Here is a 56026-nt window from a genome sequence, read left to right as displayed (position 1 = left end):
ATTTGGCCGAAATCATCTCGTCGATGGCGTAGGGTAGCATGAAACTCTCCGCAATAGGGGGAACCCGATGTTGTATGCGCCGCTTGTTTACGGCAAACAGATCACGCCTGAAAGAGCCGTGAGGGGGCAAAGATGACGACCCATACCGATGAGAGGGTGATGCCCTACACCGCGCAGCAGATGTACGATCTGGTCGCGGACGTGAAATCCTATCCGCAGTTCCTGCCCTGGGTCGTGGCCTGCCGCGTGCGTGAAGAACGCGAGATACCCGAGGGGACTCAGGTGGATGCCGACCTTATCGTCAGTTTCAAGGTGTTCCGCGAAAGCTTCCTGAGCCGCGTGACCATGAAACCTGTGCCGATGACGATCGACGTGGAATACCTTGAGGGACCGTTCAAATACCTCGTCAACAACTGGCGGTTCGAACCGTGCGCGGATGGCGGCTGCACTGTGCATTTCTTCGTTGATTTCGAGTTCAAGTCGCGCATCCTGCAAGCGGCCATCGGCGTTGTCTTCAACGAGGCGATGCGCCGGATCGTTGGCGCGTTCGAGGCGCGGGCGGGGGAGCTGTACGGCAAGGGTTAACGGCGAAACCGCCACGCTGAGATCCGGCTGGTATCGGTATGGCACGCGGCTGGCAGGTCTAGCCACAGGGGTGAAAGGTTAATGCGCCGCATTTTACTCGCGTTGTGCGGTCATGGTGCTAACTTCGGCCCGAACGCGCATTCCGATGGGACCGAACAGCATGACACCGGATGAGCTTGAAGACTGGTTGCACGACAAGCCGCGTGAGGTGGCCGTGGCAATGGCTTTTCGCAGTGCTGCACGCGTTCTTCCGCTGGCTGTCGGCGGTAAAGAAGTTCATCAGACTTTGACATTTACGACATTCAGGTGCCTGCTGATATCGTCGGTCGCGGCTCTTGTGCCAACCGACGACATCAAGGCCTCCGCCGCCTCCGCCGCCGCCTTCTTCGCCGCCCGCTCCGCCGCCTCCGCCGCTGCCTCCGCCTCCGCCGCCGCCTCCGCCTCCGCCGCCTTATCCGCCGCCGCCGCCGCCGCCTTATCCGTCGCCGCCGCCTCCGCCGCCCGCTCCTCCGTCGCCGCCGCCTCCGCCGACTTATCCGCCGCCGCCGCCGCCGACTCCGTTGTTCTGGCGAATGCTCAAGAAGGGGAGGATGTGCCCCGCGATGTGTTGGCAAACCCGCTTTGGCCGCAGGGTTACAATCCTCTGCAAGCGGAATGGGCGGCATTCCGCGCGCAGCTTGAACAACGGCCCGGCTATACCTTCTGGATCGATTGGTATGACGGCCTGTTGCAGGGCCGCGCACAGAATTGGGACATGCTGCGGGATATTGCGTTGATCGCGCCTGATGTCTGGGACGAAGGGGCCGAGGCAGTCGCGGTTGAGATTGCGAAGATTGAGGCGCGCTATGTCGAGCAGGCAACGCCGCTTGCCGAAGATATCGTTTGGAACCCAGAACGCAGACGTTTGCACGTTGTTCCCCGGCCCATCACTGAAGTATCGCTGTTCAACACAATCCTAAATACTTTGCGCAATGCTGTCGCAGATATGCGCGCGGCCCTTGCCGCTTCGAATAGCCTTTACGAAATGGCAAACGTGCTGCCGCAATTGGACCGTTTGCTGGCGCAATATGCCGATGATCCGCAGCAGGTTCATGATGATATGCTCCGCGCGATCCTCGATATTGATATGCTGATTGTTGAAAACCCGCTGCTTGATAGCCGCGCGGTGCGTAAGCTTCGCAATACGCTCGAATCCAATGCGACCAATGTGCGTGCATGGGTGCCGGATGTTGAAAAGGCCGTGCTGGCCCGGACTGCGCTGCAATTGCGCGAGATGTCAGATTTGCAACAGCAACAGTTGCGCACGATTACGGCAGAAATCGTGGCGATCAGTGACGGCGAATTGGCCACGATGTTGCCTGCCGATCTTGAGCTGGTCCTCGATAATACCGTTCCCAGCGATGACCCCAAACGGGTCATGGCAGCACATCGTTATGCAAGCCGCGCCTCGCGTTCGATAGCCGAGGCGCGGCGCAATGGTGTGGTTTTTGTGAAAAGTGGCTCCGAAATGTTCGGGATCTACACTTTTGCAGAAAAGGCGGGCGAATTGCTTGCCCGTCTGATCGGCCTCTAACCCCCACTTTGCTCCCGAAAATATCCCCGCCGGAGGCTCTTGTTTGAGCCACCGGCGAAAACGGTATCACACCCGGCGCAGGTCGAGTGTCTTGGGGAAGTCCGGGTGCACACCGAGGTATTTCGGGTGCTCCAAGTGCTGCGAGTGCCCGCCCTTCTCGAATCGCGAAATCCGACGGCCCTCGGCCTCCAACGCGTTGATCGGACGCACCTCATGCGCGCGACCGCCGGGGTGGTGGACGTGGTAGGTGCATCCGCCGACGGAGCGGCCCGAAAGGTTGTCCCACAGATCGAACACCAGCGGGCCGTTGGCCGGGATGGTGGGATGGAGTGCGCTCCACGGTTGCCATGAGCGGAAGCGGATGCCCGCGACCTGTTTGCCGCGCACCTCATGCAGGGGCAGGGCGTAGCCGTTGCAGGTCAATTGGAAGCGCGGATCGGCGTTTTCCATGCTGATCTGCAAGCGTTCGACGGAACTGTCCACGAAGCGAGCGGTGCCGCCGGCGGTGCTTTCCTCACCCAGAACCAGCCACGGCTCGATCGCGGCGCGCAGTTCCAACCCGACGCCCTCGACCTGATGCGTGCCGAGGATCGGGAAGCGGAAATCGCGTTGTGCGACAAACCAGGCTTCGTCGAACGGGGTGCCGTGGGCACCGCTGAGATCAGTGAGCACGTCCTGGAAATCGGCCCAGCAATGGGCAGGCAGCAGGTATGTGTCGTGCAGATGGGTGCCGCGCGGTTTCAACTCACCCTTGTAGGGCTCGTTCCAGAACCATGCGATCAGGCCACGGATGATCAGCGCCTGCGCCATTCCCATGCGCGGATGCGGTGGCATCTCGAAGCCGCGAAACTCCACCAGTCCCAGACGCCCGGTGGGACCGTCGGGGGAGAACAGTTTGTCGATGCAAATCTCCGCCCGGTGGGTGTTGCCGGTCAGATCGGTCAGCAGGTGGCGGAAGATGCGGTCCACCAGCCACAGTGGGGGTTCGCCGCCCAGACGCTCGACCTCCTTCAACGCGATCTGCATCTCATACAGGCTGTCGTGGCGGGCCTCATCCAGGCGTGGGGCCTGGCTGGTCGGGCCGATAAACATGCCCGAGAACAGATAGCTGAGCGACGGGTGGTTCTGCCAGTAGCGGATGATCGAGCCGAGCAAATCGGGCCGGCGCAGGAACGGGCTGTCGGACGGTGTTTCGCCGCCGACGACGATGTGATTGCCGCCACCGGAGCCGGTGGGCCGGCCGTCCACCTGGAACGTAAAGCTGTCCAGACCGATCTCACGCGCTTCGTCGTAGAGGACTTCGGTCACTTGCGCGAGCTGGCCCCAGTTCTTGGCCGGGTGGATGTTCACCTCGATCACGCCGGGGTCGGGGGTGACGCCGATCATGTTCATGCGCGGATCGCGGGGCGGCTCATAGCCCTCGACATGCACGGGCTGGTCCAGTGCCTCGGCTGTTTCCTCCACCGCGCTGATCAGGTCGATATATTCCTCGACGGTGCCGGTGGGTGGCAGGAAGACGCAGACACGCCCGTCGCGCGGTTCCACGGTCAGCGCGGTGCGGACCGGCTCCTCGCTTTCGAGGAAGACAGTATGCGCGGCCATCCAGTCATCGGACGGGGTTTGTGAGGGTTCGGACACGACGCGTCCGCCCTCGACCTGCGGCAGGGGACCGGGTTTGACCATCGGATCGCGCTGGAACTGGTGGATGCGCCGGGCCTCTGGCACATGCTCCAGCGAACCGAGGGGCAGGCGGAAGCCTGCGGGGCTGTCGCCGGGCATCAGGAACAGCTTGCCGCGCCGGGTCTTCCACTTCTCGGACCGCCATTTGAAACGTCGCCGGTCGCCGGACTGCGCCAGTTGCAGTGGCAGGACGAAGGCGGTGGCGTTGCCCAATCCGCGTTCGAACACGCGGGCGAGGCGGGCGCGTTCCTGCGGATCGTCCAGCTTGGAATCCTCCGGGTCCACATTCGCGGGCAGTTCCTGTTCGCGCAGCGAGAAGGCGGCGGGATCCTCGAAGGTCGGGGCAGCCAGATCGCGTTCGACCTCCAGCGCATCGCACAGATGCTCCATGAAGGTTTCGGCCTCCTCGATACCGGCGCCCTGCGCGCCCTCCTTGGCGACCAGATCGGGGTTTTTCCACAGCGGCAGACCGTCGCCGCGCCAGTAGAGCGAGAACGCCCAGCGGGGAAGCTGTTCGCCCGGATACCACTTGCCCTGACCGTAATGCAGCATTCCGCCGGGAGCGAAGCGCGTGCGGAGGCGACGGATCAGCTCGTCGGCCTTCTCCCGCTTGGTCGGCCCTACGGCATCGACGGTCCATTCCTTACCATCCCGGTCATAGGCGGAGACGAATGTCGGCTCGCCGCCCATGGTGAGGCGCACGTCGCCTTCCTCAAGCTTGCGGTCGATCATCCGGCCGGTGCGGTCCAGTGCTGCCCAGTTGGCATCCGAGATGGGGGCGGTGACGCGCGGCGGCTCCTCGATCCGGTCCACGCGCATCTCGAAGTCAAATTCCACCTCCGCCTGTTCCAGCGAACCGGAGATCGGCGCGGCGGAGGAGGGCAGCGGCGTGCAGGCCAGCGGAATGTGCCCCTCACCCGCGAAGAGGCCCGATGTCGGGTCGAGGCCGACCCATCCCGCACCGGGCAGGTAGACCTCGCACCAGGCGTGCAGATCGGTGAAGTCTTCCTCGGGCCCGTCGGCACCATTGGTCGAGCGCAGGTCCGCCTTGAGCTGCACCAGATAGCCGGACACGAACCGCGCCGCGTAGCCGAATTCGCGCAGCATGTTCACCAGCAGCCATGCCGAATCGCGACATGAACCCAATGCCTTGACGATGGTCTCCTTGGGCGTCTGCACCCCCGGTTCCATCCGCACGGTGTAGTTGATGGTGTTCTGGACGTATTGATTGATCGCGACCAGCCAGTCGTTGGTGGAGCCGTTGGTCTGCGGGGCGGCGGCCATGTAGCGGTGGAACGTCTTGGTCTGGCGCGGCTGACGGCGGAAGATCGACAGCTCCTTGCGCAGGGTGCCCGAATATTGGAACGGCACCTCGGCGGCACCATCCTCGACGAAGAAATCGAACGGGTTGATCGCGATCATGTCCGCGATCAACTGCACCTCGACGCTGAATTCAGTGGTTTTTTCCGGAAAGACCAGACGCGCCTGCCAGTTGGAAAATGCGTCCTGCTGCCAGTTCAGGAAATGATCCTCGGGCGTGATCTTGAGAGAATAGGACAGCACCGGCGTACGGGCATGGGGCGCAGGTCTGAGGCGCACAACATGCGGGTTGAGCTGGATCGGCCGGTCATAGCTGTAGCTGGTCCGGTGGGTCAGTGCGATCTTGATGCTCATAATGTCTCCATGTCGGGCGCGAGTGCCGAAAAATGTGTCAGCGACCCTTGGCAAGTGTAGAAAAAAGGTCAGACTGTATGGGAGAAGCTGACATAACGGACGGAAATTTCCACCGGAAAGGCGAAATGTTCAACGAAATGTATCGCGGGGACGATATTCGTCCCGAGTACCGACTGATCCAGGACTGGCTGAATGCCAACGGTCCTGACGCTCTCAACGAAAAAAGAGCGGAGGCCGAAGCCCTGTTTCGCAGGGTGGGGATCACCTTCGCGGTGTATGGGGAGGGGGGCGACCCGGAACGTCTGATCCCGTTCGACATGGTGCCGCGCATTTTCAGCGCCACCGAATGGGACCGGATCGAGGCCGGATCCATCCAGCGGGCCAAGGCGCTGAACGCCTTTCTGACCGACATCTACACCGAACGCGCCATCGTGAAGGCAGGCATCGTTCCTGCCGATCTGATCGACGGCAACGATGCGTATGAGCCGGTGATGGAGGGGTTCGCCCCCCCCGGCGGCATCTTTTCCCACATCTGCGGTGTCGATCTGGTGCAGGTCGGTGAGGGTGAAAGCTACGTGCTGGAGGACAATTGCCGCACGCCCTCCGGCATTTCCTACGTTCTGGAAAACCGCGAAGTGATGTCACGCATGTTTCCCGAGCTGTTCCGGTCAGGCATCGTGCGGCCTGTGGATCATTACGGCGACATGCTGGCTGAGGCGATGGCCTCCGTCGCGCCACCGATGTGCGAGGGGGAACCGACCCTGGCCCTGCTGACGCCGGGCCATTTCAACTCCGCCTATTACGAGCATACATTTCTGGCCGATCTGATGGGCGTGGAACTGGTCGAGGGGCCGGATCTGTTCGTTGAGGACAACCGCGTCTTCATGCGGACCACGCAGGGCGCGCAACGGATCGACGTGCTGTATCGCCGGCTGGATGATGCCTTCCTCGACCCCAGATGCTTCCGCCCGGATTCGATGCTGGGCGTTCCGGGTATCATGGAGGCGTACAAGAACGGCGGCGTCACCATCGTCAACGCGCCGGGCGCGGGCGTGGCGGACGACAAGGCGATCTATATCTACGTTCCCGAAATGGTGAAGTTCTATCTGGGTGAGGAACCGATCCTGCCCAACGTGCCGACCTGGCGCTGCGGAAAGCCCGACGAATACAAATATGTCATGGAAAACCTCGCGGATCTGGTGGTGAAGGAAGTTCACGGCTCCGGCGGCTATGGCATGTTGATCGGACCCAAGGCCACGAAAGCCGAGATCGAGGAGTACGCCAAGCGGATCGAGGCTGATCCCGCAGGCTTCATCGCGCAACCCACATTGGCGCTGAGCACCGCGCCGACACTGGGCGCTGACGGTCTGGTCGCGCGTCACGTCGATTTGCGCCCCTTCGTGATTTCCGGTCGTGAGACGAAGCTGATCCCCGGCGGTTTGACCCGTGTCGCACTAAAAGAGGGTTCGCTGGTCGTGAACTCATCGCAGGGTGGCGGCGTCAAGGATACGTGGGTTCTGAACAAATGATGGGGGCCACACGATGCTGAGCCGGACCGCAAACGGACTTTTCTGGATGTCGCGCTATGTCGAGCGTGCGTCGAACATCGCACGCCTGCTGGATGCGGGCCGCCGCATGGACAACATCCCCAATTCGGATGAGGGGCGGGCCTCGGAATGGGAATCGATCCTGATCGCCAGCGGCAGCCATGAGATCTATGACGGTGATATCAAGAACGCCGACATGGAAAGCGTGGCGCGGCATCTGATCTTCAACGAGGACAACCCGTCCTCGATCCTGTGCTGCATGAAATCCGCACGCGAAAACGCACGTGCCATGCGCATTGCCGTCACGCGCGAAGTTTGGGATGTGCTCAATTCCAACTGGGCGGAGATGCGCGGCAAGTCGGGCCGTGACATCACCGGCGGTCGGCTAGCCGAGTTTCTGGATTGGGTCAAGAATTGCGGATTCCTGTTCCAGGGCGCGGTCGAGGCCTCGATGCTGCGTGACGAGGGCCGCGATTTCATTACGCTGGGCATGGCGGTGGAACGCTCGGACGCAACCGCCCGTCTGATCGACGTGAAATATCACGTGCTGCTGCCCGACGCGCAGGATGTCGGCGGCGGGTTGGATCACATGCAATGGGTGCAGTTGCTGCGGGCGACGAATTCGCTGCGCGCGTTTCGCTGGATATATCGTGAGACGGTGACACCTCAGTCCGTCGTGCACTTCCTGATTCTCAACAAGAAAAGCCCGCGCAGCATCATCGCCGCGATGTGCGACATCGTGGAACATCTGGAATCCATCGGTGGCGGCACCCCGGACCAGCGTGCCGTTTGTGCACAGGCCCGCGAGATGCTGACCACGCTCGACGCCTTGTCGGTGGAGCAGATCATCGGCAACGGATTGCACGAATGGCTGACACGTCAGATCGCGGATACCAACGTTCTGGCCGGTGCGATCGCGCACGCATATGGCTTTAATGGACCGGAATTGATAGAAACGCAGTCGCAGTCACAATAATGCTTGATTTCGTGTGGGCGGCGCACAGTTGTTGCCGCTCACAACTCCTCCGAGGAAATCCCAATGACCTATTGCGTCGCAATCAAACTGAACGAAGGTATCGTCTGTCTTTCCGACACGCGCACGAATGCCGGGATCGACACGATCTCGAAGTACAAGAAGATGTTCACCTGGACCGTCCCGGGTGATCGGGTCATGACAATGATGACAGCGGGCAATCTGGCCATTACGCAGGCTGTCATCTCGCTGCTGAATGAAAATATCGAACATACCGAGGACGGTATCGAGACGCTGTACACTGCGCCAACCATGTTTCGCGTCGCGGAGATCGTCGGCGATGCAATGCGGATCGTGATGAACCGCTATGGCCCGGGCCTGCAGCAGGCGGGTGAGAGCGCGCTCAGTTCCATCGTTCTGGCCGGGCAGCGTACCGGTGGTGAGATGCGCCTGTTCAATATCTACTCTGCCGGTAACTTCATCGAAGCGACCGAGGATACACCTTATTTCCAGATTGGTGAGCATAAATACGGCAAGCCCATTCTGGACCGAATCATCACGCCCGAGACTCCGCTGAATGTGGGGATCACCGCGGCTTTCCTCTCGATGGATTCGACGTTGCGTTCGAATCTCAGCGTCGGGATGCCGCTGGATCTGGCGGTCATCAAGAAGGATGATATCGGTTTCGACCAGTTGCGCCGCATCGAGGAAGGTGATGAGAACTGGGCGCTGATGTCCGAGGCATGGTCCGCAGCCCTGCGTGGTGCCTTCGACGAGATGACACAGATCGACGTCTGATCGACCTGCTGATCGCAAATTGTACCGGCCCCGTCACATGACGGGGGCGGCATTTTCATATCTCGATCCCGTAGGGGACCCTGTGCCGCGGCAATCCGCGTCGTCCCCGGCTCTTGTGAGCGGGCAGGCGGCGCGGTAAGTCCGAAGGCGAAATTGCGACAGGACGGATCATGGCCAATTCCCGCTCGATTTTTGAGGATGTGACGACCACCACGCCGGCAAACCCCGCTCCACCGCCGCGCCGTCTGGACGAGATGCCGGCCCGACGTGCCATCGCCCGTTGGTTGAGCGTGTTATTCCTGCTGGTTCTGGCGATGATCGTGGTCGGCGGGCTGACCCGACTGACTGATAGCGGGCTGTCGATTACCGAATGGAGACCCCTGACCGGCGCGATCCCGCCCTTGTCCGCGGAAATGTGGGCCATCGAGTTCGACAAGTACCGCACGATCCCGGAATATCAGCTTCAAAACCGGGGCATGACGCTGGGCGAATTTCAAACGATCTACTGGTGGGAATGGGGTCACAGGCAACTTGGCCGGGTGATCGGGCTGGTTTGGGCGGTCGGCTTCGTCTGGTTTCTGGCACGACGCAAGATTCCGCGCGGATGGACGCCGCGTCTGCTGGGGATCGGTGCATTGGGCGGGCTGCAAGGGGCCATCGGCTGGTGGATGGTGTCGAGCGGTCTGGACGGCACGATGCTGGATGTGGCGAGCTATCGCCTCGCCACACATCTAGGGCTGGCCTTCGTTATTCTGGGACTGATCGCCTGGTACATCTTTCGCCTGAATCGCCGCGAAGCGGAGCTATTGCAGGCCCGGCGCCAACGTGTCGTGCCGCTTGTGCGTCTGTCGGGCATTCTGGCGGCCTTGGTGTTCGTGCAAATCCTGTTGGGGGCGCTGGTCGCGGGCATTGATGCGGGACGCAGCTATACCGATTGGCCGCTGATGGCGGGGCAGGTGTTTCCGCCGGATGCCTTCGTGCTGGAGCCTGCCTGGACGAATTTTCTGCAAAATCCCGGTCTGGTTCAGTTCAATCACCGTATTCTGGCCTATATCGTGGCCGCGTTCGGTCTGTTCGTCTGGCTCAGGGCGCGAAAATCCTCACTGCGCAAGGTGCAGGCGTCGTTCAACATGATGGCATCGATGCTGGCATTGCAGATCGTCTTTGGCATCGTGACCGTGATCTACGGTGCGCCGTGGTATTTCGCGATCCTGCATCAGCTGCTGGCAGTCGGCCTCTGGGTCGGGGTGTTGCGGGCGCGATTCTCCGCCGCATATCCGGTCATGCAGAGCGTGCGCGGCTAGGGCGTCTTCCAACTGGGGTCGCGCTTTTCCAGAAAGGCCGCGATCCCTTCCTCGGTATCGGGTTCCGCCATGTTCAGCGCCATGACCTCACCCGTAAAGGCGTAGGCTTCGTCGATGCCCATCTCCAACTGGCGATAGAACGCCCCCTTGCCATAGCGCATGGCGGTGGGCAATTTCGCCGCGACGCTGCGGGCCAGCGCGTCTGCATGTGCGCCGAGCATGTCCTGCGGCACCACGCGGTTGACAAGGCCCAGTTCCAACGCGCGGTCGGCCGAAATGAACGATCCGGTGGTCAGCATCTCGAACGCCTGTTTGCGCGGAATATTGCGGCTGAGCGCGACCATGGGGGTCGAACAGAACAGCCCGATATTCACACCATTGACTCCGAAGCGGGTGCCCTGCGCCGCGACGGCCAGGTCGCAGGTCGCGACCAGCTGACACCCGGCGGCGGTCGCGATGCCATGAACCTGAGCAATCACCGGCTGGGGCAGGTCGCGGATCGCGGTCATGACGCGGGTGCATGTGGCAAAGAGGTCACGGAAATAGGCGGCCCCACCATCGGGGGATTTGCGTGCCGCTGTCATCTGGCGCAGATCGTGACCCGCGCAGAACGCCTTGCCCGCACCGCGCAGAATCACCGCACGGATGCTGTCATCGGTTGACAGAGCGTCGAGTTGCACGAGCAGCGCCGCCAGCATTTCCTCTGACAGCGGATTGATCTTTTCGGCGTGGTTCAGGGTCAGCGTCGCTATGCCATCTGCATCCTGGCGAAGAAGAAGCGCACTTTCGGAGATGCTTTGGATCGACATATGAGGACTCCTTTGCCAGTCTGCCGGACAGAATAGCATTTGGAGCACAGAATGGAACTGAAGATGAGCGCGGCCGAGGTCGGGAATTTCCTTGAGGAAGTATATCCTCAAATGGCGGGGAGATTTGCGGTCGAAGAACTGTCTGCGATGCAGGCGCGGGTGCGACTGAAAGTCACCGATGCGGATTTGCGTCCCGGAGGCACCGTGTCCGGCCCGTCCATGTTCACGCTGGCGGATTGCGCGTTCTACATCGCGGTGCTGGGCATGATCGGCAAGCAGGCGATGACCGTGACCACGAATTGCTCCATTGATTTCATGCGCAAGCCGGCACCGGGCGATCTGATCGCGGAGGTGGTGCTGCACAAACTGGGCAGGGTGCTGGCGGTGGGCGATGTGCTGATGCGCTCTGAGGGGGTGGAGGCTCCGGTGGCACGGGCCAGCGTGACCTATTCGATACCGCCCATCAGATAAGTTCCATCTACTGCTCATCCGGGGCGAACCTGCGCCCCGGATGATGAGCGTAGCGGATCGCTGAACGCCGAATTCGGCCGGATCGATTCGGAGCGTTTTGTGGTGCGCGCAGGATGTCTGCCGTCCGTGCTGGCGCAAAGGACATTTGCGTCACGATGCCAACCATATGTACGGGCGAAATGGTGCCTGGGCCTTCTAAAGTATGGGGTAAAATAATACCATAATTTTAAAGCATTGAAAAACATAAGAATATCGGACGCAAAGTCGATTGACTGCACCGACTGAGCGTATAGAACCCCTGCATCCGCCGGGCGATCTGTTCGGCAGTACCCATTCGATACCGAACAACGGAATGCATGAGATGAAAACCTACTCTGCCAAACCGGCCGATATCGAGAAGAAGTGGATCCTGATCGACGCCGAAGGCATCGTTCTGGGTCGCCTCGCCTCGATCGTGGCCATGCGCTTGCGCGGCAAGCACAAGGCGTCCTTCACGCCGCACATGGACATGGGCGACAACGTGATCATCGTCAACGCGGACAAGATCCAGCTGACGGGGAACAAGCGCGCCGACAAGAACTACTACTGGCACACCGGCCACCCCGGCGGCATCAAGTCGCGCACGGCGGGCCAGATCCTTGAGGGCAAGTTCCCCGAGCGTGTCGTGACCGCAGCCGTCAAGCGCATGCTGCCCGGCGGCCCCCTCTCGCGTCAGCAGATGACCAACCTGCGCGTCTACGCGTCGGCCGATCACCCGCACGAAGCACAGAATCCCGATGTTCTGGACGTGAAGTCCCTGAACAAGAAAAACACCCGGAGCGCATGAAGATGGCTGACGAAATCAAATCGCTCGACGGTCTGAAAGACGCCGTGGCCGCCGATACCTCCGTCCTCGGTCTGGATGAGGGTGAGCAGGTCTCCCACGTTGAGCCCGCAACCCCTGTGGAACCCGTTCGTGACGAACTGGGCCGTTCCTATGCCACCGGCAAGCGTAAGGACGCGATCGCCCGTGTCTGGGTCAAGCCCGGCAAGGGTCAGGTCATCGTGAACGGCAAGCCGATGAACGAGTACTTTGCCCGCCCCGTGCTGCAAATGCTTCTGGCGCAGCCGTTCTCCATCGCTGGTGTCGAGGGTGAGTTCGACGTTATGGCCACCGTCAAGGGCGGCGGTCTGTCCGGTCAGGCGGGCGCGGTACGTCACGGTGTTTCCAAGGCATTGACGCTCTACGAACCTTCGCTGCGTCCCGCGCTGAAGGCCGCAGGCTTCCTGACCCGCGACAGCCGCGTGGTGGAGCGGAAGAAGTACGGCAAGCGCAAGGCGCGCCGGAGCTTCCAGTTCTCCAAGCGCTGATCCGCACAATTGCTATCAGAAGGGGGCTGCCTGCGGGCGGCCCCTTTTTCGTTGCAGCGGCGATACCCGGCACTTGACCCAAGCCCACCCCGCACCGCACAAGGACGCACAGGTTACGATAAGGATGTGGCTCATGTCCGGGCGACAGGTCACACGCGAAATCTCCTATGCCGGGTCCGCCAGCACCCGCGCCGGACGTGCGCTGATCCGTACTGTTGAAAACCTGACGGGCCGACCACGGCTGATCCACATGGCGCGAAACTATCAAACGGATATCAGTGCGGGGCGCGATTTCTGGGCCGTGATGGTGGAACGCTACGGGCTGGGTCTGGATGTGATCGCGGGCTGCATCGCCGACATTCCCCATACCGGCCCGCTGGTGGTGGTTGCCAACCACCCGTTCGGCATCCTCGACGGATTGTTGCTGGGACATCTGTTGCAGCAGGCGCGACCGGATTTTCGCATCGTGGCGCATCAGGTCTTTGGTAAGGCAGATGATTTGAATGAGGTGATCCTGCCCATCAGCTTCGATGAGACGAAGGAGGCGCAGCGCATCAATCTGGCAACCCGGCGCGAAGCGATCGGGTACCTGAGGGCAGGGGGATGCGTCGGAATCTTTCCCGGCGGCACCGTATCCACGGCAACCAGCCCGCGTGGCGTTCCCCTGGACCCACGCTGGCGGAACTTCACGGCCCGGATGATCGCAAAAAGCGGTGCGACCGTGGTGCCGGTCTATTTCCACGGGGTGAATTCCCGCCGGTTCCAGATGGCCTCGCACATGCATCAGACATTGCGGATGGCGCTGTTGATTTCGGAGTTCAAGGCCCGCGTCGGGGCGCATGTGCCCATCGTCATCGGCAAGCCGGTTCCGACCGATGAAATCGACCGACATTGCCACGATGCAAGCGCGTTGATGGAAATGCTGCGCACACGCACCTATGACCTGTCGCCGGTGCCGGTTGCCGCCGGGGCGTTGGGACATGAGTTCGCGTCGCGCTGATTGATCCGCCGCCCGCGATGGCTTAGATCAGCGGCAACGATACGGAGAATTCAGATGACCAAGACCGTCGCGATCATAGGGGCCAGTGGCTATACCGGGGCCGAGTTGATCCGCCTTCTGGCGACGCATCCCGACCTGCGCATCGGTGCGTTGTGCGCCAACGCCAAGGCCGGGCTGCGGATCGCTCAGGTCTTTCCACATCTGCGCCACCTCGATCTGCCTGCTCTGGTCACGGTGGAGGAGGTGGACTGGTCCGGCATCGACCTGGCATTCGCCGCCCTGCCGCATGGCACCTCGCAGGAGATCGTCGCAAGTCTGCCGGAACACGTGAAATGCATCGATCTGAGCGCGGGTTTCCGGCTGCGCGACCCGGCGGTCTATGAAAAATGGTACGGTGATGCGCATCGGGCGCTGCACTTGCAGGAACGCGCGGTCTATGGCCTCAGCGAGTTTTACCGTGAGCAAATCTCGGCTGCGCATCTGGTCGCGGGCACCGGCTGCAACGCCGCGACGGGAATGTATGCGATCCTGCCTTTGCTCTCCGCCGGGGTGATCGACCCGGATGAGATCATCCTCGACATGATTTGCGGCGTGTCCGGCGCGGGCCGGGCCGCAAAGGAAGGAATGCTGCATTCCGAGGTCAGCGAGGGAACGCATCCATACGGATTGCCCGTGCACAGGCATACGTCCGAGTTCGATCAGGAATTTTCCAAGGCAGCGGGGCGCAAGGTTGAGGCCATTTTCACGCCGCATCTGATGCCCGCCAACCGCGGTATCCTCTGCACAGCCCATGTGCGGGGCGATGCCGACGCGATCCACGCCGCGATGGTCGCACGGTATAAGGATGAGCCGTTCGTCGTGGTGCTGCCGCAAGGTGAGGCACCGGCGACCCGGCACGTGCGCGGCTCGAACTTCGTGCATATCGGCGTCGTGGCGGATCGCAGGCCGGGCCGTGTGCGGGTGTTCTCGACTCTCGACAATTTGGCCAAGGGGTCATCGGGGCAGGCGGTGCAGAACGCCAATCTGATGCTGGGGCTGGAGGAGACGTCCGGCCTGACCATGGCACCGGTGTTCCCATGAGCATGTCACCGCGCAAGAAACGTCGCATCACTATGATCGTTCTGGGGTTGTCGCTGCTGGTCGCGGCCTCCGGCCTGATTATCGTGGGGATCGGGCAGGGCGGTCAATTCTTTCGCCTGCCCAGCGAAATTGCGGAAAACCCGCCGGGCGCACGGACCATACGCCTCGGCGGTCTGGTCAAGGACTGGACGCGCGGTGCGACGCATGAGTTCACCGTCACTGACACACAGACGGACATTCGTGTCCGGTTTACCGGCATCGTGCCCGATCTGTTCGAGGAGGGGGCCGACACCATCGTCACCGGCCACATGGAAGACGGAGTCTTCATCGCGACCGAGGTTCTGGCGAAACATGACGAGGAATATCGTCCCAAGGAACTGACCGACGCATTCGAGGATCGCGGGATCGAGCTGACCAACTGATGCATTAAGATTATCTCAACCGCCATGGGATATGCTCTTCACCTTTCATTAAGGTCATTGAAGGCATGTTTCATGGATAGAATTGATGAGATGATCACGGGGATCCTCGCTCGTGAGGGGGGATTCGTAAACGATCCGTCCGATCCGGGGGGGGCGACGAACCACGGCGTTACCATCGGCACGATGCGCCGCCTTGGATTGGACATGGACGGCGACGGTCAGGTGACGGTCGATGACGTCCGAATACTGCGGGTGACCGATGCCGCCCGGATTTTCCGTACGCAATATTTCGAGGTGCCGCGCCTGGGTCTACTGCCGGACGATCTGCAACCGGCGGTATTCGACATGTATGTCAATGCCGGGAACAGGGCCGTGAAGCTTCTGCAGCTTGTGCTGGTTAAGCTGGGCGCGGAGCTGGGCATCGATGGCGCCGTCGGGCCGATCACCGCCGCCGCCGCGCACCGGATCGCGGCGGAGGTCGGGGTGCAACTGCTCGTCGATGCCTATGGGGTGGAACGGCGAAACTGGTACTACGACCTCGCCGATCGCCGCCCCGCCAGCCGGCGCTACGCACGGCGGCGCGATGGCGGCAAGGGCGGGTGGATCGTCCGGGCCGAGGAATTCATCTCCTCCCGCTGGCACCTGACCCTGAAACAACATCGTGAAAGGACAGCATCATGGGGCTGATTTCAGCATTGCCGGGTCTGGGGGCCGCAGCGCGTGGTGTCGGACAGGCCGTAGGTGGCGTGGCCGAGGTTTTCACCATCAACCGCACCAAACAGGCGGCGGCGGATCATGCCGAGCAGATTGCCGCGCTCGATCAGTTCGGAGCGGAGTTCGCGCAGAGCAAACGCACGTGGTTCGATTCCATTATCGACGGTGTGAACCGGCTGCCCCGGCCCGGCATGGCCTTGGCGACGATGGGTTTGTTCGCCTATGCGATGCAGGATCCGCTGGGATTCTCGCTGCGAATGCAGGGGCTGGCCCTGGTGCCTGAGCCGTTGTGGTGGCTTATGGGTGCCGTGGTCTCGTTCTATTTCGGGGCGCGGGAACTGCATCACGTGCGCACCCGCACGACGCCGGCGGGGCAGGACGTGGCGCGTGTCATGGCCACTGTCGAGGCATTGGAGAACACACAGGCGAAACGGGACGATACGCAACAACAGGTAGAGCCAAATCCCGTTATCGCGCAATGGCAGGCGCGCAACGGCTAATTCACACGCCCCGTTTTTGAGCGGGGCGCGTTCCGACACTTTCTATATTTTCGGGCCGGTGGGCGGTCAGACCGTGTTTTGTCTTATGCCAGTGATAGGGCGACACGAACAATTCCACGACCGCCTGCCACGCGGCCAGGGCCCCCAGCGGCCAGTATGCCGGCAAGGTCAACGCCCAGGGAAGCCGCTTCATGTCGCCACGTCCCCGCAATGCCAGCATCACCGCGCTGAGCATCACGATCTGACCGAATGGCAAGCTGATGAACAGCGCGGTCCACAACCACTCCGGTATCCCCGAGAGTATGTCTGGAGCAGCGCCGGTCACCGCCAGCCCCGTCATCGTCCAGAACAGCGGTATGGCCAGGTAGGCCGTGATCGCCCCCAGGAACATCACGTGAAAGCCCAGAAACCCCCGCAGCCCCAGGTCGCGCAGCAATTCGCGTGGCCTGCGCATATGCGAGGCCCAGGTGATGTAGTAGCCCTTGAGCCAACGGGACCGCTGCGAAATCCAGTTGCGGTAATTGGAGTTCGCCTCCTCGAACGTGGTGGAATCGATCATTTCGCAGCGATAACCGAAGCGGGCCAGGCGAACACCCAGTTCGGCATCCTCCGTCACGTTATGCGCGTCCCATGCGCCGATCTCCTCCAAGACAGGGCGGCGAAAGAAAACGGACGTGCCTCCCAAGGGCAGCGGCAGTCCCAGAAACTGAACGCCGTGCAGCAAAACCCGAAACCACGTGCCGTATTCCAGCGTAAAGCATCGGGTCAACCAGTTCTGATCGGGATTGTAGAAATCGAGCCGCGCCTGAACGCAACAGACCTTCCAGCTTGCCGAATGCAGATAGGTTGCCACCTTGCGCAACTGGTCCGGTTGCGGTGCATCCTCGGCATCGTAGATCCCCACGATTGATCCACGGCAGAACGGCAGAGCGTAATTCATCGCCCGGGGCTTGGTCCTGACCGGGCCCGGCTGCACCTCGATCACCCGCATATAGGGGGGCAATTCGAGGTCCCTCAGCGTATTGCGCGTCACATCGTCATCGCTTTCCAGCAGGATGATTATATCAAGCGCGTCAGCAGGATAGTCGAGCCGTTGCATTGCGCGGATAAGTTGCCCGATCACGGCCTCCTCGTGGAAAACGGGGAGCAGCAGGGAGATCGTGGGCCAGACGGGCGGCTGGATCATTTCGCGCCGCCTGGACAGCCCGGTCCAGCGAAAGGTGAAGATCGCGGTCAGTCGCAGACCCAGCGTTGCGGAATTGGCGATCAGAATCCAGAGCAACAGGATGGTGATCGCCAGCGTCGGGCTAGCAATCGCGCCTAGCAGCAGAGACGTCATGGCGGCGACGATCACAGTGGGCGACAGAGCCTGCCCCCAGTTGCGACAGCTGTAGCGAGCCGGGCAGGTGGTCAGTGCATCTGCTGCAATCTGCGGCCCGAACGCGGTCGCAATCGCAGTGCTCACATCATCAGGCGTGGCGAGGATCAGGCCGATCCGATGGTTAGGCCAGATCAGCTTCGCCTCGGCCACGATCTGCGTCATTCGTTCAGCATCGTGCACGGCGAGAACCACGGAATTGCCAAGTCGCTGCCAGGGAATGAAACCAAAGGCCAGACAGCGCCGGTATCCGGCCTGCGCACATAAGGCCGCGTCCGGGATCCAGTCTGCAAGGGATATGCCGGCGACGTCCAGATAGCGGCACAGCGCATCGCGGGCCTGAACCTGCGTGATATGTCCGGCCTGCACCAGTATCCTGTCGATACCGGCGCCAGTTTTTTCCGCCGTCCAGGCCGCCTGTGCAAACTCGGCCTGTTCGCACAGTTTGAGGTCGTTGCACACCAGGTCGCGAAAGGATGGTGCCATCAGCGCCCGCTTTTGGCGGTCGCTGAATTCCAGCAATATGTTCTCCATCGCTGCGATCTCCTCCTGTCAGGAGAATGGCGCGGCGATGGTAAACGGAGTGTTAACGGAAGCGATCAGCCCTGCATTGACTGCGCGAAACGCTCAAACAGATAGAAGCTGTCCTGCGGTCCTGGCGAAGCCTCGGGGTGCTGCTGAACGGAGAAGATCGGACGGTCCTTGACCTTCAGCCCGCAATTCGTGCCGTCGAACAGCGAGATATGCGTTTCCTCGACATTGCCGGGCAGGGTGGCGCCATCGACGGCGAATCCGTGATTCATAGACGTAATCTCTACCTTGCCGGTGTCGATATCCTTGACCGGATGGTTCACGCCGTGATGACCGTGGTTCATCTTGACCGTACGCGCGCCGAGCGCCAACGCCAGCATCTGGTGGCCCAAGCATATGCCGAAGATCGGCAGTTCGGTCTTGTCCATCAACTCACGGATCATCGGCACCGCATAGGCACCCGTCGCACCGGGATCGCCGGGCCCGTTGGACAGGAACACGCCGTCGGGGGCGTGGGCCATCACATCCTCATAGGTGGAGTCGGCCGGCAGGACGGTCACGTCGCACCCGGCGGAGACGAGGCTGCGCAGGATGTTGCGTTTCGCGCCATAATCGATGGCCACGACCTTGGGTCCGCCCTCGACCGCGGCGGCGAAGCCCTCGTTCCAGGCCCAGCGGCCATCCTGCCAGCGATAGGTTTGGGCGGTCGTCACGCCCTTGGCCAGATCGGCGCCGGTCAGGCCGGGAAACTCACGCGCGGCGGCGCGCAGAGCATCTAGGTCGAAGTTGCCGTCGGCGCGATGTTCCAGTGCCACGTGCTGCATACCCTGCTGGCGGATCGTGCGGGTCAGTCGCCGGGTGTCGATGCCGCCGATGCCGATGCGGCCAGTGCGTGCCATCCAGTCGGGCAGGGTGCCGGTGGAACGCCAGTTGGACGGCTCCGTCGGATCCCATTTGACGACGATACCGCGGGCATGCGGCTCCGCCGCTTCCTCATCCTCGGGCGTGACGCCGGTATTGCCGATATGCGGAAAGGTGAATGTGACGATCTGGTCGGCATAGGAGGGATCGGTCATCACCTCCTGATACCCGGTCATCGCGGTGTTGAAACACAGCTCAGCCACGGTGCGGCCCTCCGCTCCGAACCCTCGGCCATAGAACACCGTACCATCGGCGAGGACGAGACAGGCGGTAGGCTTGGCGGCGGGCGCGTTCGCGGACATGGGACCGGACCTTTCAAGTATGAAATCTGGCGGAAGCTACGGCGTGCAGCACGTGCGGTCAAGTGAACAGTTCGTCTTATATTATCGTTTATCAACAGTAGGTTAGATCACCTGTCGAAGGTTGTAACCATTCGGCGGGGGCACTATAGTCCCCTGAAGCCTGCAAACGGGCAGGCGCGAACGATTGGGATCGCAATGCTCAGAGAGCGCATCAATACCGAAACGAAGGCCGCGATGAAGGCGAAACAGACCCTGCGTCTGACAACCTTGCGCCTTATCAATGCCGCGATCAAGGACAAGGATATTGCCGCGCGCAGCGGCGACAACGTCGATGGCGTGTCCGACGAGCAGATCCTCGCCATCCTGTCCAAAATGATCAAGCAACGCCGCGACAGCGCCACCGCCTATGAGGAAGCCAACCGCATGGAACTGGCCGAGCAGGAGCGTGCCGAGATCGAGGTGATCGAGGAATTTCTGCCCCGAAAGCTGGACGATGATGAGGTCACCGCCGCCATAGATGCCGCGATGAAGAAGGTCGGGGCAAGCTCGATCCGCGATATGGGCAAGGTCATGGCGGAACTGAAATCCAGCCATGCCGGTCAGATGGATTTCGGCAAGGTTGGCGGAATGATCAAGCAGCGGCTGGGCTGAGCGTCCCGCGCCGCAGGGCGAGCGTCAGCAGCGCCGCCCCCCCTATGGACAGCAATGTGAACGAGATGCTGAGGCCGAATGCCTCACCGCTCAGCCCCATCACCACCGGGCCGAGCAATATGCCGCCATATCCAACCATCGAGACGGCCGCCACGGCCTCACCCGAGCCGGATTCCGCAAGTTGCCCCGCGCGTGAAAAACATATCGGTGCCATCAGCGACAGGCCCATCCCCATCAGACCCAGACCGGCCAGGGCCACGGCCGGGCTTTGCGTCAGCCCCGCCACCAGCGATCCCGCGATGACCAGAACAGCGCAGCATTGGGCCGCGCGTGCCGCACCGATCCGTTCGATGATGACGTCCCCGACCAACCGCACCGCCATGACGCCGCCCGACAGGATCAGCAGCGCCAGCGCGCCATGCTCGACCGTGCCGCCCAGAGTCTCGCGGATGTAGACGCCGCTCCATTCCATTCCCGCGCCTTCCGTCATGAAGGCGATACCGGTGATGATCGCGACGCCGATCAGCGGCCCGTGGGGCAGGGCGATCAGGGCGGAGCGTTTGCCCGCGCCGCCCGGTTGCCGCTCCGGTGAGACGACCAGCCACCCCGCCACGGCGAACGCGGTCAGACCGAATGCCGAACCAAGCACGAAATGCGTCAGCACCGGCAGGCGTGCCGCCCCCGCATAGGCGATGCCCGCACTCGCCGCCATGCCGGTTGACCAGCTACCGTGCAGCAGCGCCATGCGAGAACGTTTCGCGCGCTTTTCGACCTCGGTTCCATAGGCGTTCATCGTCAGGTCCATCGACCCGCCCGCCGCGCCGAAGACGAACAGGGTCGCCGCCAGCGCCACCGCACCGGGCATGATGGCAAGCAACGGCAAGCTCAACGCCATGGCCAGCCCAAAGGCGAGGGTAACGCGCCCCGCGCCCCAGTGATCGGCGGCGCGGGCGCTCAACCCGAAACTGGTCACAGCCCCCGCCGCAGCGGCCAGCAGGACCATGCCCAGATGCGCTTCGCTCAACCCCAGCGCCAGCTTGATGTCGGGAATTCGCACCACCCAGACGCCGAACAACGCCCCGTTGGTCGCGAACAGGATCAGCGCCGCGCGCAGGCCGGTGGGGGGCCCCTTGGCGGAAACAACGGGCGTTTGGCCCTTCGCGGAATCATGCACGTGCCAGCGCCCTTCGCAAATCTGCGGCAAGCGCCACGCGTTCCTCCGGTGTCAGGAAAGCGCCAAGTTCGATTTCACGGCCCGCGCCCTTGAGCGTCAGATATTGTTCGATCGGCGCATCCTCACGCAGATGAACGCTGACCCAATAGGGATTGGCCTGCCAGTCACGCATCGTCCCGTCGGGATCGTAGCGTTCCACCCGGATCAGGTCGGGCCACAGGGTCAGCTCCTCACGCAGGGAACGTGCCTTGCGATTGCGCCGGATCATGTAGCGGAACAGGGCAAACGCCCCCACGACGAAGGGGAGCAGCCCCCAGAATACAGGCGTGCCGATGAACGGCAGCACGGGAATTGCCAGCCCCAGACCGATGATCCACGACATGATTTCCAGACCCTGCGGCGTCAGCGATTGATGCGGCCACAGGGTCAGGGACAGGATCGGATCACGGGTTTGCACAATCATCGTCAGCTTCCTCAGAATCGGCACCGCAAGGAACTGGGGCCGGAAGACAAAAAGGCCGAAAAACGAAAAAGGCCGGGGCGTTTGCTGCCCCGGCCTTTCGATCTGTCAGGCGAGGCCCCTAGTGGTGACCGCGTCCCTCCATCAGGCTCTCATCCCACATCTCACGCGTGGGGAGGGTTTCGAAGGTATGCTCCGGCGGCGGGTTGGGCAGGGTCCATTCCAGCGTCGGGTCCGTACCCTCGCCCCAGTACTTCGGCTCCGTCACGCGGCGCCCGAACAGCAGGGCCTGCGCCATGATGCCGAGGAACAGCAGGAACGACGCGAAGGAGATGAAGGCACCGATCGACGACACGAAGTTCCACAGGGCGAAGCTTTCATGATAGTCGATATACCGGCGCGGCATGCCCTGACGGCCCAGGAAGTGCTGCGGGAAGAAGGTGATGTTCGCACCGACGAACATCAGCCAGAAATGCACCTTGGCCCATGTCTCGCTGTATTCCTTGCCGGTCATCTTGGTGAACCAGTAGTAGATACCGGCGAAGATGCCGAAGACCGCGCCGAGGCTCATCACGTAGTGGAAGTGAGCGACCACATAATAGGTGTCGTGATAGGCACGGTCGATGGCCGCCTGCGACAGGACGATGCCGGTCACGCCGCCTGCGGTGAACAGGAAGATGAAGCCGAACGCCCAGAGCATCGGTGTCTTGAACTCGACCGAGCCGCCCCACATCGTCGCGATCCAGGAGAAGATCTTGACCCCGGTGGGAACCGCGATGACCATCGTCGCCATCATGAAATAGGCCTGCTGCGAGGTGGACATGCCGACCGTGTACATGTGGTGCGCCCACACGACGAAGCCGAGCGCCCCGATCGCGATCATCGCCCAGACCATCGGCATATAGCCGAAGATCGGTTTCTTCGAGAAGGTGGCGACCACGTGGCTGATGATGCCGAATGCAGGCAGGATCACGATGTACACTTCCGGGTGGCCAAAGAACCACAGCAAGTGCTGGTACAGCACCGGATCGCCGCCATATTCCGCCTGGAAGAACGCGGTGCCGAAGTTACGGTCGGTCAGCAGCATGGTGATCGCACCGGCCAGAACCGGCAGAGCCAGCAGGATCAGTACGGCGGTGACGAGGATGGACCACGCGAACAGCGGCACCTTGAACAGGGTCATGCCCGGGGCACGCATGTTCAGGAATGTCGTGATGATGTTGATCGCGCCCAGAATGGAGGAGGCACCCGACAGGTGAACCGCGAAGATCGCGAGGTCCGTCGAGAAGCCGCCCTCACTTGTCGACAGCGGTGCATAGAGCACCCAGCCGATCCCGGAGCCGTTCTGCCCGTTGCCGCCCGGCGAAACCACCGAGGCCAGCGCCAGACAGCCACCAGCGACGAACATCCAGTAGGACAGGTTGTTCAAACGTGGGAATGCCATGTCCGGTGCGCCGATCATCAGCGGCATGAAGTAGTTGCCGAACCCGCCGAACAGGGCGGGAATGGCGACGAAGAACATCATCAGGATACCATGGCCCGTGATCATCACGTTCCAAAGATGCCCGTTCGGAGCGGAGCATTCACCACCCCCCATACCGGAGAAGAAGCGCGCCCCCTCCATTGCCGGATCGCACATGAACTGTACGCCCGGGGCCATCAGCTCCATCCGCATATAGACCGTGAAGGCGACCGAGATGAATCCCAGCAACCCTGCGGTCAGCAGGTAGAGGATACCGATATCCTTGTGATTGGTGGACATGAACCAACGGGTGAAAAACCCCCGCTCGTCATGCTCGCCGGCCGCATGCGAGGCTGCATCTGCCATTGTCGTCTCCTGTCGTCTTAATACGGCGGAAGGACCGACTCGGCACACTCCCGACATTCACTGCTGATCTGGTGCTATACAAAGCTTGCGCGAGGCTCAACCATTTACGCCCCGCGCGTGGTGCGACCCATCGCCCCCGGTCGCGTGCACTGGCTGATCCCATGCGCTGACTGAGGTTCGCGATCTTCCTAACACGGTGGTTTACCGGAACTTAGCGTGAAAATGCCCGTATGGCCGCCACCACAGCGTTGCTGTCCCTGCGATAAAAGCATGGTGTCAGATGGTTCAGCGATTGGCTGATCGAAAGGGTTTGATTGGCATCATTCAGGTAAGGCATTGATTTTATATGTGTAATCTTTGGACATCATGGCTGTCGCGCGTATCTGCTGCATATCACGCTCTAGTGAACGATTTTATTTGAAACCATTCCTGCCGTACCCGAGTTACTCAATCACGACGGGGATGCCGGAGATTGTTCTGGACTGTCGTGAACATAAAATGGAGATTATCTTATGAAGCGCACTATTATTGCACTCGCCACCGCCGCAACTTTCGCAGCTCCCGCAGCTTTCGCTGAGGCGCATGTCGAAATGACCATGGGCGAAGGCCTCACCATGTTTGAATCGCTGGTTTCCAACGAGCTGGATCAACTGGACATCGAAGCTGACGTCACCAATCTGACGCTGGGCCAGTTGGCACAGATCAAAGACATTGTTGAGAGCGACGAGACCACTTCGGTCAAGAAAGAGAACATCGAAGCGATCATCAACTGATCCTTCTGACTCTACGGTCACAAGACCGATCAGGCGCGGCTCCTTAGGGGGCCGCGCTTTTTTTCATGCCTTCTTTTTCACGTCGAATGCTGACTCGGTTCACTGAAAACCTGTTCGAACGTTTGCTTCAACGCGATATCGACATCGGGCAGGCCCACGGGATAGCCTAGATCAACCAGTGAAGTTACTCCGTGATCGCGGATGCCGCACGGCACGATACCGTCGAAGTGGCTCAGGTCCGGCTCCACATTCAGCGATATTCCGTGAAAGCTGACCCAGCTGCGTACGCGCAGGCCGATTGCCGCGATCTTGTCCTCTCGCATGGTTCCATCGGGCAGGGCGGGGCGGTCCGGCCGTTGCACCCAGACACCCACACGTCCGGGCCGAATCTCACCGGTTACGTTGAATTCGGCCAGGGTGGCGATGACCCACGCTTCCAGCTTCGCGACGAATGCACGGATATCGCGCCCCCGCCTGTTCAGGTCCAGCATGACATAGGCCACCCGCTGTCCCGGCCCATGATAGGTGTATTGCCCGCCGCGCTGCGCCTCATAAACCGGGAAGCGGTCAGGTGTCAGAAGATCGCCACGCTCGGCACTGGTCCCAGCCGTGTAGAGCGGCGGATGCTCCAACAGCCACACCTGTTCGGGCAGATCACCTGCGCGAATGCCCGCGACCTGCCGGTTCATGTGAGCCACGGCATCGGGATAGCTGACCGGGGTGTCTGATAGCTTCCACTCGACCATTTATCGTTCCTTATGCGCAAATTCTGCACTTTTCATATCGCCGCATCGGACTGATCGCCAGCGTACTGTCGCGATGCTGGTTGATCGGAAACGCGAGGCGCCAGCCTTTTTCACGACGCATGACTTTTCCGCTTCACATCCCCTCGACGGTTCGCTATGCACCCGACACCAAGCTGGGATATGCGGTCGTGGCGGAATTGGTAGACGCGCAGCGTTGAGGTCGCTGTGGGGTAACACCCGTGGAAGTTCGAGTCTTCTCGACCGCACCAACCAGCCTTTCGTCAGAAAGGCTTCAACTCTCAAGGTCCGGCACTTGGCGGCAGGTGTTTCGCAGAAACGCCGAGAGCCTACCCGGTTCCGACATGTTCCAAAGTTTTCTAACCAGCCTTTCGCCAGAAAGGCGTCACACCTCTAGGTCTGGCACCTGGCGGCAGGTGTTTCGCAGAAACGCCGAGAGCCCACGCGGCTGCGACATGTTCCCAAGGTTTACCAACCAGCCTTTCGCCAGAAAGGCGTCAGCCCTCGAGGTATGGCAACTGGCGGCAGGTGTTTCGCAGAAATACCGAGAGCCCATGCGGCTGCGACATGTTCCCAAGGTTTGAGGTGCCGCTTTGCCACGCTGCGGGAAATTCGTTTTGCCGGGGCTATGACATCGACCGCAAGTTCGCTAGGACTACGAAAAAAGCAGGCGGACACATGCGCGAAATCACCACGACGGACGCCCTCGCAGCGTTCTGCGCCGAGGCGGCGAACCATCCCTATGTTACTGTCGATACGGAATTTCTGCGGGAACGAACCTATTACGCGCAGCTTTGCCTGATCCAGATCGCCTATCCGGGCAGCGGGCCTGAAAGTGCCGCGATCGTTGATGTTCTGGTTGACGGGCTGGACCTTGGACCGCTGTTCGACCTGATGCAGGACACCTCGGTCGTGAAGGTTTTCCATGCCGCGCGTCAGGATCTGGAGATTTTCTGGCAAAAGGCCGGTGCATTGCCCGATCCGTTGTTCGACACGCAGGTCGCCGCGATGGTCTGCGGATATGGTGAGCAGGTCGGATACGAGACTCTGGTCCGCTCGATTTGCAAAGCGGGGCTGGACAAATCCTCCCGCTTTACCGACTGGTCCCGCCGGCCGCTCAGCGACAAGCAGAAGACCTATGCGGTAGGTGATGTGACCTATCTACGCGATATCTATGAGCATTTGTCGGACAAGCTGGCCACGTCGGGGCGTGAACGCTGGGTGCGCGAGGAATTGGCCGTTTTGACCAGCCCGGACACCTATCGCGCCGATCCGGCGGATGCCTGGAAACGGCTGAAGACCCGTTCCTCCGCACCGCGTTTCCTCGCCGTGGCCCGGGCGCTGGCCGAATGGCGCGAGGCCGAGGCGCAGGCGCGCGACATTCCGCGCAGCCGCCTGATGAAGGACGACGCGCTGCTCGAAGTCGCCTCGAACCGGCCCACGAATATCGACGATCTGGGCAAGTCACGATTGCTGCTGCGTGAGGCCCGCAAGGGTCGCACCGCCGAGGCGATACTGGAGGTCGTGCGCCGCGCCATGGCGGTACCGGATTCCGACCTGCCGCGTGGTGAGGAGCGAGCAAACAGCAATGCACAGGCCAGTCCCGCGCTGATGGACCTGCTCAAGGTTCTGCTCAAGGCGCAGTCGGAACGGACGGGCGTCGCGCAAAAGCTGATCGCGACCATCCCCGAGCTGGAGGCCTATGTGCTGAAACAGCCCGAGGGCGATCGCCTGCGATCCGGCTGGCGGCATGAGATTTTCGGCGCGCAGGCCGAGGATCTGATCGAGGGGCGCATCGCGCTCGGCGTGCGTGGAAAAAGCATCGGCATCGTTGAGATCGAACAGCCCTGACTCCGCCTCGGGCTGAGCGTCAATCTCAGCCCTGTTCGGATGCGGCTATTCCACGATGGCCCGCTGCGGAACCACGACGATGCTGCTGCCGCCCTCGGCCCGGACCTCGATTGTCGCCACGCCCTCCAGCTCCGCGTCACGAATGAAGATCGCGGCCACGCCGGTTTGGGAGGACAGGTCGCCCAGTCCGGGGGCCAGACGTTCCGTGTCGGTGCGAACCAGGTCGTAGACCTTGACACCCGCCTGGCTGTCCACCTCGTCAAAGGTCAAGGCCTCCACCATGCCGCGCTGATCGCGCACATGGGCGGTAAGGATCCAGCCGCCGGGGGAGCGTCCGATGTCGAGCCGGTCGATCCGGGCCACGCGCGGATCGACAAAGACGACCTCCGGCTCCTCCACCTCGCGGTTGCAGGCGGGCAGCGCGAATGCCAGCGCGGCGAGTCCACTCAGCAAGATCAGGCGTCCGGTCATCATTCTCTCCCTCACGTTTTTCGCGACAGTAAGGTGCAGGTTCCGCCAGGTCCAGCATCGTGATGTGCCGTGCTTTTGCCGGGGGTCTGGACGGCTCGGCCCACAACGCGTACATCCCACGCATCAAAGAGAGTTGCAGGCAAGTATCGGAGTTCGCAATGGCCGCCGCCGCATTCGAAGAGATCGTGGAGACGTTCGAGTTCCTGGACGATTGGGAGGATCGCTACGCCCACGTCATTGATCTGGGCCGCGCCATGCCGCCTCTCGACGAAAGCCTGCGCACCCCCGCAACCAAGGTGGACGGCTGCGCCTCGCAGGTCTGGCTGGTCCCGCAGGTCGAGGGGCAGGTGATTACCTTCGACGGGGACAGCGACGCGATGATCGTGCGGGGGCTGATCGCGATCCTGCGCACGCTGTATTCCGGGCGCACGGCCCGCGAGATCCTCGACATTGACGCCCCGGCGGAGTTCGCCCGCCTCGGCCTCGATTCTCATTTGAGCGCACAACGCTCCAACGGCCTGCGGGCCATGATCGAGCGGGTTCGCCTGTTCGCGGCCTCGGCTGCCTGAAAGGATTCCGACATGACCGACCGTCTTTCCCGCCTGTTGTCCCAACGTGACTGGTTGCTGGCCGATGGTGCGACCGGCACCAACCTGTTCAACATGGGGCTGATGTCCGGTGACGCGCCCGAAATGTGGAACGTGGAAGAACCTGCCAAGATCCGGGCCCTGTATGACGGGGCGGTCAACTCCGGCTCGGACATCTTCCTCACGAATTCCTTCGGGGGCAATGCCTCGCGTCTGAAACTGCACAATGCGCAGCATCGCGTGGCGGAGTTGAACAAGGCCGCCGCCGAGATCGCGCGGGAGGCCGCCGATGCCTCGGGCCGTGATATCGTCGTGGCAGGCTCGCTGGGCCCGACCGGCGAGTTGCTGGTGCCCGTCGGCCCCCTGACGCACGCCTCTGCGGTGGAGATGTTCGAGGAAGCCGGCGCGGCCCTGCTGGCTGGCGGTGCGGATGTTTTGTGGGTTGAGACGATCAGCTCCGAGGAGGAGATGCGCGCCGCGGCGGAGGCTTGCGCGAACCTGAACGCGCCGTGGTGCGGCACGATGAGCTTCGATACCGCAGGCCGTACTATGATGGGTGTCACCTCCACTGGACTTGCGGCGTTCATGAAGGCGCTGCCGCACGCGCCGCTGGCCTTCGGCGCGAATTGCGGCGTCGGCGCGTCCGACCTGCTGCGGACCATGACCGGCATGGTCGAGGCGGCGGAGGGTGCGAACCTGATCGCCAAGGGCAATGCGGGTATCCCGAAATATGTCGAAGGCCATATTCATTACGACGGCACGCCGGAGTTGATGGGAAAATACGCCTGCCTGGCCCGCGATCTGGGCGCGAAGATCATCGGCGGCTGCTGCGGAACCATGCCGGAGCATCTGGTCGCCATGCGTCGCGCGCTGGAGGAAACGCCGCGCCAGGCCAAACCCTCTCTGCAGCAGATCGAGGAGGTCCTCGGCGGATTTTCCTCGGCCAGCGATGGCACGGGTGAGGCCGCCGCCGATGCCCCCAAACGCGAACGTCGCCGTCGGCGCACCTGACCGGGTGGCGATATGACCATGAGGCCCGCGCGGGCGATGTCGCCAAGCGGCGGGACATGGTCGCGATTGAGCCGCTTCCCCCACGGGGCGCGGTCTTATATGCAATGAAGATCAGGCGCGGTGCGCACAACTGGATGGACAACTTATGGCCGATGACGAACAGGACATCATCCTTTCCGAACTGAACGACGAGGAACTGACGCTTCAGATGCACGACGACCTCTATGACGGTCTCAAGGATGAGATCATGGAGGGCGTGAATATCCTGCTGGAGCGTGGCTGGACCCCCTACGACATTCTTACGCGGACATTGGTCGAGGGGATGGGCATTGTCGGGATCGACTTCCGTGATGGCATCCTTTTCGTGCCCGAGGTTCTGCTTGCCGCCAACGCGATGAAATCGGGCATGAGTATCCTCAAACCGCTGCTGATCGAAACCGGCGCCCCCCGTCTGGGCCGCATGGTGATCGGCACGGTCAAGGGGGACATCCACGATATCGGCAAGAACCTCGTAGCGATGATGATGGAGGGTGCGGGGTTCGAGGTGACGGATCTCGGCATCAACAACGCTGTGGAAAACTACCTTGAGGCGATCGAGCGCGATCAGCCCGACATCGTCGGCATGTCCGCCCTGCTGACGACCACCATGCCCTACATGAAGGTCATCATCGACACCCTGGTCGAGAAGGGGATACGCGACGACTATATCGTCATGGTCGGCGGTGCGCCGCTGAACGAGGAATTCGGTAAGGCGATCGGCGCGGATGCCTATTGCCGTGATGCCGCTGTCGCTGTCGAAACGGCCAAGGAGCTTATCGCGCGCAGGCACAACAGCGTCGGGTCCTGATCCTGCACACTGCCTTTGTGTCGTACTGGCTGCCCTGTATCGTCTGGCCTCGGCTTCCTATATCGTGATCGGGGGTCGTTTCGGCCCGATGGAGAGGATGCAATGCCACTTGACCGTTTCGTTCTGATCGTTGTGGCCGCTATGGCTGCGGCGGGCATCGCAGTCTATATCGGTTTGCTTCTCAGCGCGGCGATCACGATGCCGCCCCTGCTGATCGCCATCGTGCCGGTTCTTGCGCTGGTGGCCTATATCTGCGTGAGGGTGATCCGCGACCGCCTCACCAATGCTGAGGACGATTATTATGACCGTATCGAACGCTGATCTTCCGGTTCTGACCATAGATACCGTTCCCGGGCGCGAGGTTGTGGCGGCACTTGGGCTGGTGCGCGGCTCCACCGTCCGGGCCAAGCATATGGGCTCGGACATTGTGGCATCCCTGCGCAATCTGGTAGGGGGCGAGATCCGCGAATATCAGCAACTGCTCGCCGCCAGCCGGGAACAGGCCATGGACCGGATGATCGCGGAGGCTCGCGCTCTGGGTGCCGATGCAGTGGTCGGCGTGCGGATGCAAACCTCGACCATTTCACAGCAGGCGTCCGAAGTGGTGTTCTACGGCACGGCCGTACGGTTGGCGTGACCCGGCGCGGCGGACGCACGGCGCGTTTGCAATCGCGCGCGGCTGCGCCTGTATCTCGTGGCCCGTTGGACGTGGACACGCTGACCCACCAGCGGGCGAATATCGGTGCGGGGCGTGTTGCACTTATCGCCTGTGGCGCGCTGGCCCGCGAAATTCTCGCCGTGAACCGCGCCAACGGGGCGGAGCATTTTGCGCTGCGCTGCCTGCCCGCCATTCTGCACAACCATCCGGAGCAGATCGCACCCGCAGTCGAGCGAGAGATTTCTCTCGCCAAATCCGACGGCTACGAGGAGATTTTCATCCTATATGCCGATTGCGGAACCGGGGGTGCACTGGATGAAGTGTGCCGTCGGCATGATGTCGCCCGTCTGCCCGGCCCGCATTGCTATGCCTTTTTCGAAGGGGTGGAGCAACAGGCCACGCGGCAGGAGGTCACCAGCTTCTACCTCACCGATTTTCTGGCCCGGCAATTCGATACCTTCGTCACGAAACCGTTGGGGCTGGCGGCGCACCCCGAACTCAAGGACCTGTATTTCGGCAATTACGAGCGGCTGGTTTATCTGGCCCAGACCGATGATGACGGCCTGACCCGAAAGGCAGAAAGCGCCGCCGAAACGCTGGGATTGCGGTTCGAGCGGCGCTTTACTGGCTATGGCGATCTGGCGACCGCCCTGTCAGGGCTTTAACGCCAGAACCGTTCCCCGACGCTTTGCGGCAGGTCGCCATACATCGCCGCCACCTGTTCCTCATATCCATTGTACAGCCGGGTCGGCACCCGCTCATCCGTGCCCAGAACCAGTTCGTCCGCCTGGCTCCAGCGGGGGTGGGGCACTTCGGGGTTCACGTTTGCCCAGAATCCATATTCGTTCTCGGCCAGTTCCTCCCAGAAGCTGAGGGGGCGTTCATCGGTGAATTCGATCCGGTCGATGGCCTTGATGGACTTGAAGCCGAATTTCCACGGGGTGTGCAGGCGCATGGGGGCACCGAACTGCTTGTGCAATTCCTTGCCATAGGCGCCGACGACCATGAAGCTCAATTCGTTCATCGCCTCGTCGATTGTCAGACCCTCGGTATAGGGCCAGGGCCACCAGGTCGCGCGCTGTTCGGTGGCCACATCGGGGTCGAGGAAGGTCTGGAACTTCACGTAAGTCGCGCTGGACAGCGGCTTGGCCAACTCGACCAGCTTGGACAGGGGGAAGCCGGTCCAGGGTGCGACCATCGACCAGGCTTCGACGCAACGGTGGCGATAATTGCGATCCTCCAGCGGCATCCGGCCCATCAGATCCTGAAAGTCGATTTCGAACTCTTCCTCGACCAGACCGGCGATCTTGACCTTCCATCCGGTGACGTCGAGCTTCTGCGCCTCATCCGCGATCCGCTTGGAGGAGCCGAATTCGTAATAATTGTTGTAGAATGCAGTTAACGATTCGTCGGTTGCGGGGCGACCGGCATCCGCGAAGGCGGGATTTTGCGGTGCCTCCAAAGGTGAGATTCCAGCCTCCGCACGCCCACGGCCGGGCAGGGCCAGCAGTCCCGCGCCCATTCCCATGCCAGCCAGCAAGGCCCGCCGATTCAGAAAGACATGCTCAGGCGTGACGCTGGAATCGGCGATCGCCCAGCTTGGGCGGCGATGATAGTGCATGGAATAATCCTCTCGCGCGTGTGGCTTTCGTCTCTGCGTAGCAAATAGAACGATTTGCACCCAATCAAAGTTGCTTGAACGCGCAGCCCGACCTACGTTCCGGTCGATGATACACCGCCCATCGGATCCCTTTACCGCACGCCTGCGTCGTGTGCCACGTGCGCAGGTCGTACTGGGTGCTTTGGCGTTGGTGTTCTCGGTGGTGCTGCTGTGGGCCAGCTGGCTGGTGCTGACGGATCGGTACATGACCGCGCTCGGCAATCGGGCGTCGGTGCGCTCCACGCTTTATGCAAACGCCATCGAATCGGTGCTCAAGACCTATACCGTCGCGTCCGCCCTGTTGGCGCAGGACCGGCTTTTGCTGTCCGCCCTGACCGGCGCGCCCAGCGAACAGACCTTGCTGACGCTGGGGGGTGTGCAGTCCACGACCGGCGCGCTCAGCATATCGCTTTATACCGCGACCGGAACGCCGGTGGCCGATACGCAGTCCATTGATCGGCAGATCAACCACGGGGTGGCCCCGTATTTTCAGCTTGCCCTCGATCAGGACGTGTCGGTCTTCGCCACCGTGGCCGTGTCCGATACGGAGCAGCGGTTCTTCTTTGCCCGGCGCATCCAGCAAAGCGGGACGATCCTGGGCGTCGTGGTGATCGAACTGGATCTGGCCGGGTTGCAGGATGAATGGGTGTCCAGCGCCGATCAGGTTTTCGTCACGAATGCGGAGGATCTGATCCTGCTGTCGTCACGGGCCGAATGGCGCTATCGCTCGCTGTCGCCGTTTCTCGATCCCTTGTCGGCGCAGGGCGCGGGACGGTTTGGCCTGCTTCCCATGCTGTCGCTGGACCCAAGCAATGCTGGCCCCCAGGTCGCCATCGACGATGAGGTGTTCCTGCGCATAGATCGGGAGGTCGATTTCCGGGGGTGGACCGTCACCTATCTCGCCCCGATTTCCGAGGTTCGCGAACGTGTGACCGGCGTTTTGGCATTGGAAATCATGGGCATGTCGCTGCTGGTTGCGCTCGGACTTTACGTCATTTCACGGCGCGTCGCGCGAAGATCGCTACAGCTTCAGCGTGAGTCCGAGGAACTGCGCGCGCTCAACGTTCGCCTCGGATCGGAAATCGAGGAACGTCTGCGCATTGAGCAGAGCTTGCAAGAGGCGGAGCAATCGCTCGAACAATCCTCCCGCCTCGCCGCGTTGGGGCAGATGTCCGCCGCTGTCAGCCATGAGTTGAACCAGCCGTTGGCCGCGATGAAGACCTATCTGGCGGGGGCGCAACTGCTGATGAAGCGCAACCGGCCGGAGGAGGCAATGACCTCCTTCCAGCGGATCGACGATCTGATCACGCGGATGGCCACCATCACCGGCCAGCTCAAGACTTTCGCTCGCAAGGGTACTTCCGAGTTGGGGGAGGTGGACGTGCGCACCTGCGTGTCCGCGGCGCTGGCGATCATGGCGCCCCAGATCGGGCAGAGCCGGATCGAGATCATTCGCGGCATGCCCGACACGCCCGTGATGGTTCGTGCTGATTCCATGCGGCTGGAACAGGTGCTGATCAATCTGCTGCGCAACGCGGCGGATGCGATGCGCTCGGTTCCGGAGCCGGTCATTACCATCGAGGTATTTTCTGGCCCCAACCTTGCGCGGATACAGGTCCGCGACGCGGGACCGGGGTTCCAGGGGACGGCGGCGAAGCTGTTCGAGCCGTTTTTCACAACCAAGGCACCGGGCGAGGGGGTTGGCCTCGGCCTTGCCATTTCCGCCGGAATCGTGCGCGATCTGGGCGGCAGCCTGACCGCGCGAAACGCTGTGGATGGCGGCGCGGTGTTCGAGGTAAGCCTACCATTGATCCGTGCAGCAGGGGGGACGGAACCATGAGTGATCCAGACCGGATGCCAGTGACCATCATCGACGACGAGGAGGACATGCGCGCCTCGGTCAGCCAGTGGCTGGACCTGTCGGGCTTTGCTCCGCGCACGTTCGATTGCGCGACCGCCGCCCTCGATCAGATCGATGCCGACTATCCGGGTGTCGTGATCTCGGACGTGCGGATGCCCGGAATCGACGGGCTGGAACTGCTCTCGCTGTTGCAGAAAAAGGACCGATCGCTGCCGGTCATCCTGATCACAGGCCACGGTGACGTGACCATGGCGGTGGAGGCGATGCGCGCCGGAGCCTACGATTTCGTGGAAAAGCCCTTTGATCCCGAACGGCTAAGCGATCTGGTGCGCCGCGCCGGGGCCGCTCGCCGTCTGACCATCGACAACCGGATGCTTCGGCGCGAGCTGGCAGATGGCACCGTGCTGTTGCGGCAGATCATGGGGGACAGCGCGCCGACCTTGCGCCTGCGCGATGCGATTCTGGACTATGCGCACGCCGACGCTCCGATCCTGATCACCGGGGAGCGTGGCGCGGGTCGCAGTCTGGTCGCGCGGGCGCTGCATGCCGCCGGGTCCCATGCCGGGCAACCGTTTCTGACGTTGAATTGCGCGGCGGAGGCTCCGACCCATTTCGAGGAGAGAGTCTTCTCCCCCGACCGATCCGGCAATCCGCCGCTGCTGATTGCAGCCGGGCAGGGCATGGTCGTGCTGGAAAACGTTGCCGCCTTGCCCGCGCGATTGCAGGCCCGACTGGGCCAGACCCTGACCGACGGCAAGATGTCCGATGGCACGCCGATCCGCGCCCGGATCGCCACCATCGCGGATGACAAGGTGGCGGAGGAGGTCGCCTCCGGCCAGTTATCGCCCGGTCTGTATTATCTGCTGAGCGCGCTGGAGATCACCACACCCCCGCTGCGCAGCGTGGGGCAGGACGTGATGATGTTGTTCGAGCACTACGTGGACCGCTTCGCACAGGATTATGACACCCCGCGCCCGGATATCGGAGCGGAGGACGCCGCGTCGCTGCTGGCACATGACTGGCCCGGAAATCACCGGCAGCTTATCAATATCGCTGAACGTTTCGTTTTACGCTCCCGCCATGGTTCCAGCACGGTACGCGCTGTGATGGGGGAGGAAATACCGGATTCGGAGAGGGCCGCGCAGACGTTGGAGGGGGCATCCCGGCGGCCCCTCAAGGATCATGTGGAGGCGTTCGAGCGGCTTCAGATCGAGGCCGCCCTGCGTCGTCATCACGGCGCCATCACCCCGGTGATGGAGGAACTGGCCCTGCCGCGCCGCACCCTGAATGAGAAAATGGCGAAATACGGCATCAGCCGCGCTGACTTCGTCTGACCTGCGGTGTCGCGACGCTTGCGAAGGAGCGGGCGAGGCCTTAGCCCTTGTCGGGCCTATTTCGTCTGGCCTACTACATCTGCCCGTTTCAGCGAGGATCCCCATGACAACGCTTCTCGAATTGCTGCCGCTGATTGCCCTGTTGCTGCTCACGGGAGCCGTTGCAGGTGTGGTGGCGGGCCTGTTGGGCCTCGGCGGGGGGATCGTGCTGGTGCCGGTTTTCTTCTATGTCTTCACCATCGCGGGCTATGCCAGTGACGAGTTGATGCGCGTCTGTCTTGCCACTTCGCTGGCCACAATCATCGTGACCTCGGCCCGCTCCGTCGCGTCGCATCACAAGAAGGGCGCGGTGGAATGGGGTATCCTGAAGGCCTGGGCACCGGGTATCGCCATCGGCGCGGTGGTCGGCGTCTGGGCCGTCGGCGGGTTGGAGAGCGCCACATTGCAACTGATCTTCGGCGTTCTGGGGGCGCTGATCGCCGGCTATTTCGCCTTCGGCAGGTCGGACTGGACATTGGCACGGGAAATGCCCAAGGGGATCCTGCGTGCGATCCTGTCGCCGGGTATAGGCATCACGTCTGTCCTGATGGGAATCGGCGGCGGCTCGCTGGGTGTGCCGCTGATGACGCTGAGCAACGTGCCGATCCACCGCGCCGTGGCCACCGCAGCCGGGTTCGGCATCCTGATCGCCGTGCCATCCGTCATCGGGTTCCTGCTGCAAGACCCCGTTGTGACACCGCCGCTGACGGTGGGCTACGTCAATTTGCCTGCATTCCTGATCGTCATCGCCATGACCCTCGTCACCGCCCCACTGGGTGCGCGGCTGGCCCATGCGCTGCCGGTTCGGCCGCTGCGGATGATCTTTGCCGTGTTTATCTTCATCATGGCAATGAACATGCTGCGTTCAGGTCTGGGCGGGTGAGCGGTTTTCTTCGCAACGAGAGGTCGGGTATATGAGCCTTCCGCATCGTCACAGCATACCATTGGCCGAATTGCGCCGGATGATCGACCAGCATATCGGCACGTCCAGATGGTTCACCATCGACCAGACCCTGATAGACGACTTCGCGCGCATCACGCAGGATGAACAGTTCATTCATGTCGATCCGGTCCGCGCCGCCGAGGCACCGTTCGGCAGCACCATCGCGCACGGATTTCTGACGATGTCCTACCTCGCTCCGATGGCTTACGATGCGGTGCCCCTGGCCGATGGCACGGTGATGGGAGTGAATTACGGTTTCGACAAGGTCCGGTTTCTGACGCCGGTGCCGGCGGGCGCGCGCATCAGGGGGCACTTCACCCTCGATGCGCTGGAGGAGGAACCCGGGCAGGTGACCTCCCACCACAGCGTAACCGTCGAGATTGAGGACGCCGACCACCCCGCACTGGTCGCGAAATGGATATCGCGCGGGTACTTCACGCCGGATACCTGAGCATTTTCCTGCGCTGTCGCGGCGCGGACAGGTCCCGGCTTGCCGAAAATGCCGCCACGACGCTCTTGCCCCCGGCGGTGCGCCGCGTCACTCTGCCCCCAAAATCATAGGGGAGAGCGACATGGAACTGGGCATTACTTCACGGCTGAAACCGCTGATCCAAGAGGTTCGGCAGATGGTGCAGACCGAGATCGCACCGCTTTCGCAAGAGTTCCTCGAACTTGTCGGCTCCACTGGCAACCGCTTCGAATATTCCCCCCGCCAGACGGAGATCCTGGAGGGGCTCAAAGATTTGGCAAAGTCCCGTAACCTCTGGAATTTCTGGCTGACCGACTCCGAGCGGGGCTACGGTCTGAGCACCGTCGAATACGCCTATCTGGCGGAGGAAATGGGCAAGGTTCATCTGGCGGCGGAGGTCTTCAACTGCGCCGCGCCCGATACCGGAAACATGGAAGTGTTCGAGCGTTACGGCACACCCGAGATGAAGGAACGCTGGCTCAAGCCGCTTTTGAACGGTGAGATCAGATCGGCCTATGCCATGACCGAACCCGACGTCGCTTCCTCGGACGCGACGAATATGGCGATGACCTGTGTGCGCGACGGGCAGGACTATGTTCTGAATGGTGAAAAGTGGTGGATCAGCGGCGCGGGCGATCCCCGCTGCAAGGTTTATATCGTCATGGTCGCCACCCCGTCGGATGACCGCCCGAAGCATCGCCAGCACTCCATGGTCGTGGTTCCGGCGGACACGCCCGGCATCGAGATCCTGCGCGCGATGGAGGTCTATGGCCACGACGACGCGCCCCACGGGCACATGCACATGCGTTTCACCGACGTGCGCGTTCCCGCCGATGCGATCCTGCTGGGGGAAGGCTGCGGTTTCGAAATTTCGCAAGGCCGTCTGGGGCCGGGCCGCATCCATCACTGCATGCGCGCCATTGGACAGGCCGAGGCGGCGCTGGAACTGATGTGCCGTCGATCCACCCAGCGTGAGGCTTTCGGTAAACCCCTCGCCATGCTGGGGGCGAATTTCGACATCATCGCGGAGGCTCGCATGAAGATCGAGCAGGCCCGTCTGCTGTGCCTGAAGGCCGCGTGGATGATGGATCAGGGCGACGCGCGCGCTGCGGCACCGTGGATCAGCCAGATCAAGGTCGTGGCCCCGCGCGTCGCGCTGGAGGTCATCGATGAGGCTGTGCAGATGCATGGCGGTGCGGGCATTTCACAGGATACGCCCTTGGCTGCGGCCTGGACCCATGTGCGCACCCTACGGCTGGCTGACGGGCCGGATGCGGTCCACCGACGGCAGGTCGCGCGGACGGAGTTGAAGCCCTACACCAATCAGGCGACCTGAACCTTGCACGAATGCGAAATCGTTCTCGTCCGTCATGGGCAGGCGTCGTTCGGAACCGACGATTACGACCGGCTCAGCCCGCTGGGACATGAGCAGGCGCGCTGGCTGGGCAGCTATATGCACACCCATGCCATGCGCGTCGATCGCGTCTCGCGTGGGTCGCTGCGGCGACATCGTGAAACGGCGGAGGGCATCGCACAAACATTCGCCGTGCCCCCCGCGGCCGAGGATCCGCGCCTGAACGAACTGCATTTCGACAGCCTTGCCGCGCAATACAGGCAAGCCACCGGCAGCGGGCCGGCAGAGTCGCGCGGCGAATTCATCGAGATGTTTCCACGCCTGTTCGAGCACTGGGCGAGTGGAAAAATCTCAAATGCCGGTGAGAGTTACGAGGCGTTCTGCACCCGCACCCAGGCCGTAGTCGATGCCGCCGTGGCCCAGGGGGGCAGCACGCTGCTGGTGACCTCAGGTGGCGTGATCGGCGTGACCCTGGCGCGGGTGCTCGGCCTCGATCCGCGCACGACAGCGGACCTGCTGATAAACATCCACAATGCCAGCGTGCACCGGTTGATCGTCGAGGACGGGCGTTTGCGCCTGTCCCTGTTCAACGCCAGCCCGCATCTAGACCCGGAGGATCGCCGTCATGCCCGCACCTATATCTGACAGTCAGACCATCTCGGACATTGCCCCCTATCTGCAGGCCCACGTTCCCGGTTTTCGCGGCCCGGTCACGGATGTGCAAAAAACCGCGCAGGGTCAGTCGAATCCGACATATATCGTCACGGCCGCCAGCGGAAAATACGTGATCCGGCGCAAGCCGGACGGCGAGTTGCTGAAATCCGCGCATGCGGTTGACCGGGAATATCGCGTTTTGTCCGCACTGCGTGATACCGATGTTCCCGTGCCGGATGCCCTGCATCTGTGCGAGGATGAAAGCGTATTGGGAACAATGTTCTATGTCATGTCCTTCGTTCAGGGGCAGAACTGGGTCGATCCGCGGCTGCTGGGTGAGAGTCGTGACATGCGCGTCGCGGTCTATGACAGCATGAACGCCACGCTGGCGGCGCTGCATTCCGTCGATCCGGCGGAAGTGGGTCTGGGCGATTACGGTCCGCCGGGCAATTATTTCGAGCGGCAGGTCGGGCGCTGGTCCAAGCAGTATCGCGCTTGTGAGACTGAGACGATCGCACCGATGGAGGAGCTGATCGCGTGGCTCGACGCGCAAACCCCGCCCGAGGGTCCGGCCCGCCTGGCCCATGGCGACTGGCGCATCGACAACCTGTTGTTCGACGCATCCGGTCAGTGCAACGCGGTGCTGGATTGGGAGCTGTCCACGCTGGGACATCCCTTGGCCGATCTCGGCACACAGATCATGCAATGGCAATTGCCACCGGGGACCGAGGGGCGCGGCCTGATGGGCGTGGACCGGGCGGAGTTGGGCATACCCGAGGACGATGCCTACGCTGAACTGTACGCGAAGCGCGTCGGGTTGAGCGAAGTGCCCGATCTGGACTACCCCGTCGCCTTCGCCTTTTTCCGTATGGCGGCAATCATCCAGGGCGTGAAGAAGCGCGCGTTGGATGGCAACGCTTCGAACCCGGAATCCGGTTTGAAAATGGGCGCTTACGTTCCGATGTTTGCCCAGGCAGCCCTGATGAGGATCAAATGATAGACAACCTTCGCATTCCTGCGGTGGCGGCACCGCTGTTCATCATCTCGAACCCCGCGCTGGTAATTGCCCAGTGCAAGGCCGGCATCGTGGGCAGCTTTCCTGCCCTGAACGCCCGCCCGCAAAGCCAACTGGATGAGTGGTTGGCCGAAATCACCGAAGCGCTGGCCGCGCATGATCGCGATCATCCCGACCAACCAGCGGCACCCTATGCGGTGAACCAGATCGTGCATCGCTCGAACGACCGGTTGGAGCAGGATCTGGAGACCTGCGCAAAATATGCACCGCCGATCACCATCACCTCGCTGGGTGCGCGGGCCGAATTGAACGATGCGGTTCATGCGTGGGGCGGCATCACGCTGCACGATGTCATCAACAACCGCTTCGCGCGCAAGGCGGTGGAAAAGGGCGCGGACGGTCTGATCGCGGTCGCGTGGGGGGCGGGGGGTCATGCCGGTCGCCTCAACCCATTTGCGCTGGTGCGTGAGATTCGCGCCTGGTTTGATGGCCCACTGCTGTTGTCCGGGTCCATTGCCAGCGGTGACGGGATCCTGGCCGCGCAAGCGATGGGGGCCGATTATGCCTATATCGGCTCACCCTTTATTGCGACGGATGAGGCCCGCGCCGCCGACGCCTATAAACAGGGGATCGTGGACGGGTCCGCCGACGATATCGTCTATTCCAACCTGTTCACCGGGGTGCACGGCAACTACCTGCGCGCCAGCATCGAGGCGGTGGGCATGGACCCGGACAATCTGCCAGACGGCGACGTAAGCACCATGAGCTTCGGTTCCGAACGTGAAAAGCCCAAGGCCTGGAAGGAGATCTGGGGGGCCGGTCAGGGGATCGGCGCCGTCGATGCGGTGCGTCCGGCGAGTGAGCTGGTGGCAAAACTGGCCGAGGAATACGCGGCGGCGCGGGCGCGGCTGGCGCTGTGACATCGTACGGAACCGCCGCGACCGGGTGGTCTGTGCGGAATACACAGGATTCCGGCAGATCGTCAGGCGACGGCAGGGGCTTTCCTGCATGTGTCGATACAATGGGCCGTGCGAGGGGTCTTTTCTTTTGCAGCGCAGCGTGGAATAGAGCCTGAGGAAACGCCACCCGCCTATCGCGCAGGAGTTTTCGATGGACATCCGCCCCGCATATACTTTCGACGACGTTCTTCTGGTGCCCGCCGCATCCGAGGTTCAGCCCTCCGACGCCGAGACTCAGACATTCGTCACGCAACGCATCGCGATGAACATACCGCTGTTGTCCAGCGCCATGGACACCGTGACCGAGCGCAAGATGGCCATCGCCATGGCACAGGTCGGCGGCATCGGGGTCTTGCACCGAAATCTGGACGTTGACGAACAGGCCCGGCAGGTTCGTGCGGTCAAGCGGTTCGAGAGCGGCATCGTCTACAACCCCAAGACCCTGACGCCGGACATGACCCTGCGTGAGGCGCGCGCGCTTCAGGAACGCTATCGTATCACAGGCTTCCCGGTGAAAAACCCGGACGGCACGCTGGCGGGCATCCTGACCAATCGCGATATGCACTTTTGCGATGACGAGACCACGCCGGTGCGCGAGTTGATGACGCGCGACAACCTGGCCGTCCTGCGTGAACCTGCGGATCGTGAGCAGGCCAAGTCGCTGATGCGGGATCGGCGGATCGAAAAGGTTCTGATCGTCAATGAGCGGAATGAGTTGACCGGTCTGCTGACCATCAAGGATATCGAGCAGGCGGTGCTGAACCCTCAGGCCTGCAAGGATGAGTTGGGACGTTTGCGCGTCGCTGCGGCCTCGACCGTTGGCGATACCGGATTCGAGCGCTCGGGAGCGTTGATCGACGCGGGCTGTGACCTGATCGTCATCGACACGGCGCACGGACATTCCGCCGCCGTGCTGGAGGCAGTTCAGCGGGTCAAGCGACTGAACGCCGATGTACAGGTCGTGGCGGGCAACGTCGTTACGGCAGAGGCCACCAAAGCCCTGATCGACTCGGGCGCGGACGCGGTCAAGGTCGGCATCGGGCCGGGCTCGATCTGCACCACCCGCATCGTCGCGGGTGTCGGCGTGCCGCAGCTGACCGCAATTTCCGACTGCACCAAGGCCGCGGGCAAGGTTCCGATCATCGCGGATGGCGGCATCAAGTTCTCCGGCGATTTCGCCAAGGCGATCGCGGCGGGGGCATCCTGCGCCATGGTCGGCTCAATGCTGGCCGGTACGGATGAGGCGCCGGGCGAGGTGATCCTCTATCAGGGGCGGTCGTTCAAGGCCTATCGCGGCATGGGCTCCGTCGGCGCAATGGCGCGCGGATCGGCCGACCGGTATTTTCAGAAAGAGGTCAGTTCGGACAAGCTGGTGCCCGAGGGGATCGAAGGGCAGGTGCCCTACAAGGGTGCGGCAGGAACTGTGCTGCATCAATTGGTGGGCGGATTGCGGGCCGCAATGGGCTATACCGGCAATCGCACGGTTGAGCAGATGCGCTCCAACTGTCAGTTCGTGCAGATCACCAATGCCGGACTGGGCGAAAGCCATGTGCATGACGTCCAGATCACCCGCGAAAGCCCGAATTACCGCTTGAACGGTTGATCAGTTGCGGATCACCCGGCACGATCCGCCACTGGCGGTCAGCCGGTCGCACAATGTGATTGCGGAGGGCCGATCCGGGCGGGTCACCTGTGCGACATAGCGCCGACCGGGCAGGCCGGGTGCCTGGCGTCGGGTGACCGTCATCGTTTCGGAGGCCAGCACGCTGTAGCGTCGTTGCAGCGACCCCGCGATCCGTCGGGCCGCCGCGTCGGTGCGGGGGGCCGCGACCATCACGCCCCAGGCCTGCATGGCCGGGCTGTCGTCGAATTCCGGCACGTCCAGCGCCTCGCACGCGGCAAAGAAGTCGCGCGCTGGATCCAGGGTGAGGTCGATTTGGTCGGGCGGATCGGCGCGCCAGCTTTCAGCGTCCAAGCCGGTGATGGCGGAAACATAGGCGCGCGTTTCGTAGGGCAGGAAGGGATTGCCGTCCAGAAACTCCGCCGCACGCCGTTCCCCCGCATTATATGCCACCGCCGCCAGCCCGAGCGAGCCGAACCGGTCCCGCAATTCCGCCAGATACCAGGCGGAGGTCTGCAACGCTTCGGCCGGATTGTAGGGATCGGCCAGATCGCGCAGGGCTGCGGTGCCGTCGATGAACTGGGCGATGCCACGCGCGCCAGCCGGGCTGAGGGCATTGGGGTCAAAGCGGCTTTCCCTCCAGATCAGCCGGGTGAAAAAGTCACGGTTCAGTCCAGCTTGCCGCGCGGCCTCGCTCATCGCGAAGCAGGTGTCGGAAAGGTATCGGTCCGGCGCGATGCAGATCGACAGATCGGGCGAACATTCGCGCACACCGGGCTTGCGTGTCTGCACCTCGGCGGACACGGCACCAGCCAGCATGACGAGCGGGATGAGGATCAGGGCAAAGCGGAACATGGAACGCACTTAGAACGGATCACCCCCACGCCAAGCCATCTTGCCGCAAGGGCGTCCTTGCCATCATATACGCGCGGCAGCATTGTGCGCCCCCGATGTGACACAGGAACGACCCATGACCCCAGCAATGACCCTCGCCCTCCTCGCCGTGTTCGGACAGGTCGCCCTGACCTTCTGGGCCATTCTGAGCATGGGGCGCAAACGGTTGAACTCGTTAAAGTCACGAGAGACGGATTTCAGCGATATTGCGCTGAATCCGATGAATTTCGCGTCGGATGTACGGGCCTGGCAAAACAATGCGCACAATCAGTTCGAAACGCCGATCCTCCTTTATAGCGGTGTCGCGCTGGCGGCGGCGCTGGGGGCGGTGAACTGGGGTGTGGGCATCGGGGCGGCGCTGTATTTCGTATCGCGGCTCGCCCACCGAATGATCCATGTCGGCAGCAACCACCTGCCCACCCGGTTCAAGATATTTGCCGCCGGACTGGGTGCACTGGCGCTGATGTGGCTGTCGCTCGGCGTGGCGCTGGTGGTCGGCTGACATGGTTCCCGCCGCGCGATATGCCGCAGCGATGCAGGTCGTGGACCGGATACGGACAGGCACCCGTGCGTCGGTTGCGCTGCGCGACTGGGGGCGGGCGAACCGGTTCGCAGGCTCCGGCGACCGGCGCGCGATCGGGGATATCGTGCACGATGTCCTGCGACATTGGTGGTCCAGCGCGGCGGTCGGTGGCGGCGATAGCGGGCGCTTGCGGGTTCTTGGCCTTCTTCGGCTGACCGGCGTCGATCCCGCGTCGATCTTTACCGGTACAGGTCACGCGCCGGATGAACTAAGCGCGGAGGAAACGGTGCAGTTTCAGGGGGAACTCCCCACGGACCTGCCATCCCTGGTCGAGGGCGACCTGCGCCAACGGTTCGGTGGTGATTTTCCGGATCTCGTGCAGGCCATGCGGGGGCGTGCACCGCTGGATCTGCGGGTAAATCTGCTGCGTAGCTCTGTGGCAGAGGCTGAGGCGGCGCTGGCGGCGGACGGAATCACGGTGGAACAGGTCCCGCTTTGCAAGACGGCCCTGCGTGCCCCCGCAGGCGATCGGCGGCTGGCGCGGTCGCGGGCCTATCTTGATGGGTTGGTGGAATTGCAGGATGCCTCCAGTCAGGCAGCAGTCGCCTTTGCGGAGCCGCGTCCCGGCGAACGGATTCTGGATTATTGCACCGGCGCGGGGGGCAAGGCGCTGTCCCTCGCCGCGCTGTCGAACGGACCGGTGGAGGTGCACGATATCGCGCCGGAGCGGATGCGCGATCTGCCCGAGCGGGCCCGCCGGGCGGGGGCCGCGCTGACCCCGCTGGGGACCTCTGCGTTGCAAGGGCGGCACTGGGATCTGGTCTTCGCGGATGCGCCCTGTTCCGGCAGCGGATCGTGGCGGCGCGATCCGGAGGGGCGGATCCGGCTGACCGCCGAGATGCTGGCGGCGCTGCGCACGGCGCAGGCGCAGGTTCTGGATGTCTGCGCCCCCCTCGTCGCACCGGGCGGACGGCTGGTCTATGCGACCTGTTCCATGTTGTCCGCGGAAAATGAGGATGCCGTGGCTGACTTCGTGAGCCGCACCGGGAACTGGCGGCTGTGCCGCACGCTCTCGCTCAGCCCGCTGGATGGCGGGGACGGTTTTTTCGCGGCATGGCTTGAGCGGACGTGATCCGTTTGCAATGTTAACGCCTCGTTAACCCCCAACTCTTAAACCGATCTCGGGTTCGGACGGAGGATGGAGAAGCCTGTGACCGATCGCCCGCACGAACAGACCCTGCGTATGAGGATCCCCGATCTGGCGGCCTCGGCCATCGGTGCCCTGAGTGCATTCACCGTGGCGCTGCTAATCTTGGAGTTCAGTTCCGGGCAGACCGCGCGCATCGCGCTGGCGGTGGGGCTTTGCCTATGTGTCGCGGCGCTGGTGATCGTGGTTCCGCTTTATTTCAGGCCCAGCCGTAACGCGCTGATCGCTGATGACGATGGCAATCTGCATGGCGGTGGCAGCCTGACGGTTGCTCAAATGCTGTTCGCGCACGAACCCGATCCCGACGCGCAGTTCTACCGAATGATGCAATCGGTGCTGAACACGGGCGAGGTTGCGCGCCCGGTCCGGCAGCAGGATGGATCGCATCGTATCGTTCACGCTCAAAGGTCGGGCCGCAACGTTATCTGGCAGGTATTGCCGCCCGTCGAACAGGTCGAGAGCCATTCCACCGCCATCACGATGGAGGACGCCCCCTTCGGTCATCTGCTGCTCTACGCCGGGGATGGCAAGGTAATTGCTATGAACGGCTGGATGCGAAATCGCTGCGGGGACATCACCAATATCGACGACGTGCTGCTGGACCTTCCTCTTTCCCACGGCAAGATCCACAGGCTCCGCGTCAATCCGACGGTGCTGCTGCGGGCCTTTCTGGTCGTGGAGGGGGAGATGCAGTCGCTCTACCTGGTGCCGCTGGGCAAGGATGAGACGGCCGCCTCGAATCCGGATCAGTTCCTGATGCAGTTGCCGATCTCTCTGGCGCGGCTGGATACGGACGGCACGGTCATCATCGCCAACCGTGCCGCAACATCCCTGGTCGGTGATGCACTGACACCGGGGGCAAACGTCTCGAACTTGATGGAGGGATTGGCGCAGCCCATGTCCGCGCGCATTCGCGATGTTGCCGAACGTGGACGCTACGCCCGGCCCGAGGTCGCCCGCCTGCACGACGGCGATGTGGAGAGGTTCCTGCAAGTATCGCTGTCGCCCATGGTGATCGAGGGGCAATCCTCGATCCTGATGGTGATGAGCGACGCGACTGAGCTGAAAAAGCTGGAAGCGCAATTCGTGCAAAGCCAGAAGATGCAGGCGGTCGGGCAGTTGGCGGGGGGCGTCGCGCATGATTTCAATAATCTGCTGACAGCCCTGTCCGGCCATTGCGATCTGCTTCTGCTGCGCAACGGTCCGGGCGATCGCGACTATCTGGACCTGATGCAGATCCAGCAGAACGCGAACCGGGCCGCAGCTCTGGTCAGCCAGTTGCTCGCCTTCTCCCGCAAGCAGACCTTGCAGCCGAAAATCATCAATCTGGGCGATGTGCTGGGCGATCTGTCGCATCTGCTCAACCGACTGATCGGCGAAAAGGTCAACCTGCGAATGGACTTCGCCGAGGACCTGCCCGAAATCCGGGCGGACCTGCGTCAAGTGGAGCAGGTGGTGATGAACCTGGTTGTGAACGCCCGCGATGCGATGAAGGATGGCGGTACCGTCTATGTCCGCGCACGGGTGGAAACGCTGGCAGAGGAACTGCACCGCAACCGGGCGATCGTGCCGCCCGGTGAATGGGTCGTCGTCGATGTAACCGACACCGGCACTGGCATACCCGAGCGTGAGATAGACAAGATCTTCGATCCGTTCTTCACCACCAAGCGTGTGGGGGAGGGTACCGGGCTGGGCCTGTCCACCGCCTATGGCATTGTCAAACAGACCGGGGGGTTCCTGTTCGTCGATTCTGTCATGGGTGAGGGGACGACCTTCTCGATCCTCATTCCGCGCCATATCCACGGCACCGGCGTAGCCTCCCTGCCGCCCGTATCCGAGTCTGCGGGGGAGCCAGAAGTCGATCTGCTGGGCAGTGGCACAGTCCTGCTGGTCGAGGATGAAGCACCTGTCCGCGCCTTTGCCGTGCGGGCGTTGCAATTGCGGGGCTACACCGTGATCGAGGCCGCATCGGGTGAGGAGGCGCTGGAGGTCCTGAGCGAACGGCCCAAGGTGGACGTTTTCATTTCCGATGTCATCATGCCGGGACTGGACGGTCCCTCATGGGTCCGTCAGGCGCAGAAGGACTACCCCGATGTGGAGGTGATCTTCGTATCGGGCTATGCCGAGGATATCTTTACCGAGCAGCATGTCAGGCCCGCCCACAGTGCGTTTCTGGCAAAGCCGTTCTCGCTCAACGACCTGTCGCTTCAGGTCAAACGGTCGATGGATGCGTCGCGTGAACGGCAGAGCGCACCCTCGTAAAGCGTGTATTCCACCGCCATCCTGTCGATCGTTTCGCGGCGGAGCGCGGGCGACAGCGCCAGTTCCATCGCAGGTGAAACGTTGAAGGTTTCAAACGCGAGGGGCCGCCCGAACCGCTGTGAGAGAAATTCCGCCAGCGCGTCGAATGCGTCGTAGCGGAACAGATGGTCGATCCCCGGTGAGGAATGCGGTGGCTCCAGAAACTCGGCCGGTCGTCCGACGCGGGCATAGCTTGGTGGATCGTCCTGCAACCAGGCCTCCACAAAGGCGTCGAAGCTGAGATCCGAGGTTGAATTGCGCTGCCCCTGCAACTGCGGGCGTGCGCGATAGCGATACCAACTGCCGAGCCATTGCAGCGGCTCCCGGATCACTGCCAGCGTGGCGACATCGCCCGGGGGCAGGATCGGTCGGATCTGGCGCTCGAATCTGCGCAATCGCATGTGCTTGAGGTTTGGATGCCCCGACATCACGATATCACACTCAGGTGCGAGCGCAGTTTCGATCGCGGTCGAGCCTGTCTTGGGCATGGCGAGATACGCAATGCCCGCCTTCATTGATACCAGCATGTAACCCCCCGTTTTTGCTGATGCCTTCACATCTTTACCTTTTATTTACCCTGATGCCATCAATCTGTCTGCAATACCACTCCCCCTTGTTCGGGTTATGTTCTGGTGCTACATGATGAACAAGAGGTGAACATCACCCACGCCGCCGCTTCGATTGCCGGGCCGGGGCAAACGTGACATGAAAGAGGGATCGAGCATGGCTGATGCTGTTCTGAAACTGGACGAAAGACGCGAAATGGATAAGCAGAAGGCGCTGGAATCAGCGCTCGCGCAGATTGAGCGGAGCTTTGGCAAAGGCTCTATCATGAAGCTGGGCGCGCGTGAGGCCGTGATGGATATCGAGGCGATTCCGACAGGGTCGCTCGGTCTGGACATCGCACTGGGGATCGGCGGCCTGCCCAAGGGGCGGATCATCGAAATCTATGGCCCGGAATCCTCGGGCAAGACGACGCTGGCGCTGCATGTGCTGGCCGAACAGCAAAAGCGCGGCGGCGTCTGTGCCTTTGTCGATGCGGAACACGCGCTCGACCCGTCCTATGCGCGCAAGCTGGGCGTCGATGTTGATGAGTTGCTGATTTCACAGCCTGATGCCGGTGAACAGGCGCTGGAAATCACCGATACGCTGGTGCGCTCGGGCGCGGTTTCGGTCGTCGTGGTCGATTCGGTTGCGGCATTGACGCCAAGATCCGAGCTTGAGGGCGACATGGGCGACAGTTCCGTCGGCGTGCATGCCCGCTTGATGAGCCAGGCGATGCGCAAGCTGACCGGCTCCATTTCCCGCTCCAAATGCATGGTGATCTTCATCAACCAGATCCGCATGAAGATCGGCGTCATGTTCGGATCGCCCGAAACGACGACGGGTGGCAACGCGTTGAAATTCTACTCCTCCGTCCGCCTCGACATTCGCCGGATCGGCGCGATCAAGGACCGGGATGAGGTCGTGGGCAATCAGACCCGCGTGAAGATCGTCAAGAACAAGGTCGCGCCGCCGTTCAAGCAGGTGGAATTCGATATCATGTATGGCGAAGGCATCTCCAAGAACGGTGAATTGCTCGATCTGGGCGTCAAGGCCGGGGTGGTGGACAAGTCCGGCTCATGGTTCAGCTATGGTGATGAGCGGATCGGGCAGGGTCGTGAGAACGCGAAGAACTACCTGCGCGAAAACCGGTCCGTAGCCCTGTCTATCGAAGACAAGATTCGCGCGGCGCACGGTCTCGAATTCGACATGCCCCCCGGCGGGGATGACGGTGACGTGGTCGACGACTGATCCGGTTTGAAACGATCTGAAGGTCGCCCCATGCCGGGCGACCGGCGATGGGTGGCCTCGATATTCGCGGAGCATCGGTGGACACCGCCCGGAGGCGCGGATATTGCTGTCAGGCACCGCAATATCCGCGAGAGAGACCGCTCCAAATGGCCAGCCTGAACGATATCCGCTCCACCTTCATCGACTATTTCGCCGGGCAGGGCCATCAGGCGGTGGACAGCTCGCCGCTGGTTCCGCGCAATGACCCGACATTGCTGTTCACCAATGCCGGTATGGTCCAGTTCAAGAACGTCTTTACCGGCGTCGAGAAGCGTGATTACTCCCGCGCCGTGACCTCGCAGAAATGCGTCCGCGCCGGAGGCAAGCACAACGATCTGGACAATGTCGGCTACACCGCCCGACACCACACGTTTTTCGAAATGTTGGGCAACTTCTCATTCGGCGATTATTTCAAGGAACAGGCCATCGCCTTCGCATGGGAGCTGGTGACAAAAGAATTCGCGCTCGACGCCTCACGCCTGCTGGTCACGGTCCACAAGTCCGATGAGGAAGCTGCGGTCCTGTGGCGCAAGGTTGCAGGCCTGTCGGACGATCGCATCATCCGCATCGACAATGACGACAACTGGTGGCGCATGGGCGACACCGGCCCGAATGGCCCGTGCACGGAGATTTTCTACGATCACGGCGATCATATCTGGGGTGGCCCTCCCGGCAGTGCCGAGGAAGACGGCGACCGATTCATCGAAATCTGGAACCTCGTCTTCATGCAATTCGAGGCGATGGCCGACGGGACTACGAAGCCGTTGCCAAAGCCTTCGGTCGATACCGGGATGGGGCTGGAGCGGATTGGCGCCCTGTTGCAGGGCAAGCATGACAATTACGACACCGACCTGATGCGCGACCTGATCGAAGCCTCGGCGAATGCATCCAATGTCGATGCCGACGGGCCGCAAAACATTCACCACCGGGTGATCGCCGATCACCTGCGCTCAACCTCGTTTCTGATCGCCGACGGGGTCATGCCCTCGAACGAGGGGCGTGGCTATGTGTTGCGCCGGATCATGCGTCGCGCGATGCGTCATGCGCATTTGCTGGGCACCGAGGATCCGCTGATGCACAGGCTGGTGCCCGCGCTGGTGCGCCAGATGGGCGGGCATTTCCCCGAGCTTGGCCGCGCTCAGGCGCTGATAACCGAGACGTTGCAGACCGAGGAAACCCGGTTCCGCTCAACCTTGGAGCGCGGATTGCGGCTGCTCGACGATGAGCTGGATCGGTTGCAGGACGGCGCGACTCTGCCCGGTGAGACGGCGTTCAAGCTCTACGACACCTATGGTTTCCCGCTCGATCTGACGCAGGACGCTCTGCGTGAAAAGGGTCGCGCCGTGGACATCGCCGGGTTCGACAGCGCCATGGCGGAGCAAAAGGCCAAGGCCCGTGCCGCGTGGTCCGGCTCCGGTGAGGCAGCGGACGAATCTGTCTGGTTCGATCTGGCCGACAAGCACGGATCAACCGAGTTTCTGGGCTATGACACCGAAACGGCGGAGGGCAAGGTTCTGGCCATCGTTCGTGACGGCACCCCGGTCGAGAGCGCAAACCAGGGCGAGGCGGTGCAGATCGTCGTCAACCAGACGCCATTCTACGCGGAAAGCGGCGGTCAGGTCGGCGATGCGGGCACCTTGCGGAGCGAGAGCGGCACGGTCGAGATCACCGACACGAAAAAGAAAAACGGCGTTTTCGTCCATATCGGCACAGTGACCGAGGGGAAAATTGCGCCGGGCGACGCGGCGGAACTGGTGGTGGATCACGATCGCCGCACGAATATCCGCGCGAACCATTCCGCCACGCATCTGTTGCATGAGGCGCTGCGCAACCATCTGGGCGATCACGTCTCCCAGCGAGGATCCTTGAACGCTGCGGATCGGCTCCGCTTCGATTTCAGCCATGGCAGGGCGATGGACACTGCCGAAATCGCCGAGGTTGAGCGTGAGGTGAACGACTTCGTTCGCCAGAACACGCCGGTGACGACCCGCATTATGTCCCCCGACGACGCCCGCGATCTGGGCGCACAGGCCCTGTTCGGTGAGAAATATGGCGATGAAGTGCGCGTCGTCTCCATGGGCCAGGCCGATACGGGCAAGGGCACGGACAAGACGACCTATTCCATTGAGCTGTGCGGCGGCACGCATGTGCGCCAGACCGGCGATATCGGTCTGTTCGTCTTGCTGGGCGAAAGCGCGTCTTCCTCCGGCGTGCGGCGGATCGAGGCTTTGACGGGTGAGGCGGCGCGGGCTTACCTCGCCGATCAGGACCGGACCGTCGCGGAGATCGCCGGGCGGATGAAGGCACCGCGCGGTGAGGTGGTCGAACGGGTGCAGGCGCTGCTGGACGAACGGCGCGACTTGCAGCGCGAGATCGCGGATTTGCGCAAACAGGTCGCCATGGGCGGCGGTGGCGCAGGTGCCTCCGACGTGCAGGAAATCGACGGGATCAAGTTTCTGGGTCAGGCGCTCACCGGCGTCTCGGCCAAGGATCTGCGCGGGCTGATTGATGAGCAAAAGGCGAAACTGGGATCGGGCGTGGTTCTGCTGATCGCGGACACGGGTGGCAAGGCTGCCGTCGCCGCTGGCGTCACAGCGGATTTGACCGACCGGATCAGCGCCGTGAATATCGTCAAGGCGGCGGCGGCAGTGCTCGGCGGTAAGGGCGGTGGCGGGCGCCCCGACATGGCGCAGGCCGGTGGCACGGACCCGTCAAAGGCGGACGAGGCTATATCCGCCGCGGCGAAGGTGCTGGGCGCATGAGTGCCTATGTCCTGGCACGGATCGAGGTGACAGATGCAGAGGCCTATGCCAACTATGCCTCCCAAACCGTTGCTATAGCTGAAAAATTCGGCGGTGAGTTTTTGGTGAAGGCCGGTGCCATGACGCAGATGGAGGGTACAGGCCCCGAGCGGCATGTCGTTATCCGCTTCCCGGATCGTGCCGCCGCGGAACGGTTCTATGCGTCCGAGGAATATGCCGAAATACTGCCCATCGCCATGGCGGCCTCAAAGCGCGATCTGGTGATTGTGGAGGGTGTCTGAGGGGAGGCTGCCGTTTTTGTCAGGCGAAGATTAATCCGCGCCACGGCGCGAAATCGCCTGCTACAGGGGCAGTTCGGTCGTTTCCTTCAGCTCCTCCATCACGAAACTGGCCGAGCAGTCGGCCATCTCGACCCTGCGGATCAGCTTTTGATAGAACGTATCGTAGGCGGCGACATCCGCGACACGAACGCGGACCAGGTAGTCCAGATCTCCTGTCATGCGGTAAGCCCCCAGGATTTCGGGAATGTCCCGCGTTGCCTTCGCAAACTGGTCGAGCCAGTCCGGCCCGTGCCGATCGGTTCGGATCATCAGGAACACGGTGAGACCGAGACCGACCTGATCGGGGTCGATCAGCACCACGCGCTTTTTGATGAATCCGGCTTGCTCCAACGCGCGAACCCGACGCCAGCAGGCATTTCGGCTCAGGCCCACCTGCGCCCCCAGATCGTCATGTGAAACGCTCGCATCACGTTGCAGAAGTCGTAGGATGCGGCGGTCTATGGGATCAAGTTGCATATTCATATCTTACGTCGAAACATTGTCCCATGCGAGGCGGAACTTCGGCCTTCCTTTGGGATCGCGTTCGCCCGCGTCACGATAGGATGAACGGTATCAGGACAGATAGACAGGAGGTCCACATGATCACTCGCGTATTCCTCGACCATCCGCGCAAGGTGGATGAATCCTATTTCGAGCATTTTGCCTTCGCAATGAGCTTTGCGGGCGCGTTGTTGCTGGCAGGCTGCGCGGCGCTGGTCCATGCGCTGATCCCTGCCTTGTTCGAGAATACGGCCGGAAACATCGTTTTGAAATTGCATGGAAAGATCGTCAATCGCGGGCGCTGAACGGCTCAGCGCCAGGTGGCATATTGCGCCCGGCGTGCGCGCAGTTGCAGGATGCGAAACCGCGCGGCGCTAACCGACCCGTTCAAGGATCGGGCGATGACATCGGAGCCGGATGCGGTTCCGTCCAAATTTGATCGTTGCCTTTGGTAGTCGTTGATGTCGCGTTGCAATTCCGCAATCTCATCGCTGATATGTCGATACGTGCGGCCCCGGAAATTGGCGCGGTCGAGTTGTGAAGACATCGCGGCTGGACAGACATTTGCGACGGGCCGGTTCTGACGGCCCAGATCATATGCGCGTTGGGGCGTGCAGTATTGCACCAAGCCGCGTTCGCGGCCAGCCAAGTACTGGTCCAGGTCGGGTGCGATGCCGTATTCGGCGCAGGCCTCCCTATGCTGCGCAATGAACTCGGGCAATCGCCCCTGCGCACCGTCCTCATAGCCGACGAGGCCCCATTCGCCGGCACGGCATTCCGCCTCGCTCAGCGTCGCGCAGGAGCCTAGGGTGAGGAGAAGGGCGAGGGAGATCAGAATACGCATGCGGCCATCATCACACTTTGCGGCAAAAAGAAAAGGCCCGCAGGTGCGGGCCTTTTATCGCAATCATGTGGGTGCGGCTATGCCGTCAATGCGGCGTTCAAATTCTGGTCCACCTTTTCTAGGAAGCCCATCGTGGTCAGCCATTTCTGATCCGGTCCGACCAGCAGCGCCAGATCCTTGGTCATGAAGCCGCTTTCGACCGTATCGACGACGACTTTCTCCAGCGTTTCTGCGAAATTGGCCAGTTCTGCATTGTCGTCCAGCTTGGCCCGATGCTTCAGCCCGCCCGTCCAGGCGTAGATTGAGGCGATGGAATTGGTTGAGGTTTCCTTGCCGGCCTGATGCTGCCGATAATGCCGCGTGACAGTGCCGTGCGCGGCCTCCGCCTCGACGATCCGGCCATCCGGGGTCATAAGCTGCGAGGTCATCAAGCCCAGCGAGCCAAAGCCCTGGGCAACGGTATCGGACTGCACGTCGCCATCGTAGTTCTTGCACGCCCAGACATAGCCGCCGGACCATTTCATCGCACAGGCCACCATGTCGTCGATCAGGCGATGTTCGTAGGTGATGCCGGCTTCCTTGAACTTGTCTGCGAATTCGGTCTCGTAGACCTCCTGAAAGAGATCCTTGAACTGACCGTCATAGGCCTTGAGAATCGTGTTCTTGGTGGACAGGTAGACCGGCCAGCCACGGTTCAGGCCATAATTCATCGAGGCGCGGGCGAAATCGCGGATCGAATCGTCAAGGTTGTACATCGCCATCGTGACGCCCGACGATGGCGCGTCGAACACCTCGCGTTCGATCTCCTCACCGTCCTCACCCACGAACTTGATGGTCAGCTTGCCCTTGCCTGGAAAGCGGAAATCGGTGGCGCGGTATTGATCGCCATAAGCATGACGGCCCACGACGATGGGCTGGGTCCAGCCGGGGACCAGCCGCGGCACGTTTTCGCAGATGATCGGCTCACGAAAGATCACGCCGCCCAGGATGTTGCGGATCGTGCCGTTGGGTGAGCGGTACATCCGCTTCAACCCGAATTCCTTCACGCGGTCCTCATCCGGTGTGATGGTGGCGCATTTCACGCCGACCCCGTGTGTCTTGATCGCTTCTGCCGCGTCCACGGTGATCTGATCGTCCGTGCGGTCGCGCTCCTCGATCCCCAGATCGTAATATTTCAGGTCGATGTCCAGATAGGGCAGGATCAGCTTGTCCTTGATGAACTGCCAGATGATCCGGGTCATCTCATCACCGTCCAGTTCGACGACCGGGTTTGCGACTTTGATCTTCATGGGGGTCTCCGCATCAGGGTTACGCTTGCCGCAGACATAGCGCAGAGGGGCCTGGATGGAAAGGGTCGGTATGCCAAGGTATGCAATTGGTGATTTGCGTCGGAGCACGTCTCGGGCTACACCCGCGCCCGACACCTCGGAAGGAGTTTCGATGAACAGTCCTGCGATCATCCTCGTGCGCCCGCAAATGGGCGAGAATATTGGCGCGGCGGCGCGGGCGATGCTCAATTTCGGGCTGGACCACATGCGCATCGTCGATCCGCGCGACGGATGGCCGAATGAACGTGCGGTGGCGCTGGCCTCGGGGGCGGGGCGTGTGCTCGACACTGCGATGGTGCGCGATACGCTGGGACAGGTTTGCGCCGATCTCAATTACGTGTTCGCCACCACTGCCCGCAGCCGTGACCTGACCAAACCCGTGATGACGCCGGAACGTGCGATGCAGCACGCCCGCGCGCTGTCCGCGCAGGGGCTGAAGGTCGGCGTGATGTTCGGGCCGGAACGCGCCGGGTTGGAGAATGAGGACGTCATTCGCGCCGATGCATTGATTACCGTACCCGTGAACCCGGACTTCGCGTCGCTCAATCTGGCGCAATGCGTATTGCTGACGGCTTATGAATGGCGGCGTCAGGATGCGGAGATTCCACCGGAAGTGCTGGAGCTCGCCGGCGCCAGACTGGCCGAAGGCGGGGAGGTTGAGCACCTGCTGGACCGGCTGGTCAAGGCTCTGGATGCCCGCCGCTTCTTCTGGCCGGAACACAAGGCCGCCTCGATGCAGGCGAGCCTGCGCAACATGTTCCACCGCCTGCCGTTGACCGAAACCGATACGCGAACCCTGCACGGCGTGGTCCGGCATCTGGCGGAGAGGACGCCGAAGGACTAGGGCCTGTCCCCATAATCAGGCTTCCCCATTCGTTCGTCGCGTGATTCAGTATCTCCGACAGAGGAGGTTGTGA

Annotated in this window: 56 protein-coding genes and 1 tRNA gene (1 of these 57 cut by a window edge); 41 read left to right on the top strand and 16 right to left on the bottom strand. The window is 62.1% G+C overall.

All coding sequences use genetic code 11. The features are described 5' to 3' along the window. On the bottom strand, positions 1-40 hold the beginning of the coding sequence (hpt, locus tag H1S03_RS13310) for a hypoxanthine phosphoribosyltransferase (protein WP_185804893.1). Its footprint begins 497 nt before the window's first position; only the first 40 of its 537 coding nucleotides appear in the window; its start codon is at positions 38-40; its stop codon lies off the left edge, out of view. Between the two features lie 92 nt (positions 41-132). Between hpt and H1S03_RS13305 the strand changes: the two genes are divergently transcribed. Together H1S03_RS13305 and H1S03_RS13300 are read left to right on the top strand one after the other, a co-directional pair. Then, a complete protein-coding gene (locus H1S03_RS13305) occupies positions 133-585 on the top strand; it encodes a type II toxin-antitoxin system RatA family toxin (RefSeq protein ID WP_185804892.1) in 453 nt (150 codons plus the stop codon). A 592-nt stretch (positions 586-1177) separates the two neighbouring features. After that, positions 1178-2158 (top strand): hypothetical protein, encoded by a 981-nt coding sequence (locus H1S03_RS13300; RefSeq protein ID WP_185804891.1) that lies wholly within the window; start codon positions 1178-1180, stop codon positions 2156-2158. 66 nt (positions 2159-2224) lie between these two features. On the opposite strand, the gene H1S03_RS13295 is transcribed toward H1S03_RS13300, so the two are convergent. Continuing rightward, on the bottom strand, positions 2225-5512 hold the full coding sequence (locus H1S03_RS13295) for a transglutaminase family protein (RefSeq protein ID WP_185804890.1): 3288 nt from the start codon (positions 5510-5512) through the stop codon (positions 2225-2227). 125 nt (positions 5513-5637) lie between these two features. Between H1S03_RS13295 and H1S03_RS13290 the strand changes: the two genes are divergently transcribed. The 4 genes from H1S03_RS13290 to ctaA all read left to right on the top strand — a co-directional run bounded on the left by H1S03_RS13290 (position 5638) and on the right by ctaA (position 10134). After that, entirely contained in the window at positions 5638-7041 is a 1404-nt protein-coding gene (locus tag H1S03_RS13290; RefSeq protein WP_185804889.1) for a circularly permuted type 2 ATP-grasp protein, read from the top strand. Positions 7042-7054: 13 nt separating this feature from the next. Continuing rightward, positions 7055-8035 carry an alpha-E domain-containing protein gene (locus tag H1S03_RS13285; protein WP_166191095.1) on the top strand — a complete coding sequence of 327 codons (981 nt, stop codon included), beginning with the start codon at positions 7055-7057 and terminating at the stop codon, positions 8033-8035. Positions 8036-8098: 63 nt separating this feature from the next. Further along, a complete protein-coding gene (locus H1S03_RS13280) occupies positions 8099-8830 on the top strand; it encodes a proteasome-type protease (protein ID WP_185804888.1) in 732 nt (243 codons plus the stop codon). A gap of 170 nt (positions 8831-9000) precedes the next feature. Then, positions 9001-10134: a heme A synthase gene (gene ctaA, locus H1S03_RS13275; RefSeq protein WP_185804887.1), complete on the top strand. Its 1134-nt coding sequence runs from the start codon at positions 9001-9003 to the stop codon at positions 10132-10134. On the opposite strand, the gene H1S03_RS13270 is transcribed toward ctaA, so the two are convergent. Then, on the bottom strand, positions 10131-10943 hold the full coding sequence (locus H1S03_RS13270; protein ID WP_185804886.1) for an enoyl-CoA hydratase: 813 nt from the start codon (positions 10941-10943) through the stop codon (positions 10131-10133). The genes ctaA and H1S03_RS13270 overlap by 4 nt on opposite strands. A 51-nt stretch (positions 10944-10994) precedes the next feature. Between H1S03_RS13270 and H1S03_RS13265 the strand changes: the two genes are divergently transcribed. The 8 genes from H1S03_RS13265 (at position 10995) to H1S03_RS13230 (ending at position 16480) form a co-directional block, all read left to right on the top strand. Beyond that, positions 10995-11414 carry a PaaI family thioesterase gene (locus tag H1S03_RS13265; RefSeq protein ID WP_185804885.1) on the top strand — a complete coding sequence of 140 codons (420 nt, stop codon included), beginning with the start codon at positions 10995-10997 and terminating at the stop codon, positions 11412-11414. A 361-nt stretch (positions 11415-11775) separates the two neighbouring features. Further along, positions 11776-12240 carry a 50S ribosomal protein L13 gene (gene rplM, locus H1S03_RS13260; protein ID WP_166191105.1) on the top strand — a complete coding sequence of 155 codons (465 nt, stop codon included), beginning with the start codon at positions 11776-11778 and terminating at the stop codon, positions 12238-12240. Between the two features lie 2 nt (positions 12241-12242). Next, complete coding sequence (gene rpsI / locus H1S03_RS13255) at positions 12243-12764, top strand: 30S ribosomal protein S9 (protein ID WP_185804884.1); 522 nt, start codon at positions 12243-12245, stop codon at positions 12762-12764. 133 nt (positions 12765-12897) lie between these two features. Continuing rightward, on the top strand, positions 12898-13764 hold the full coding sequence (locus tag H1S03_RS13250) for a lysophospholipid acyltransferase family protein (protein WP_249777923.1): 867 nt from the start codon (positions 12898-12900) through the stop codon (positions 13762-13764). Positions 13765-13818: 54 nt separating this feature from the next. Continuing rightward, the gene (gene argC, locus H1S03_RS13245) at positions 13819-14844 is read left to right on the top strand and encodes an N-acetyl-gamma-glutamyl-phosphate reductase (protein WP_185804883.1); all 1026 of its coding nucleotides are present in this window, start codon (positions 13819-13821) and stop codon (positions 14842-14844) included. Beyond that, positions 14841-15266 (top strand): cytochrome c maturation protein CcmE, encoded by a 426-nt coding sequence (locus tag H1S03_RS13240; protein WP_249777922.1) that lies wholly within the window; start codon positions 14841-14843, stop codon positions 15264-15266. Before argC ends, H1S03_RS13240 begins: the two co-directional genes overlap by 4 nt. A 72-nt stretch (positions 15267-15338) precedes the next feature. Further along, a complete protein-coding gene (locus H1S03_RS13235; RefSeq protein ID WP_185804882.1) occupies positions 15339-15953 on the top strand; it encodes a holin-associated N-acetylmuramidase in 615 nt (204 codons plus the stop codon). Beyond that, positions 15944-16480 carry a holin family protein gene (locus tag H1S03_RS13230; RefSeq protein WP_185804881.1) on the top strand — a complete coding sequence of 179 codons (537 nt, stop codon included), beginning with the start codon at positions 15944-15946 and terminating at the stop codon, positions 16478-16480. Before H1S03_RS13235 ends, H1S03_RS13230 begins: the two co-directional genes overlap by 10 nt. A gap of 1 nt (position 16481) precedes the next feature. Here H1S03_RS13230 and H1S03_RS13225 read toward each other — a convergent pair whose 3' ends face one another. Together H1S03_RS13225 and carA are read right to left on the bottom strand one after the other, a co-directional pair. Further along, complete coding sequence (locus H1S03_RS13225) at positions 16482-18392, bottom strand: glycosyltransferase (RefSeq protein WP_185804880.1); 1911 nt, start codon at positions 18390-18392, stop codon at positions 16482-16484. A 65-nt stretch (positions 18393-18457) separates the two neighbouring features. Next, a complete protein-coding gene (carA, locus tag H1S03_RS13220) occupies positions 18458-19612 on the bottom strand; it encodes a glutamine-hydrolyzing carbamoyl-phosphate synthase small subunit (protein WP_185804879.1) in 1155 nt (384 codons plus the stop codon). A gap of 195 nt (positions 19613-19807) precedes the next feature. Between carA and H1S03_RS13215 the strand changes: the two genes are divergently transcribed. After that, the gene (locus H1S03_RS13215) at positions 19808-20263 is read left to right on the top strand and encodes a GatB/YqeY domain-containing protein (RefSeq protein ID WP_185804878.1); all 456 of its coding nucleotides are present in this window, start codon (positions 19808-19810) and stop codon (positions 20261-20263) included. Here H1S03_RS13215 and H1S03_RS13210 read toward each other — a convergent pair. The 3 genes from H1S03_RS13210 to ctaD form a co-directional block, all read right to left on the bottom strand. Continuing rightward, complete coding sequence (locus tag H1S03_RS13210; protein WP_185804877.1) at positions 20244-21437, bottom strand: MFS transporter; 1194 nt, start codon at positions 21435-21437, stop codon at positions 20244-20246. The two genes, H1S03_RS13215 and H1S03_RS13210, sit on opposite strands and share 20 nt — an antisense overlap. Continuing rightward, entirely contained in the window at positions 21430-21900 is a 471-nt protein-coding gene (locus tag H1S03_RS13205) for a DUF2244 domain-containing protein (RefSeq protein ID WP_185804876.1), read from the bottom strand. The genes H1S03_RS13210 and H1S03_RS13205 overlap by 8 nt, the downstream gene beginning before the upstream one ends. Positions 21901-22018: 118 nt before the next feature. After that, positions 22019-23725 carry a cytochrome c oxidase subunit I gene (gene ctaD, locus H1S03_RS13200; RefSeq protein ID WP_185804875.1) on the bottom strand — a complete coding sequence of 569 codons (1707 nt, stop codon included), beginning with the start codon at positions 23723-23725 and terminating at the stop codon, positions 22019-22021. A 512-nt stretch (positions 23726-24237) separates the two neighbouring features. Here ctaD and H1S03_RS13195 point away from each other — a divergent pair. Then, positions 24238-24498, top strand: coding sequence for a hypothetical protein (locus tag H1S03_RS13195; protein WP_185804874.1), 261 nt, complete (start codon positions 24238-24240; stop codon positions 24496-24498). 77 nt (positions 24499-24575) lie between these two features. Here the strand turns inward: H1S03_RS13195 and lipB are convergent, their stop codons facing one another. Continuing rightward, a complete protein-coding gene (lipB, locus tag H1S03_RS13190; protein WP_185804873.1) occupies positions 24576-25244 on the bottom strand; it encodes a lipoyl(octanoyl) transferase LipB in 669 nt (222 codons plus the stop codon). Positions 25245-25426: 182 nt separating this feature from the next. Here lipB and H1S03_RS13185 point away from each other — a divergent pair. Both H1S03_RS13185 and rnd read left to right on the top strand, forming a co-directional pair. Next, positions 25427-25513: transfer RNA gene (locus H1S03_RS13185), tRNA-Leu, on the top strand. 427 nt (positions 25514-25940) lie between these two features. After that, positions 25941-27113 (top strand): ribonuclease D, encoded by a 1173-nt coding sequence (gene rnd, locus H1S03_RS13180; protein ID WP_185804872.1) that lies wholly within the window; start codon positions 25941-25943, stop codon positions 27111-27113. Positions 27114-27158: 45 nt separating this feature from the next. Here the strand turns inward: rnd and H1S03_RS13175 are convergent, their stop codons facing one another. Beyond that, on the bottom strand, positions 27159-27584 hold the full coding sequence (locus tag H1S03_RS13175; protein ID WP_185804871.1) for a hypothetical protein: 426 nt from the start codon (positions 27582-27584) through the stop codon (positions 27159-27161). A gap of 158 nt (positions 27585-27742) precedes the next feature. On the opposite strand from H1S03_RS13175, the gene H1S03_RS13170 reads away from it, so the two are divergent. The 6 genes from H1S03_RS13170 to H1S03_RS13145 all read left to right on the top strand — a co-directional run bounded on the left by H1S03_RS13170 (position 27743) and on the right by H1S03_RS13145 (position 31352). Continuing rightward, the gene (locus H1S03_RS13170) at positions 27743-28153 is read left to right on the top strand and encodes a SufE family protein (protein ID WP_185804870.1); all 411 of its coding nucleotides are present in this window, start codon (positions 27743-27745) and stop codon (positions 28151-28153) included. A 12-nt stretch (positions 28154-28165) separates the two neighbouring features. Beyond that, on the top strand, positions 28166-29182 hold the full coding sequence (bmt, locus tag H1S03_RS13165) for a betaine--homocysteine S-methyltransferase (protein WP_185804869.1): 1017 nt from the start codon (positions 28166-28168) through the stop codon (positions 29180-29182). 145 nt (positions 29183-29327) lie between these two features. Continuing rightward, a complete protein-coding gene (locus H1S03_RS13160; RefSeq protein ID WP_166191179.1) occupies positions 29328-30029 on the top strand; it encodes a corrinoid protein in 702 nt (233 codons plus the stop codon). Between the two features lie 102 nt (positions 30030-30131). Next, positions 30132-30350: a hypothetical protein gene (locus H1S03_RS13155; protein ID WP_185804868.1), complete on the top strand. Its 219-nt coding sequence runs from the start codon at positions 30132-30134 to the stop codon at positions 30348-30350. Next, positions 30331-30666: a YbjQ family protein gene (locus H1S03_RS13150; protein WP_185804867.1), complete on the top strand. Its 336-nt coding sequence runs from the start codon at positions 30331-30333 to the stop codon at positions 30664-30666. Before H1S03_RS13155 ends, H1S03_RS13150 begins: the two co-directional genes overlap by 20 nt. A 65-nt stretch (positions 30667-30731) precedes the next feature. Continuing rightward, positions 30732-31352: a DUF1638 domain-containing protein gene (locus tag H1S03_RS13145; RefSeq protein ID WP_185804934.1), complete on the top strand. Its 621-nt coding sequence runs from the start codon at positions 30732-30734 to the stop codon at positions 31350-31352. Here H1S03_RS13145 and msrP read toward each other — a convergent pair. After that, positions 31349-32308, bottom strand: coding sequence for a protein-methionine-sulfoxide reductase catalytic subunit MsrP (msrP, locus tag H1S03_RS13140; RefSeq protein WP_166191187.1), 960 nt, complete (start codon positions 32306-32308; stop codon positions 31349-31351). The two genes, H1S03_RS13145 and msrP, sit on opposite strands and share 4 nt — an antisense overlap. Before the next feature lie 106 nt (positions 32309-32414). Here msrP and H1S03_RS13135 point away from each other — a divergent pair, with 106 nt between their 5' ends. The 9 genes from H1S03_RS13135 (at position 32415) to guaB (ending at position 42578) form a co-directional block, all read left to right on the top strand. Then, positions 32415-34187 (top strand): sensor histidine kinase, encoded by a 1773-nt coding sequence (locus H1S03_RS13135; RefSeq protein ID WP_185804866.1) that lies wholly within the window; start codon positions 32415-32417, stop codon positions 34185-34187. Continuing rightward, positions 34184-35542: a sigma-54-dependent transcriptional regulator gene (locus H1S03_RS13130; protein ID WP_249777921.1), complete on the top strand. Its 1359-nt coding sequence runs from the start codon at positions 34184-34186 to the stop codon at positions 35540-35542. The genes H1S03_RS13135 and H1S03_RS13130 overlap by 4 nt, the downstream gene beginning before the upstream one ends. A gap of 103 nt (positions 35543-35645) precedes the next feature. After that, positions 35646-36464, top strand: a complete 819-nt coding sequence (locus H1S03_RS13125) for a sulfite exporter TauE/SafE family protein (protein WP_185804865.1) — start codon at positions 35646-35648, stop codon at positions 36462-36464. A 31-nt stretch (positions 36465-36495) separates the two neighbouring features. Beyond that, positions 36496-36975 (top strand): MaoC family dehydratase, encoded by a 480-nt coding sequence (locus H1S03_RS13120; RefSeq protein WP_166191193.1) that lies wholly within the window; start codon positions 36496-36498, stop codon positions 36973-36975. Positions 36976-37096: 121 nt separating this feature from the next. Further along, complete coding sequence (locus H1S03_RS13115) at positions 37097-38329, top strand: acyl-CoA dehydrogenase family protein (RefSeq protein ID WP_185804864.1); 1233 nt, start codon at positions 37097-37099, stop codon at positions 38327-38329. Positions 38330-38332: 3 nt separating this feature from the next. Next, positions 38333-38992 (top strand): histidine phosphatase family protein, encoded by a 660-nt coding sequence (locus tag H1S03_RS13110; RefSeq protein ID WP_185804863.1) that lies wholly within the window; start codon positions 38333-38335, stop codon positions 38990-38992. After that, complete coding sequence (locus tag H1S03_RS13105) at positions 38973-39998, top strand: phosphotransferase family protein (protein WP_185804862.1); 1026 nt, start codon at positions 38973-38975, stop codon at positions 39996-39998. The genes H1S03_RS13110 and H1S03_RS13105 overlap by 20 nt, the downstream gene beginning before the upstream one ends. Further along, positions 39995-40936, top strand: a complete 942-nt coding sequence (locus H1S03_RS13100) for an NAD(P)H-dependent flavin oxidoreductase (RefSeq protein WP_185804861.1) — start codon at positions 39995-39997, stop codon at positions 40934-40936. The genes H1S03_RS13105 and H1S03_RS13100 overlap by 4 nt, the downstream gene beginning before the upstream one ends. A gap of 190 nt (positions 40937-41126) precedes the next feature. Further along, positions 41127-42578 carry an IMP dehydrogenase gene (guaB, locus tag H1S03_RS13095; protein WP_185804860.1) on the top strand — a complete coding sequence of 484 codons (1452 nt, stop codon included), beginning with the start codon at positions 41127-41129 and terminating at the stop codon, positions 42576-42578. On the opposite strand, the gene H1S03_RS13090 is transcribed toward guaB, so the two are convergent. Further along, positions 42579-43451 (bottom strand): lytic transglycosylase domain-containing protein, encoded by an 873-nt coding sequence (locus H1S03_RS13090; protein WP_185804859.1) that lies wholly within the window; start codon positions 43449-43451, stop codon positions 42579-42581. A 115-nt stretch (positions 43452-43566) separates the two neighbouring features. Here H1S03_RS13090 and H1S03_RS13085 point away from each other — a divergent pair, with 115 nt between their 5' ends. The 3 genes from H1S03_RS13085 to H1S03_RS13075 all read left to right on the top strand — a co-directional run bounded on the left by H1S03_RS13085 (position 43567) and on the right by H1S03_RS13075 (position 47482). Beyond that, positions 43567-43992 (top strand): MAPEG family protein, encoded by a 426-nt coding sequence (locus H1S03_RS13085; protein ID WP_185804858.1) that lies wholly within the window; start codon positions 43567-43569, stop codon positions 43990-43992. Between the two features lies 1 nt (position 43993). Next, entirely contained in the window at positions 43994-45145 is a 1152-nt protein-coding gene (locus H1S03_RS13080; protein WP_185804857.1) for an RsmB/NOP family class I SAM-dependent RNA methyltransferase, read from the top strand. A gap of 78 nt (positions 45146-45223) precedes the next feature. After that, on the top strand, positions 45224-47482 hold the full coding sequence (locus H1S03_RS13075) for an ATP-binding protein (protein ID WP_185804856.1): 2259 nt from the start codon (positions 45224-45226) through the stop codon (positions 47480-47482). Here H1S03_RS13075 and H1S03_RS13070 read toward each other — a convergent pair. Further along, complete coding sequence (locus H1S03_RS13070) at positions 47428-48048, bottom strand: gamma-glutamyl kinase (RefSeq protein WP_185804855.1); 621 nt, start codon at positions 48046-48048, stop codon at positions 47428-47430. The two genes, H1S03_RS13075 and H1S03_RS13070, sit on opposite strands and share 55 nt — an antisense overlap. 196 nt (positions 48049-48244) lie before the next feature. Between H1S03_RS13070 and recA the strand changes: the two genes are divergently transcribed. The 3 genes from recA to H1S03_RS13055 all read left to right on the top strand — a co-directional run bounded on the left by recA (position 48245) and on the right by H1S03_RS13055 (position 52397). Further along, the gene (gene recA, locus H1S03_RS13065) at positions 48245-49315 is read left to right on the top strand and encodes a recombinase RecA (protein WP_166191213.1); all 1071 of its coding nucleotides are present in this window, start codon (positions 48245-48247) and stop codon (positions 49313-49315) included. A gap of 146 nt (positions 49316-49461) precedes the next feature. Then, positions 49462-52116 (top strand): alanine--tRNA ligase, encoded by a 2655-nt coding sequence (alaS, locus tag H1S03_RS13060; RefSeq protein WP_185804854.1) that lies wholly within the window; start codon positions 49462-49464, stop codon positions 52114-52116. Then, a complete protein-coding gene (locus H1S03_RS13055; protein ID WP_185804853.1) occupies positions 52113-52397 on the top strand; it encodes a DUF1330 domain-containing protein in 285 nt (94 codons plus the stop codon). Before alaS ends, H1S03_RS13055 begins: the two co-directional genes overlap by 4 nt. 60 nt (positions 52398-52457) lie before the next feature. Here the strand turns inward: H1S03_RS13055 and H1S03_RS13050 are convergent, their stop codons facing one another. Then, entirely contained in the window at positions 52458-52919 is a 462-nt protein-coding gene (locus tag H1S03_RS13050) for an Lrp/AsnC family transcriptional regulator (RefSeq protein ID WP_185804852.1), read from the bottom strand. A 116-nt stretch (positions 52920-53035) separates the two neighbouring features. Between H1S03_RS13050 and H1S03_RS13045 the strand changes: the two genes are divergently transcribed. Next, positions 53036-53242 (top strand): DUF6356 family protein, encoded by a 207-nt coding sequence (locus tag H1S03_RS13045; protein ID WP_185804851.1) that lies wholly within the window; start codon positions 53036-53038, stop codon positions 53240-53242. Between the two features lie 5 nt (positions 53243-53247). On the opposite strand, the gene H1S03_RS13040 is transcribed toward H1S03_RS13045, so the two are convergent. Then, complete coding sequence (locus H1S03_RS13040) at positions 53248-53781, bottom strand: DUF2799 domain-containing protein (protein WP_185804850.1); 534 nt, start codon at positions 53779-53781, stop codon at positions 53248-53250. 77 nt (positions 53782-53858) lie between these two features. Then, a complete protein-coding gene (locus tag H1S03_RS13035; RefSeq protein ID WP_185804849.1) occupies positions 53859-55070 on the bottom strand; it encodes an NADP-dependent isocitrate dehydrogenase in 1212 nt (403 codons plus the stop codon). A 151-nt stretch (positions 55071-55221) separates the two neighbouring features. Here H1S03_RS13035 and H1S03_RS13030 point away from each other — a divergent pair, with 151 nt between their 5' ends. Continuing rightward, positions 55222-55953 carry an RNA methyltransferase gene (locus H1S03_RS13030; protein WP_185804848.1) on the top strand — a complete coding sequence of 244 codons (732 nt, stop codon included), beginning with the start codon at positions 55222-55224 and terminating at the stop codon, positions 55951-55953. Positions 55954-56026: the final 73 nt, after the last annotated feature.

The sequence above is a fragment of the Pontivivens nitratireducens genome, from assembly GCF_014235845.1.
Lineage (GTDB): Bacteria > Pseudomonadota > Alphaproteobacteria > Rhodobacterales > Rhodobacteraceae > Pontivivens > Pontivivens nitratireducens.
This window is presented reverse-complemented; position numbering and strand designations above follow the sequence as displayed.

Coding starts and splice junctions, on each gene's coding strand:
- H1S03_RS13040 (WP_185804850.1), bottom strand. CDS start 53,781: ATGCGTATTCTGATCTCCCTCGCCCTTCTCCTCACCCTAGGCTCCTGC.
- H1S03_RS13055 (WP_185804853.1), top strand. CDS start 52,113: ATGAGTGCCTATGTCCTGGCACGGATCGAGGTGACAGATGCAGAGGCC.
- H1S03_RS13050 (WP_185804852.1), bottom strand. CDS start 52,919: ATGAATATGCAACTTGATCCCATAGACCGCCGCATCCTACGACTTCTG.
- rplM (WP_166191105.1), top strand. CDS start 11,776: ATGAAAACCTACTCTGCCAAACCGGCCGATATCGAGAAGAAGTGGATC.
- carA (WP_185804879.1), bottom strand. CDS start 19,612: ATGTCCGCGAACGCGCCCGCCGCCAAGCCTACCGCCTGTCTCGTCCTC.
- lipB (WP_185804873.1), bottom strand. CDS start 25,244: ATGGTCGAGTGGAAGCTATCAGACACCCCGGTCAGCTATCCCGATGCC.
- H1S03_RS13215 (WP_185804878.1), top strand. CDS start 19,808: ATGCTCAGAGAGCGCATCAATACCGAAACGAAGGCCGCGATGAAGGCG.
- H1S03_RS13135 (WP_185804866.1), top strand. CDS start 32,415: ATGATACACCGCCCATCGGATCCCTTTACCGCACGCCTGCGTCGTGTG.
- H1S03_RS13290 (WP_185804889.1), top strand. CDS start 5,638: ATGTTCAACGAAATGTATCGCGGGGACGATATTCGTCCCGAGTACCGA.
- alaS (WP_185804854.1), top strand. CDS start 49,462: ATGGCCAGCCTGAACGATATCCGCTCCACCTTCATCGACTATTTCGCC.
- H1S03_RS13105 (WP_185804862.1), top strand. CDS start 38,973: ATGCCCGCACCTATATCTGACAGTCAGACCATCTCGGACATTGCCCCC.
- H1S03_RS13045 (WP_185804851.1), top strand. CDS start 53,036: ATGATCACTCGCGTATTCCTCGACCATCCGCGCAAGGTGGATGAATCC.
- H1S03_RS13160 (WP_166191179.1), top strand. CDS start 29,328: ATGGCCGATGACGAACAGGACATCATCCTTTCCGAACTGAACGACGAG.
- H1S03_RS13100 (WP_185804861.1), top strand. CDS start 39,995: ATGATAGACAACCTTCGCATTCCTGCGGTGGCGGCACCGCTGTTCATC.
- H1S03_RS13235 (WP_185804882.1), top strand. CDS start 15,339: ATGGATAGAATTGATGAGATGATCACGGGGATCCTCGCTCGTGAGGGG.
- H1S03_RS13240 (WP_249777922.1), top strand. CDS start 14,841: ATGAGCATGTCACCGCGCAAGAAACGTCGCATCACTATGATCGTTCTG.
- H1S03_RS13170 (WP_185804870.1), top strand. CDS start 27,743: ATGGCCGCCGCCGCATTCGAAGAGATCGTGGAGACGTTCGAGTTCCTG.
- H1S03_RS13120 (WP_166191193.1), top strand. CDS start 36,496: ATGAGCCTTCCGCATCGTCACAGCATACCATTGGCCGAATTGCGCCGG.
- argC (WP_185804883.1), top strand. CDS start 13,819: ATGACCAAGACCGTCGCGATCATAGGGGCCAGTGGCTATACCGGGGCC.
- recA (WP_166191213.1), top strand. CDS start 48,245: ATGGCTGATGCTGTTCTGAAACTGGACGAAAGACGCGAAATGGATAAG.
- H1S03_RS13265 (WP_185804885.1), top strand. CDS start 10,995: ATGGAACTGAAGATGAGCGCGGCCGAGGTCGGGAATTTCCTTGAGGAA.
- H1S03_RS13155 (WP_185804868.1), top strand. CDS start 30,132: ATGCCACTTGACCGTTTCGTTCTGATCGTTGTGGCCGCTATGGCTGCG.
- msrP (WP_166191187.1), bottom strand. CDS start 32,308: ATGCACTATCATCGCCGCCCAAGCTGGGCGATCGCCGATTCCAGCGTC.
- H1S03_RS13250 (WP_249777923.1), top strand. CDS start 12,898: ATGTCCGGGCGACAGGTCACACGCGAAATCTCCTATGCCGGGTCCGCC.
- H1S03_RS13035 (WP_185804849.1), bottom strand. CDS start 55,070: ATGAAGATCAAAGTCGCAAACCCGGTCGTCGAACTGGACGGTGATGAG.
- H1S03_RS13285 (WP_166191095.1), top strand. CDS start 7,055: ATGCTGAGCCGGACCGCAAACGGACTTTTCTGGATGTCGCGCTATGTC.
- H1S03_RS13225 (WP_185804880.1), bottom strand. CDS start 18,392: ATGGAGAACATATTGCTGGAATTCAGCGACCGCCAAAAGCGGGCGCTG.
- H1S03_RS13205 (WP_185804876.1), bottom strand. CDS start 21,900: ATGATTGTGCAAACCCGTGATCCGATCCTGTCCCTGACCCTGTGGCCG.
- H1S03_RS13085 (WP_185804858.1), top strand. CDS start 43,567: ATGACCCCAGCAATGACCCTCGCCCTCCTCGCCGTGTTCGGACAGGTC.
- H1S03_RS13230 (WP_185804881.1), top strand. CDS start 15,944: ATGGGGCTGATTTCAGCATTGCCGGGTCTGGGGGCCGCAGCGCGTGGT.
- H1S03_RS13175 (WP_185804871.1), bottom strand. CDS start 27,584: ATGACCGGACGCCTGATCTTGCTGAGTGGACTCGCCGCGCTGGCATTC.
- H1S03_RS13130 (WP_249777921.1), top strand. CDS start 34,184: ATGAGTGATCCAGACCGGATGCCAGTGACCATCATCGACGACGAGGAG.
- H1S03_RS13295 (WP_185804890.1), bottom strand. CDS start 5,512: ATGAGCATCAAGATCGCACTGACCCACCGGACCAGCTACAGCTATGAC.
- H1S03_RS13270 (WP_185804886.1), bottom strand. CDS start 10,943: ATGTCGATCCAAAGCATCTCCGAAAGTGCGCTTCTTCTTCGCCAGGAT.
- H1S03_RS13070 (WP_185804855.1), bottom strand. CDS start 48,048: ATGCTGGTATCAATGAAGGCGGGCATTGCGTATCTCGCCATGCCCAAG.
- guaB (WP_185804860.1), top strand. CDS start 41,127: ATGGACATCCGCCCCGCATATACTTTCGACGACGTTCTTCTGGTGCCC.
- H1S03_RS13080 (WP_185804857.1), top strand. CDS start 43,994: ATGGTTCCCGCCGCGCGATATGCCGCAGCGATGCAGGTCGTGGACCGG.
- ctaD (WP_185804875.1), bottom strand. CDS start 23,725: ATGGCAGATGCAGCCTCGCATGCGGCCGGCGAGCATGACGAGCGGGGG.
- H1S03_RS13305 (WP_185804892.1), top strand. CDS start 133: ATGACGACCCATACCGATGAGAGGGTGATGCCCTACACCGCGCAGCAG.
- bmt (WP_185804869.1), top strand. CDS start 28,166: ATGACCGACCGTCTTTCCCGCCTGTTGTCCCAACGTGACTGGTTGCTG.
- H1S03_RS13115 (WP_185804864.1), top strand. CDS start 37,097: ATGGAACTGGGCATTACTTCACGGCTGAAACCGCTGATCCAAGAGGTT.
- H1S03_RS13195 (WP_185804874.1), top strand. CDS start 24,238: ATGAAGCGCACTATTATTGCACTCGCCACCGCCGCAACTTTCGCAGCT.
- rnd (WP_185804872.1), top strand. CDS start 25,941: ATGCGCGAAATCACCACGACGGACGCCCTCGCAGCGTTCTGCGCCGAG.
- rpsI (WP_185804884.1), top strand. CDS start 12,243: ATGGCTGACGAAATCAAATCGCTCGACGGTCTGAAAGACGCCGTGGCC.
- H1S03_RS13150 (WP_185804867.1), top strand. CDS start 30,331: ATGACCGTATCGAACGCTGATCTTCCGGTTCTGACCATAGATACCGTT.
- H1S03_RS13090 (WP_185804859.1), bottom strand. CDS start 43,451: ATGTTCCGCTTTGCCCTGATCCTCATCCCGCTCGTCATGCTGGCTGGT.
- H1S03_RS13280 (WP_185804888.1), top strand. CDS start 8,099: ATGACCTATTGCGTCGCAATCAAACTGAACGAAGGTATCGTCTGTCTT.
- H1S03_RS13125 (WP_185804865.1), top strand. CDS start 35,646: ATGACAACGCTTCTCGAATTGCTGCCGCTGATTGCCCTGTTGCTGCTC.
- H1S03_RS13030 (WP_185804848.1), top strand. CDS start 55,222: ATGAACAGTCCTGCGATCATCCTCGTGCGCCCGCAAATGGGCGAGAAT.
- ctaA (WP_185804887.1), top strand. CDS start 9,001: ATGGCCAATTCCCGCTCGATTTTTGAGGATGTGACGACCACCACGCCG.